Genomic DNA, 54,773 nt, shown 5'->3' on the forward strand with positions numbered 1-54,773 from the left:
CGAAATAGCACGCCATATCAGAGGGTTTTATCGCGGAGAACGGCTTCCCTCCCTCTCCGCCACAACTTTCCTAAGTGATTGTCGTTACTTAACCTTCTGACAGAGCGTCGCTTTCCACCGTCCCGGTGCTACAAAGTGGTGAGCGTTCCCGCGTGCGGGGACGCCCGGTTCACTGATCCACCGACATTGAACCTTGGCAGCAGGTTGACCGCCCGAGCCAAGACATCGATCGGCCACTCACCGTAGGTCTCTCCGATGCTGCGGGGCGCATGGCCTTGGATCGCGTCGCGCACTTCGGGCTCCATCCCCGCTCGGCGTGCGAGGGTCTTGTATAGATGCCGCCACCCGTGGTTGGGCTGGACATGCGGATCATCGACGCCGAGGTCGCGGACCCATGCGGCCAAGCGTTCGCCGACCTTCCGATAATGGGCGTTGCCAGCAGACCCGCCTCGACCACGCGCGGGGTCATAGAAAATCGGCCCGTCGCCAGCCTGTTCCGCTATCCTCAGCAACCCCTGCTCAACCAGATGCGGGTGAAGCGGCACGATCCGCGCTTGCCCGCTCTTGGTCGAACCGGCCTCCGGCGTGATCCGCATCGCCCAGATGCCCTCCGCCTCGATGATGTCTCGGCCTCGCATCTGAGCAATCTCGCCGACGCGCGCGCCGCTGTAGGCGCACATCCACGGTATCCACCGTCGAGCCAGAGCGTGCTCACGGCTGATCTTGCCCTGATCCCTTGAGAGCGATGCCGACAGTATCGTGCGCGCCTCGGCTGAGGTGAAGCTCGGTCCACGCGGGCGGTGCCGCTTCGGCACCCGCACGGAGACGCCAGCGGCGGGGTTGGTGTCCAGCTTCCGATTCTCGACGCCCCATGCGAACACCACCTTGGCGGCAGCGAGATACACTTCGCGGATCGTCCGCCCACTCGCGCCCTGACGGGCCAGCGCTTCTTTCCAGCCAATGATGTCTTCGGCGCTGATGCTGCGCGGGTCGTCATGCCCGAGATAATCGACGAGATGGGTGATCACCGGACGCCACCGCTTGATCGTCGCAGGCGACGGTTGCCGTTCCCGCAGATACCCGTCGAAGATCGCCATCAGCTTCGGTGAGGAAGCCTGCCGAGGAGAAGGCTTCGAAGGCTGGGGCAAGGTGGCGACGGCAACAGGCAAAGGGAATGGATTGTCGAACGGTCCCGCCTTTGCGCGCTCAATGAGATCATGGAACTGCTGGATGACCGGCGCGGCCAAACGATTGGCGTCCGATTTTGAAAGCCGCCCGAGGCGTCGGGTCAGGTTCGTTTTACCGATCGTGGATCGAAGGCCAGCGGGGACCACGATGCGGACTTCGAATCCGCCATCACTCGACCTTCGAACATGCGTCATCAACCGCATTTTGTAGCACCACTTTGTAGCACCGGGACGGTGGAAAGCGACGCTCTGTCAGAAGGTTAAGTAACGACAATCACTTAGGAAAGTTGTGGCGGAGAGGGAGGGATTCGAACCCTCGGTACCCGTAAAGGCACGCCGCATTTCGAGTGCGGTACAATCGACCACTCTGCCACCTCTCCGCAGAGGTTTCTCGCTCCATGCCGCAGGTCAGCGCGGCACGGTGGTCAGCGAGGGGGGCCGGTTAGCCCAAGGTTTCGGGACTTGCAAGCGCCTCCTTGCTGCAATCGCCCCGACACCCTAAATATTTCGCATGAAGGCCATGACCGCCAAGCCCCTCGACCTCGGCACGCCGCTGCCGCCGGTCGCCCACGCCCGTTTCTCGATCGGCGACGTCGTGCGCCATCGGATGTTCGATTTCCGCGGTGTGATCTTCGACATCGATCCGGTCTTTGCGAACAGCGACGAATGGTATGAATCGATCCCGATGGAAGCCCGCCCGCGCAAGGACCAGCCCTTCTATCACCTGCTCGCCGAAAATGCCGAGGCGTCGTACGTCGCCTATGTCAGCCAGCAGAACCTGATCGTCGACGACAGCGAGGAACCGGTCGACCATCCGGCGATCACCGGATTGTTCGACGATTATGCCGGCGGCCGCTATCGCCTGCGCCGCGAACATCGCCATTGAGGCGGGCGGGGTTCTCCCCCGCTCGGCCCGGCATCAGAACTTCACGCCGGCGCGCGCGTAGAGATAGCGCCCGTTGAACCCGAACGGCGAGAAGCTGCTGTACGGGATGAAATAGTTGTTGATCGCCGCCGCGCCGAGGATCGGGTTGCGCGTCGGATACACGTCGAACAGGTTGTTCGCGCCGATCGCCAGCTCGAACTGGCCCGGCGTTGCCCGCAGTTCGAGGTCGGTCAGCCACTTGGGCGTCAGCACGACATCGGTCGCCACCGCCCCGCCTGGCGACAGGGTGTTGCCGTACCGGTTGGTGCGCGCGGTCAGCCCGAAGATGCCCTGCGACCAGTCGGCGCCGAGGTTGATCTTCGAACGCGGCTGGCCCTGCGTCAGCCGCAGCGATTCTTGCCGTCCGAACAGCGTGACGCCGGGGATCGCCGACAGCGTCGAACGATCGGTGATGTCGGTCTGGTTGTAGTTGTAGCCGGCGGTCAGCGTCACGCTACCGATGCCGAGATCGGGCACGCGATAGGTGCCGACCACTTCCACACCCTGCGTCCGGGTATCGATGCCGTTGATGAAGAACCGCGCCGAGGTGATGTCCTGAATCCCCGCGCCGCGCAGCACCGCGACGACCGCCGCGCCCTGAAGATTTTCCGACAGGATGACGCGGTCGTTGATCTTGATGTTGTAATAGTCGGCGGTCAGCGTCAGCCCGCGCAACGGCGTGAGCGTCAGGCCGCCACCGATGTTGAGCGACTTTTCCGCCTCCAACTGCCGCGAACCCAGCGCCCGCGCCACCGGATCGCCGACGCGGAACGTACCGATCTCGACAAGGGTGCCGCCGATGTTCTGCGTCGCGAACGACGAGAAGAACTGCTGCGCGAGGCTCGGCGCGCGGAAGCCGGTGGAGATCGATCCGCGCGCCGCGATCCATGGCGTCGGAGCGAAGCGGGCGGCGACCTTGCCGTTCACCGTGTTGCCGAAATCGCTGAAATGTTCGAACCGGCCGGCGGCGACGACGTTGAACGCATCGCTGAACTTGCCGTCCAGCTCGACATAGCCGGCGATGCTGTCGCGCGACGCATCGACCGCGCTGTTCGGCGAGAAGCCGGGGAAGCCCTGCGATCCGGCGGCCGCGCCGTTGCTGAACGCGAACGGGCCGGCGGCGTAGCTTTGCAGTTCGCCGGCGAGGATCTTGTAGTTCTCGTTGCGATATTCGCCGCCCAGCGCCAGCGACAGGTCGGACAGGAAGCCCACCGACAGATCGCGTTGCAGGTCGAGGTTCACCGTCTGCTGGCCGAAACGCGTGCCGCCCGCCTTGAACGCGCGCTGCGATTGCGGACCATAGGAGGCGTTGAAGCTGTTCTCGATGCGGAAGTCGAAGGCGTTGGTGCCATAGACATAGGACAGGTCATAGGCGAAGCCGCCCAGATCGCCCTTCACGCCGACCGCCGCCGCGAAATCCTCCATCTGGCTGGTGATGAGCGGCAGGAAGCCATCGGCGTAGAACGGCGTGCAGACCGTGCCGGTGAAGGTGCAGTCGCGCAGGTCCTGGATATTGCTGTTGGTATCGCGGCCCGAGGCACGACGATAGAAAGCGGCGCTTTCGCCGTCGCGGATGCCGTAGCTGCCGAAGACGTAGAGTTCGGACGTGCTGCCGAGATCGACGCCACCGTTCAGGAAGAAGTTGAAATCGGTGGTCTTGGCATCGCCATAGCGGTGATTGACCCGATCATAGGTGAATTCGCGCGAATCGACCGCGCCGTTCGCCTGCAGCGGATAGTTGCGGCGCGGGTCGAAACCGGCGCGGTTGGTCGGCTCGCGATCACGATATTCGCCGGTCAGGTTCAGATAACCCGATTCGCCGACCTGCAGACCCATGTTGGCGGCGAAGGTAACGGTGCGGCCGTCGCGCACGTCGCGGTCGTCGCCGGTTTCGTTCAGGACATAGGTGCCATCGGCGCGCACCTGCGGCTGACCGTTCGCCTGGGTGGCGATGCCCGATACCTGACCGACGCCGTCCATCGTCGTGACGTATTTGCCATAGGTCATCGTCGCCCGGCCGCCCTCGCGGCGCTTGAGCTGCACGTTGATGACGCCGGCGATCGCGTCCGAGCCATATTGCGACGAGGCACCATCGCGCAGCACGTCGATCCGTTCGATCGCAAGGCTGGGGATGGTGTTGAGATCGACCGCCGACGAGCCGCGCCCGACCGATCCGTTGGCGTTGAGCAGCGAAGTCGAATGGCGTCGCTTGCCGTTGACCAGCACCAGCGTCTGATCGGGCGACAAGCCGCGCAGCGTCGCGGGACGGACCACGTCGGTGCCGTCGGTGATCGACGGCTGCGGGAAGTTGAACGAGGGGACGAGCTGGTTCAGCAGCTTGTTCGTCTCGGTATAGCCGGCGTTGACCAGGGCATCGCCGGTGATGACGTCGACCGGGACCGGGCTTTCGGCGACGGTGCGGCCCTGCGCGCGCGTGCCGACGACGACGATCTCCTCGCCGGCCGGTACGTCATCGGCGGGCGGCGGCGTCGCGATCTGCGCATTGGCCGGAATGGCGACGAGTGCGCTCGTCAGCACCAGCGCGTTGAAAAGGGTGTTACGCATCAAAATCTCCCCCGAACGATGTTTCCCGCATCGTCGTTGCGCCCTGAGCGTCCGGCACCCGCTTTTACAATACAAGCCGCTCGATAGAGGCGTCATGCGAATGTCACAGCGCTGTTGCCGCGCTGCAACAACGCTTTCCTACACCCGAATCGGTGTTCGGCATTGACAGCCGGGAACGCTTTACGTAGGTCCAGCGCTACTTGCCGCGTGGGGTATCTCCACGCGGACATATTGCATTTGGGAAAGAAGCAAGGGCCATGTTCGCAATCGTGCGCACGGGCGGCAAGCAGTATCGCGTTGCCGCAGGAGACAAGATCGTCGTCGAAAAGCTCGATGGCGAAGCTGGCAGCAGCGTGACGCTCGGCGACGTGCTTCTTGCCGGTGACGGTGCCGACTTGAAGTCGGTCGACGGACTGACCGTATCGGCCGAAATCGTCGCACAGGCGAAGGGCGAGAAGGTCATCGTCTTCAAGAAGCGCCGCCGTCACAACTACCGTCGCAAGAACGGTCATCGCCAGCAGCACACCATCCTGAAGATCACCGCGATCGGCGATAGCCACGCCGACGAAACCGCCGCCGCCTGAGCGCGTACTGAGGAGTTTGAACCATGGCACATAAAAAAGCAGGCGGTTCGTCGCGCAACGGTCGTGATTCGGCCGGCCGTCGCCTTGGCGTGAAGAAGTTCGGTGGCCAGGAAGTGGTCGCGGGCAACATCATCGTGCGCCAGCGTGGCACGAAGTTCTATCCGGGCGTGAACGTCGGCATGGGCAAGGACCATACGCTGTTCGCGCTGGTCGATGGCCGCGTGGCGTTCAAGGAAGGCAAGCTCGGCCGCAAGTTTGCGTATGTCGAGATGCAGGCGCAGGCCGCAGAATAACGGGCTACTATCCGGGTAGCCCACCAGGGTGACCCGGGTTCCGGCAACGGAACCAGCCAACAAGAGGGAGGCGGGTCATCCCGGCTCCCTTTTTCTTTGCTCTCTCCGGTCCCACCGCGCCGCACAATCCGTGCCGCGTTTCAGGAGAGAGCCCGTGTTCGCCCGTACCGAACGGTTGACCCTGCGCCCCGGCTGGCCCGAGGACGCCCCTGCCCTGGCCAGCGCGATCGGCCATGAAGCGGTCGTGCGCAATCTGTCGCGCGCGCCATGGCCCTATACGCTGGCCGATGCGCAGGCCGCGATCGCCAACGGCTATGCCACGTCCGGTCCGCATTTCCTGATCTTCGCGCACGACGGGGGCGAATGCGCGCTGATCGGATCGATCGGGATCGGCCCGTTCGGGGATATATCGCACAATCTCGGCTACTGGATCACGCCCAGCGCCTGGCGGCGGGGCTATGCGACCGAAGCGGCCCGCGCGGTGCTGCGACTGGCGGCGGCGCTTGGCGTGGAGCGGGTCGCGGCGGGACATTATGTCGACAATCCGGGGTCGGGCGCGGTGCTGCGGCGGTTGGGATTTGCCGCCACCGGCGAAACGCTGTCGACCTATAGCGCCGGGCGCGGCTGCCATGTCGAATCGATCGAATATGCGATCGATCCCCGGCTGGTCGCCTGACCGGCGGCGGGAACGGGCGACGGGTACAGGCGGTTGATACCGCACGGCACCCCCGCCGTCCCGCGAAAGGCAACCGGCCGATGATCGATCCCGAAACCCCGAACGAACCCAAGGACATGGAAGAGGCGCAGGAAGAAGCCGCCGAGGAACGCGAGGAAGAGGGCGGCTATCAGTAAGCCACCATCGGGGCGGCCATGACCGCCGCCCCCTACCCTTCGATCAGATCGAGATAGGCGACGACGTCGCTGCTGGTTTGAAGATACAGCCCGCCCTGAACCGCCTCCGGCTCATTGGCCGCCGCTGCCAGCGCCTCCGACAATGTCCCGTACAGGATGGTCGTCGCCACCCCGCCCTCGTCGTCGAGATGATAGAGCCGGACCGCCGCGTCTTCCGATACCGTTCGCATCGCTTCTCCCTGCGCCGATGCCGCCGACAGGGCAAGCGTCAGGCAGGCGCCAGCCGTGCCGCCGCGAACTCGCTGTCGACCAGTCCGATCAGCGCGCGATCGTCGAGGTTCCATGGGTGGAAGCCCGGCAGGAAGAATGCCGCCCATGCGCCCAGCACCCGCCGCGCCATGCCCGGCCGGCCGAACGCATAGCCGAACAGCCGCCACTTTACCCCGGCACCGGTCAATCCATCCTGCGCCAGCAGGTCGAGCATGCCGGCGGTGCGGCCACGAAAGAATTTGAAGGTGACGATCAGCATCACCAGCGCCTTGATCCGCCAGCGCCGGAACCGGCTCCAGTCACGGGTGGCATGGACCCAGGTGTCATAGGCGACGCCCTTGTGCTCGATCTCCTCGATCGCGTGCCAGCGCCAGAGGTCGGCCACCTGCTGCTCGCCGCCCGCCAGATGGCGGGGATCGGCGACCAGTTCGTGCGCGAGGATCGCGGTGAAATGTTCGAGCGCCATCGTCGCCGCCAGATTGGCGATCGGCGGCTTTCCTCGAGTGATCGACAGTTCATGGTCGACCCGCGCGTCCAGCCGCGACGTGTCATAGCCATGATCCGTGACCTGCCGGTTGAACGCCATATGCTCGCGCGTATGGATCGCCTCCTGTCGGACAAACGCGCGGATTTCCTGCGCCAGCCGCGGGGGCACCTGATCCTGATACGCCCGCACGCTGTCGATGAAATAGCCCTCGCCCTTGGGAAACGTGACCGACAGCGCGTTGTAGAAGGCGGTGGCGTACGCGTCGCCGTTCAGCCACCAGCGCTTCGGCGCACGGTCCCGGCCAAAGCGGACGTCGCGCGGGGTGATGGTCAGATCGTCAGGAGTCTTTGCTTTCGACACGGTTCTGCTCCAACTAACCGATGCGAAATGTGATCTACTTACAGTGATGTCAATAGCTCGCCGTCGCCTGTCCCCCGAAGCGTCGCGCGATGCCGCGCTCGATGCAGCGCGCGATCTGCTGATCGAAGCCGGGCCGCAGGCGGTGACGCTGAAGGCGGTCGGACTGCGGATCGGGCGGACGCATGCCAATCTGCTCCACCATTTCGGGTCGGCATCGGGACTGCAAAAGGCGCTGGCCGAGCGGATGGCGACGACGATCACCGCATCGATCGGCGCGGCGGTGCTGCGCGCGCACGAAGGCGATCACGATCCGCGCGAGGTCGTCGACCTGACGTTCGATGCGTTCGACCGCGAGGGCGCCGGCGCACTGGCGAGCTGGATGATCCTGTCGGGCAACGACGATGCGCTCGACCCGATCCTCGATGCGATTCACGCGCTGGTCGACCGGCTGGGCAGCGAACAGGCGCTTAGCGAACTGCCGCTGGCGGAGGAGACGCTGCAACTGGTGCTGATGGCGCTGGGCGACGCGCTGCTCGGCGGGGCGATGGCGAAGGCGCTCCGCCTGCCGCGCGAAAAGGCGCGCGATCTGGCGACCCGCGCATTGCTGCGCACGCGCGGCGACCTGCCGTGCTGATCCGGCCGGCGACAATCGATGACGCATCGGCCATCGCCGCTATCTTGATGCCGATCGTCCGCGCCGGGGAAAGCTATGCGCTCGACCGCGACCTGCCGGTCGATGCGGCGCTCGCCTTCTGGCACGCGCCCGGCAACGCGGTGTTCGTCGCCGAGATGGATGGCCGGGTCCTCGGCAGCTATTTCTGCCGGGCGAACAAGGACGGCGGCGGACGGCATGTCGCCAACTGCGGCTATGCGACGCATGGCGCGGCGACCGGACGCGGCATCGCCCGCGCGATGGCGCTGCATTCGTTCGATCACGCCCGCGCCGCCGGCTTCCGCACGATGCAGTATAATTTCGTGATCGCTACTAACGTCCGCGCGATCGGGCTGTGGTTGTCGCTCGGGTTCGAACAGGTCGGGCGGCTGCCCGGCGCGTTCGACCACCCGACGCTGGGCGAGGTCGACGCGCTGGTGCTGCACCGGCGGCTCTGACGCCAAAGGAACACCCTTCCCCCATCGCGCGACTCCGACTAAGCGGATGCCATGCATTTTCTCGACCAAGCCAAGATCTTCGTCCGTTCGGGCGTGGGTGGCCCCGGCGCCGTCAGTTTCCGGCGCGAAAAGTTCATGGAATATGGCGGCCCCGACGGCGGTAACGGCGGCAAGGGCGGCGACGTCATTTTCGAAGCGGTCGCCGGCCTCAACACGCTGATCGATTTTCGCTACACCCAGCATTTCCGCGCGCCGCGTGGTTCGGGCGGTTCGGGATCGAACCGCACCGGAGGAGGCGGTCGCGATCTCGTCATCCGCGTGCCGGTGGGCACGCAGATATTGTCGGAGGACAAGGAAACCGTTCTCGCCGATTTCACCCATACCGGCCAGCGCGAGATATTCCTGCGCGGCGGGGACGGCGGACGCGGCAATGCCAGTTACAAGACGTCGACCAATCGCGCCCCGCGCCAGCACGGCACCGGCTGGCCGGGCGACGAGGCATGGGTCTGGCTGCGGCTCAAGCTGCTTGCCGACGCCGGGCTGGTCGGATTGCCCAATGCCGGCAAGTCGACCTTCATCAATGCCGTGACCAACGCGAATGCCAAGGTCGGGGCCTATGCCTTCACCACCACCCGCCCCCAGTTGGGCGTGGTCAGCCACCGCGATCGCGAATTCGTGGTCGCCGACATTCCGGGATTGATCGAGGGCGCAGCGGAAGGCGCCGGGATCGGCGACCGATTCCTTGGTCATATCGAACGGTGCCGGGTGCTGCTCCACCTGATCGACAGCCATGTCGACGATCCGGTCGCCGCCTATCGCATCGTCCGGCAGGAACTGGAGAATTACGGCGCCGATCTCGCCGAGAAGCCCGAGGTGATCGCGCTCAACAAGGCCGATCTGCTCGACGAGGAACTGACTGCCGCATTGATCGCCGAGCTGGAAGCGGAGAGCGGCGCGACGGTACTCCCGCTGTCGGGCGCGACCGGACAGGGGCTGGAGGCGGTGCTCGACCGGCTGCTCGCCGCGATCGGCCCGTCCGAGATGCACGCCGGGGAAGCCGACGGGGAGCCGGGCGAATGGTCGCCGGTCTAGCCGACGCCCCCCGCCCCGACGCCGACCTGTTCGGCCCGCGCCTGGTCGTCAAGGTCGGATCGTCGTTGCTCGTCACGGCCGACGGCACGGTCCGGCGCGACTGGCTCGCCGGACTGGTCGCCGACATCGCCGCACGGGTGAAGGCGGGGCAGCAGGTCGTCGTCGTCTCGTCGGGGGCGATCGCGCTTGGTGCGCGGCGGCTCGGGCTGCCCAGGGGCGGCCGGGCGAGCCTAGAGGATGCGCAGGCCGCCGCCGCGACCGGACAGATCGCGCTGTCGAGCGTCTGGGCCGAATTGCTCGGCAATCATGGCCTCACCGCCGCGCAACTGCTCGTCACGCTCGACGATCTGGAGGACCGCCGCCGCTATCTGAACGTCGCCGCGACGCTCGGCCGGCTGCTCAAGCTGGGCGTCGTGCCGGTGGTGAACGAGAACGACAGCGTCGCCACCGAAGAAATCCGCTTCGGCGACAATGACCGGCTGGCCGCGCGGGTCGGCGCGGCGGCGCGCGCCAACGGCGTCATCCTGCTGTCGGACATCGACGGGCTGTACGACAGCAATCCGCACGCCAACCCCGATGCGCGCCTCATTCCCCATGTCGAGACGATCGACGCGACGATCCTCGGCATGGCGGACAGCCGCTCGTCGTCGGGCATGGGATCAGGTGGCATGGTGTCGAAGGTAGAGGCGGCGCGCATCGCCACCGCCGCCGGCGCGACGCTTGCCATCGCCAGCGGGCGGATCGACCATCCGCTCGCTCGCTTCGCCGCGACCGGCCATGGCACGGTGTTCGCGGCACCACGTCACGCCCCGGCGCGCAAGGCATGGCTGTCGGGCGGGCTGACCGATCGCGGGGCGATCCGCGTCGATGCCGGCGCGGTCGCCGCGCTTGCCTCGGGACGCAGCCTGCTTCCCGCCGGCGCGGTATCGGTCGAGGGCGATTTCGCGCGCGGCGATCTGATCCGCATCGTCGCCACCGATGGTCGCACCGTGGCGCGCGGCCTCGCCGAATATGACGCGGTCGACGCCGCGCGGATCGTCGGACGGCGCAGCGACGAGCTGGGCGACCTGCTGGGCTATGCGCCGCGTTCGGCACTGGTACACCGCAATCATATGGCGTTGCTGTGAAGACGATGGCGCTGACCGGCGGCACCGGTTTCGTCGGCCGCCGCGTGATCGCGCTGGGTGCCAGTGCCGGCTGGCACATCCGCGCGCTTACCCGTCGGGCGCAACCGGCCGAGCCGAACGTAAGCTGGGTACGCGGCGCGCTCGACCGGCCGGAGAGCCTGAACGAACTGGTCGGCGGGGCCGATGTCGTCCTGCACCTCGCCGGCGTGGTGAGTGCGCCGGACGCGGCGGGATTCACCGCCGGCAACGTGACCGGCACGCAGGCGATGGTCGATGCCGCGCTTGCCGCCGGTTCCCGCCGCTTCGTCCATGTCTCCTCGCTCTCCGCCCGCGAGCCGCAGCTATCGGCCTATGGCGCTTCCAAACGCGCCGGTGAATCGGTGGTCGAGGCGAGCGATCTCGACTGGACGATCGTCCGCCCGAGCGGGGTGTATGGTCCGGGCGATACCGAATTGCGCGACATGTTCCGCATGGCGAAGATCGGGCTCGCGCTTCTGCCGCCGCCCGGCCGGCTCGCGCTGGTCGCGGTCGATGATCTGGCGCGGTTGCTGCTCGCCCTCGCCCACCGGCCGGGTGCGCACGATCTGTACGAGGTCGACGATGGCAACCCGCTGACCCATGCCGAACTGGCGCGGCTGATCGGGCGGGCGGTCGGGCAGCGCGTGCTGCCGTTGCACCTGCCCGAACGGCTGTTGCGGCTGGGCGCGCGCATCGACCGCAGGTTTCGGGGCAGCGGGGCCAAGCTGACCCCCGACCGCGCCCGCTATCTCGCCCATCCCGACTGGACCGCCGACCCGGCACGCCGTCCGCCCGCCGAGCTGTGGGAACCGCGCATCGCCACGCCACGCGGCCTTAGCGATACGGCGGCATGGTATCGTGCGCATGGTCTGCTATAGGCCCGCGCAACCACGCATATTGGAAAGACCCGCATGAGCGACCGTGCCGCCACCCTCGCCACCATCACCGGCCTGATCGACCCCTTCAACAAGAAGGGTGTGGCGCTCACCGATGCGACGACCTTTGCCGGCGATCTCGAATGGGACAGCCTGACCGTCATGGATTTCGTGGCGGCGGTCGAGGATGAATTCGACATCGTCATCACCATGAACATGCAGGCCGAGATCGAGACGGTCGGCCAGTTGGCCGATGCCGTCGAGAAGCTGAAGACCGCCTGAGACATAAGGCCCCGAACATGACCGAAGCCGCCGCCACGCCGCACGCCCTGCCCGCCGACCCGACGCCGGTCGCATCCGAACGTGATCTGCTCAGCAAGTTCGACGCGCTGATCGCCGAACGCGAGGCGCTGCTGGCGACCGGCGTGCGCGATCCCTTCGCGATCGTGATGGACGAGGTGAAGTCACCGACCCAAGCGGTGATCCGCGGCAAGGACACGATCCTGCTCGGCACCTACAACTATATGGGCATGACCTTCGACCCGGACGTGATCGCGGCGGGCAAGAAGGCGCTCGACGAGTTCGGATCGGGCACCACCGGCAGCCGGGTGCTGAACGGCACCTATGATCCGCACAAGGATTGCGAAGCGGCGCTGCGCGAATTCTACGGCACGACCCACGCCATGGTGTTCTCGACCGGCTATCAGGCGAACCTCGGCATTATTTCGACGTTGGTCGGCAAGGGCGAATATATCATCCTCGACGCCGACAGCCATGCGTCGATCTACGACGGCTGCGCACTCGGCAATGCCGAGGTCGTGCGCTTCCGTCACAATTCGGTCGAGGATCTCGACAAGCGGCTCGGGCGCCTGCCGAAAGAGCCGGGCAAGCTGGTGGTGCTCGAAGGCGTCTATTCGATGCTCGGCGACATCGCACCGCTGCCCGAAATGGTCGCGGTGGCGAAGAAACACGGCTGCATGGTGCTGGTCGACGAGGCGCACGGCATGGGCTTCTTCGGTCCCAACGGGCGCGGCGTGTATGAGGAACAGGGCGTCGAGGCCGACGTCGATTTCGTCGTCGGCACCTTCTCCAAATCGGTCGGGACGGTCGGCGGCTTCTGCGTCTCCAACCATCCGAAGTTCGACGTGATGCGGCTGGTGTGCCGGCCCTATGTCTTCACCGCGTCGCTGCCGCCGTCGGTAGTCGCTACCGCCGCGACCTCGATCCGCAAGCTCCGCCATGCCGGCGACAAGCGCGCGCATCTGTGGCGCAATTCGAAGCGGCTGCACGGCGGGCTGAAGGATCTGGGGCTGAAGCTCGGCACCGATACGCCGCAATCGGCGATCATCGCCGTGATCCTCGAGGATCAGGCCCAGGCGGTGGCGATGTGGCAGGCGCTGCTCGACGGCGGCCTGTACGTCAACATGGCGCGTCCGCCCGCGACCCCGGCCGGCACCTTCCTGCTGCGCTGCTCGCTATGTGCCGAGCATAGCGCCGAACAGGTCGAGACGATCATCGGCATGTTCGAGGCCGCCGGCAAGGCGGTTGGCGCGATCTGATCCGACCTACTCCCCTCCCTTGTCGGGGAGGGGAGCAGTAGCACCCTCGCAACGGGACTAGCTTCGCCCGCAACCTCCGCTATAGCCGTGCCCATGCCATCGATCGATCGCTACATGGCCCGGCTGATCGCGGTGCCGCTGTTCTCGACCCTGCTGATTTCGGCGATGCTGCTCGTGCTCGACCGGATGCTGCGGTTGTTCGACTTCGTCGCGGCCGAAGGCGGACCGGTCAGCGTCGTGTGGCGCATGCTGGCCAATCTGCTGCCCGAGTATCTGGGGCTGGGCATCCCGATCGGGCTGATGCTCGGCATCCTGCTCGCCTTTCGCAAGCTCGCAACCTCGTCCGAGCTCGACGTAATGCTCGGCGTCGGTATGAGCTATTGGCGGCTGCTGCGCGTGCCTTTCTACTATGCAACGGTGCTGGCGGCAGCGAACCTCGCCATCGTCGGCTTCGTCCAGCCGCTCGCGCGCTATAATTACGAGGCGCTGCGCTTCGAACTGCGCTCGGGCGCGCTCGGCGCGTCGATCAAGGTCGGCGAATTCACCAAGCTGGGCGACCGGATGACGCTGCGCATCGAGGAAAGCCGTGGGTCGGGTGCCGACCTGCGCGGCATCTTCGTACAGGCCAGCCAGCGCGACGGCCAGTGGCTGGGCGTGACCGCCGAGCGCGGCCAGTTCCTGCGCACCGACGATCCCAACACGATCATCTTCCGCCTGACCAATGGCACGCTGATCCACAACGCGCCCGATTTCCGCGTGCCGCGCACGCTGACCTTCACCGCGCACGACCTGCCGATCGATCTGCCCAAGTTCGGCAACTTCCGCCCGCGCGGCGGCCGCGACCTCGAACAGACGCTGCCGCAGCTCGCCGTGGCCGGCCATGATCCCAAGGTCAGCGAGGAGGATCGCGACGCGGCGCGCGCCAATTTCCACTTCCGGCTGGCGGAGGTGGCGACGATGTTCCTGTTGCCGCTGCTGGCGCTGGCGCTTGGCGTGCCGGCCAAGCGATCATCCTCGGCGCTCGGCGTGTTCCTGTCGATCGTGCTGCTCGTGACCTATCACAAGGTCAATGAATATGGCGAAGCGGTCGGCGGCCTCGGCCGGATCGATCCGATCATCGCGCTGTGGGGGCCGTTCCTGCTGTTCGCCGCGCTGGTGTTCCGGCTCTATTATGTCGTCGCCTATGTCCCCGGCGGCCAGCCGATCGGCGGGCTGGAACGCGGTGCCGCCAAGCTTGGCAAACTGATCGGCCGGTATCTGCCGGGCAAGCGCAAGGCGGCGGCGTGATGCGTGCGCTGTTCCCCTCGACCACGATCGCCGTCTATATGGCGCGGCTGTTCCTTGTGCGGACCTTCGCGATCCTGTTCGCGCTGGTGCTGGTGTTGCAGGCGCTCGACCTGCTCAGCGAAAGCGGCAAGATCCTTGCCCAGCCGGGCAATGGACAGGCGGAAATCCTGCGCTACGTGTCGCTGCGCACGCCGCAGATCGTTGCCCGCTTCCTGCCCTTTTCGGTGCTGCTCGGCACGATCCTGACGCTGACGCAGCTCAACCAGAACAGTGAGATCATCAGCCTGAAAGCCGCCGGCCTGTCGGCGCATCAGGTACTCGCCCCGCTGATCCTCGCCAGCTTCGGCGTCGCCGCGCTGTCGTTCGGCTTCAACGAGCGGGTCGTGGCGCGCGCCACCGCGACGCTCACCGCATGGGACAATGTCGACTATGGACCGATGCCAGTCGACCGTGGCGATCGCACCAACGTGTGGGTGCGCGACGGCGACAATCTGATCCAGGTCCGGCAGGTGTCGGGTCGGGGCGAGGCCACCCGGCTGCGCGGAATCACCGTCTACACCCGCGAAGGCTCCTCGCTCCGCGCGCTCGTCACGGCCAGCGCGGGGCGGCGCGAAGATGGTGCATGGCGGATCGAAGGGGCGGAGCGTTTCACCGTCGCAAGCGGATTGCGCGAACGGTTGGGCACGCTGCGCATCGCCGGCGGCGTGCGGCCCGACCAGTTCACGCTCCAGAACGTCGATCCCGATGGCCTGTCGTTCACCCAGCTATCGGTGGCGATCGACGATCTGACCGAAGCCGGCCGGCCGACCAAGGCGCTGGAAGGCGCGTTGTGGCACAAGCTGTCGGGGCCGTTGTCGGCGGTGCTGATGCCGCTGCTGGCGGCGGTCGCGGCATTCGGCGTGGCACGATCGGGCAAATTGTTCGTCCGTGCGGTCATTGGCATGGCGCTTGGCTTTACCTATTTCGTGGCGGACAATTTCGCGCTGGCGATGGGGAACCTGGGTGCCTATCCGCCGTTTCTGGCGGCTTGGGCGCCGTTCCTGTTGTTCTTCCTGATCGGTGAGGCCGTGCTGATCCGTACCGAGGAATAGACGCGATACCGTCCCACTTTGGCCGCAAAGCGTCGCCAAAGCATCACGATGGGCGTTACATGCCCGGTCAAGGAATCGTTTGAGGAAGTTGTGCCGATGACCGCGATCACCGAGAAGCAGGGCTTCTGGAAGAAGTCGCACCATCTCGACAAGATGACCTTCAAGGAGTTGGTCGTCGCGTTTTTCCAGTATCCGGCGATCATCGCCTATCTGGCGCTGTCGGTCGTCGCGGTCGGCCTGTTCATCTGGTCGCCCGCGCCGCTGGTGCCGACGCTGGCGTCGATCGGCATCGCGATCGTCGCCTATCCGCTGGTATGGTATGTGCTGCACCGCTGGGTGCTGCATTCCAACTGGATGTTCAAGTTCGCGCCGCTCGCCGCAACGTGGAAACGCATCCATTACGACCATCATCAGGACCCCAACCATCTGGAGGTCCTGTTCGGTGCGCTCCACACCACGCTGCCGGCGATCGCGATCGCGACCGCGCCGATCGGCTATGCCATCGGCGGGTTCGGCGGGGCGATGGCGGCGCTGGCGACCGGCCTGCTGACGACCTGCTTCTACGAATTCTGCCACTGCATCCAGCATCTGGCCTACAAGCCAAAGAACAAGCTGCTGGTCGCATGGAAGCGCAAGCACATGGCGCATCACTTCCACGACGAACATGGCAATTTCGGCATCACCAACTTCTTCTGGGACAAGATTTTCGGGACCCATTACGAGCGTTCGGAACGGCCGGAGAAGAGCCCGACCGTCTTCAACCTCGGCTATACCGAGGATGTCGCGAAGAAATATCCGAAGGTCGCCGAACTGTCTGGCGGCGTTGCCAAGGGGCACCCGCGCTACCGCGGATGACCGATTTGTCATTTGATGTTTGATACGGGGCGGCGCATTGCCGCCCCGTTGTCGTTTGGGGGGAAGCCATGTCGATCACCGTCCGTCCGGTCCTGTCCGCCGCCGATCGCAAGGCGTTCATCGCCCTGCCCTATCGCCTGTATGCCAATGATCCGCACTGGGTGCCGCCGCTGAAATCGGAAGTTGCCGCGACGATCGACCCCAAAAAGAACGGCTGGTTCAGCCATGCCGAAGGGCAGCTTCATATCGCCGAGCGCGACGGCCGGGTAGTCGGGCGGATTTCGGCGCATCTCGACACGCTGGCGCTGACGATGCCCGCCGACAAGGGCTTCGGCCCCGGCGTCGGCTTTTGGGGCATGTTCGAGGCGGAGGATGGCGAGACCGCAGCGGCGCTGATCGCAACGGCCGAGGAATGGCTGCGCGGCAAAGGCATGACCAAGGCGATCGGGCCGTGCAGCCTGTCGATCTGGGAAGAACCCGGACTGCTCATCAAGGGACACGACCACAGCCCGACCGTGCTGATGGGGCATCATCTGCCGCAATATCAGGGGTGGATCGAGGCGGCGGGCTATCAGGGCGTCAAGCAGCTCGTCACCTATGAGCTGGACATCACCAAGGACTTCCCGCCGATCGTCCAGCGCATCGTCGCGGCGGGCGAGAAGAACCCGCGTATCCATATCCGCCGGGTCGACAAGTCGAAGTTCGCCGACGAGGCGGCGATCATCCTGCGGATTTTGAACGATGCGTGGTCGGACAACTGGGGCTTCGTGCCGCTGACTCAGCCCGAGGTCGACGACGTCGGCAAGAAGCTCAAGCCGCTGGTGTTCGGCGACCTGATCCGTATCGCCGAGCTGGACGGCGAACCCGTCGCCTTCATGATTACCCTGCCCGACATGAACGAGCCGCTCAAACCGATGAAGGGCAATCTGTTGCCGTTCAACTGGGCCAAGCTGCTGCTGTGGCTGCGCGCGCCCAAGGCGCGGACGATGCGCGTGCCGTTGATGGGCGTGGTCAAGAAATTGCAGGCGTCGCGCATGGCGAGCCAGCTTGCCTTCATGATGATCGAATATATCCGCCGCGACGCGGTGGCGAAGTTCGGCGCGTCGCGCGGCGAGATCGGCTGGGTGCTCGACGACAATCAGGGCATGAACGCGATCGCGACGACGATCGACAGCCGCATCAACCGCATTTACCAGATGTACGAACGCCAGCTTTGACGGCGCTTAGCGGATGCGCTGCGCCAGTGCGGGATCGATGCCGTCGCGCAGCCAGCGGGCGTAGCTGCGGCACAGCTTGGTCGGGGTGATCGACCCCGTCCGCGCGTTCTTGAAACAGACGCGGGTCGTCGGGCGGATCGGCGTGCCGTCGGCAAGCTGGATCGTCGTGGTGGCAAGCGTGGCGGCGGCAGGGGTTGCCACCTGTGGCGCAGCAAGGAGCAGCGCCGCGAACAGGGTCGCGATCGGCATGGGAGGGTTCCGTCGATAAAGGGGTTGGTTGGTGCCGGGCTTTGCTCCCGTGCCGGCGGGCGGGGTTCAGCGGATGCGGCGCAGCTTCGTGGGGTTGACGCCTTCGGCCAGCCAGTCGGCATAGCGCCGGCATTCGACGAGCGGGAGGTGCGATGCCGGACGGGGGCTGCGGATACAGATCTTCGTCCCGGCGGACAGCGGCGTGCCGTCGCGCATCGCGCCGGTGAGCGGGGCGGTTACCGTCACCGTCGCGGCGGTGGACGGGGCGGCGGTGAGGAACAGCGCCGCGATCAGGGTCGAGAAGGCCATCGGATCGGTCCTTTTTCGGGATCAGCGGCGGCTGGTCTTGAGCATCGCGTCAATATCGACGCCCATCGCCTGCCAGTTGCGGCGGGTTTCACAGCGGACACGGTTGATCCGGGTGCCGGTCAGGTCGAGCTGGACGCAATAGCGGGTCTTCGATGCGGGCAGGATCGACGCGGCGGTCGTGGTGGTGCCGGCAGCGGTGGCGGCGGTCGTCGTGGTCGCGACGGTATCGGGTTCGGCGGCGATCGCGGGGGTCGCGATGGCGAAACCGAGGGCGAGCGAAGCGACGAGGCGGATGGTGGTCATGATGCTGTCTCCCTGTGCAGTCCGGTGTTTCACCGGGCTTGCTCATAGCATTGCACCCGCCGTGCCAGTTTTACGATCCATTATAAATCAATGACTTACGCAATGACTACAATTGTAGCTGTGGGAAATGCAACCAATTCGCGGCGAATTACGCCATTGGTTGGGATAGCCATACGGCCGCCAAAGTTTACAAAGTTTACACTTGCCCGCGTTTTGTTGCGTAGCGTTCGCAATAGTGCCCCGCCCCGTCAACCATGACGATATGGCGCGGCGCGCGAGTGTAGGACAGTGCCGCCGAGATCAGAATCGGCGCGAGATACCGCTGTAGCAGCGCAGCGACGGCGCGGCGGCATTGAGGCCGACCACGCCGCCGGCATCGAGGAACAGGTCGTCGGACAATTGCCATGCCACCGACAGCGCGGCACTCGCCTGCCCGCTACGGTCGGCGCGCTGCCATTGCAGTTCCGCCGTCGTCGTCAGCTTCTTGGCCAGCGCGATGTCGAGGCCGAGCACCGCCCCCGGATCGACCTCACCGTTGGTCACGGCGACCTGTGGCGAGAATTGCACGTTGAACGTCTTGCCCAGATCATAGGTGATCGGGGCGATGAGCGCCGCGCTCCATTGGCCATCGCCGATCGGCGCGCGACCGATCGGTATCGTCAGCGAGGGTTGCAGGCCATAGGACAGGCCGCTGCCGTCGGGATGGTGGAGATTGATCCGGCCCCCGAGCGTCACGTCGCCGCTGCGCGCCGTGCGACGGCCATCATCACGGTCGCGCGCGATGCCCAGCGGGGTCCAGCCGATCTGCGCCTCGACCCGGTCGGTCAGGCCGATCCGCAACAGGCTGTCGCCGAACAACACGGTGTCGCTGTCGTCGTCGCGCTCCCAGTCCGACAGCGCGGTTTCGATCGCGACCCGGCCGGGATCGAGCACGCACGCCGACTGGCCGAGGCTCGGCCGGGTCGAGCAATAGTCGCGCGCCTGCGCCACGCCGGGCAGCAGCAGCGCGGCCAGCGCCACCGCGGGCAAGCGGATCACCGCAGGCGGACCCACGTCGGCGCGTGGTCGCTGGCGCGTTCCCGGCCGCGATGCGCCTTGTCGACGCCAGCATCGACCAGCCGGTCGGCAGCGGTCGGGCTGAGCAGCAGATGATCGATGCGGAAGCCGGCGTCGCGTTGCCACGATCCCGCCTGATAGTCCCAGAAGGTCCACACCCCGCCCTTGGGAAAGCGGGTACGCAGCGCATCGGTCCAGCCCTGCGCCAACAAGGCGCGGTAGCCGGCACGCGATTCGGGCTGCATCAGCGCGTCGCTCGCCATCGCCCGGACCGAGAACACGTCGTCGTCGTTGGGGATGACGTTATAGTCGCCCGCCAGCACGACCGGATGCTCCTGCGCCAACAGATCGGCGGCGCGGGCGCGCAGGCGATCGATCCAGCGGAGTTTGTAGTCGAACTTGGGGCTAGGCTGCGGATTGCCGTTGGGCAGGTAGATCGAGGCGACGACCAGACCGTTCATCTCCGCTTCGAGATAGCGGCTGTGCGCGTCGTCATCCTCACCGGCGAGGCCGCGCTGGCGCTCGACCGGATCGACACCCTTCGCCAGCACCGCGACGCCGTTGAAGCCCTTTTGCCCATGCCACAGCGCGCCATAGCCGGCGTCGCGGATTTCGGCTTGCGGGAAGGTTTCGTCGCTCGACTTCAGTTCCTGAAGACACACAATATCGGGCGCCTCCTCGGTCAGATATTCGATCAGCCGGGGCAGTCGCGCCTTGATGCCATTGACGTTGTAGGTGACGATCTTCACGTCAGACGGCGAAGCTGGTGCCGCAGCCGCAGCCCGAGGCCGCTTGCGGATTGGTGACGCGGAACGCCGCGCCGCCGAGCGATTCGACGAAATCGACCTCGGCACCGCGCACCAGATCGATGCTGACCGGATCGACCACCAGCCGCACGCCATCGGTTTCGGCGATCAGGTCATCGCCATCGGGGGCGTCGGCGAGGCCGAAACGGTACTGGAATCCCGAACAGCCGCCCCCCTCGACCGAGAGGCGCAGGATCGCGGGCTTCGCCTGCTTGGCGGCGATCGCCGCCACGCGCGCGGCGGCGGCGGGCGACAGGGTGACTTCGGGGATGGCGTCCATGGGAGGGAGATAAGCGCCGGGACGGCTGGGGGCAACTATAGGTTGCGACAGGTGGCGAGCTTGGCCCGTTCGAAAGTCCGCCACATCGACAGCGTCATTCCCGCGAAGGCGGGAATCCATAGACGCCATGTTTCGTAATGGAGCCGAACCGTCGGCGTATATGGATCCCCGCCTGCGCGGGGATGACGGCTTATCGGACAGCAGGGAGCGACGCGGGCAGGCTGTAATCCCGCCTTGGCGGGAAGAACGACATCGGCCGGTATCAGTTCGCCGGGCCGCCCATCCCCAGCCGTTGACGCTGGGCGCGGTCGGCGGCCATCGCCAGTTCGCCGGCCTGCAGATAGGGGGCGGGGTTCACCGCCGAGCCGTCAATGCGGACTTCGTAATGGAGGTGGCTGCCGGTCGAGCGGCCGGTCGAACCCATCAGGCCAATCAACTGGCCGCGCTTCACCCGGACATGGTCGGACACGAGAATCTTCGAGAGATGGCCGTAGCGGGTGGCAATGCCCTTGCCGTGGTTCACTTCGATGAGGTTGCCATAGCCGCCGGCGCGTTCGGCGCGGGCGACGATGCCGTCGGCGGTGGCATAGACCGGGGTGCCGATCGGGCCGGGGATGTCGACCCCGGCGTGCATCGCGGCGGTGCCACGGAACGGGTCGGAGCGGACGCCGAAGTTGCTGGTGAACGCCATATGCGCCACCGGCTGGAACGAGGGGATCGAGATCGCCGCCTGTTCGATGCCGTCGAGCTTCTTCCAGCTCAGGAACAGCGCGCGGAACTGGGCGTCGGCGGCGGCATCGGCGGTCGGCGCATTGGCGGTGGCCGCAGCGGCCGTCGCGGCATCGACGGGTTCATAGGGGCCGCCCATCGCCGGGGCGACGCGACGCGGATTGAGGCCGAGGCGCTTCATCGAGCGCGCGGTGTCGGCATAGCGGGCGTCGGCCATCGCCTTCGCCTGTGCCGCCATCGTCGCCTGCCGGCGGGCGACGCGATCGAACGGGCGGGTGACGATCGGCGCGGCATCGACCGACGGCTGGGCAAGCGCGGCGAGGACGAGCTGGTCGGCGTTGTCCGATCCGGTCAGCACGGCAGCGAGCGCCTGCTGGCGGCGATCGATCCGGGCGGCGTGTGCGCGGGCATCGGCGCGCAGGCGGACGACGTCGGCGCGCATGGCCTTCACCTGCTGCTGCATTGCGGCGACGCGGGTTTCGGCGCTGGGGCCATCGACCAGCCCGGCGGCGGCGGCGGTACCGAGCGCGGCATGGCCCATGCCATAGCCCGAGAAGGCGACGGTGATGGCGGCGAAACCGGCGGCGAGTGCCTGTGCCCGGCCGGGGATCGACAGGCGGCGCAGGCGGCGACCGTCGTGCAACAGAAAGTCGCGGGTACGGAAGAAATCACGGAACCGGCTGACGATCGCGGTGTTCGTGTTCGATACAGACGTATTCGGCATTATGGTTTCGCGACCCAGCGTTGCGATCGTGCCGGTAGCCCGACACGTTCGGTGAACCCTTGTCTCGACAGCAGCCCCTCCGCGCCTCGACGGAACGAGGGAATGACCGACTCTGTGCCCTTTATGCAACGGGGCAAGGGGTTCGCGCGCGGCCAACCGCCGCCATCGCGCGGCGAAGCGTTAACGATGCGATGCGTGGGTGGGTCATCCGCAGCACCGCGCGGTTGGTAGCGGTATCGCAATCGATTCGGATCAACCCGCGTGGCGCACCGCAGCTAGCACGGCGGCGGCGTGACCGGGGACCTTTACCTTGCGCCAGACATGGGTGAGGCGACCATCGGCGGCGACCGCGAAGGTCGCGCGTTCGATACCCATATAGGTGCGACCGTACATCTGCTTTTCGCCCCATGTGCCAAAGGCTTCGCAAACCGATCCGTCCTCGTCCGACGCCAGCGGGACGGTGAGATCATGTTTGGCGGCGAAGCGCGCAAGCTTGGCCGGGGTATCGCGCGAGACGCCGAGGATCGTGAAACCGGCGGCGGCGAACTCGCCCTCAGCCACGGAAAAATCCTGTGCTTCGCGGGTGCAACCGGTCGTGTCCGCCTTGGGATAGAAATAGACGATGAGACCGCTACCGATCCGGTCGTGGAGGGCAAAGGGCGTGCCGTCGCTGCCGGTCAGGCGGACCGAAGGTGCCATGTCACCGATGTTCATTGTCCGTCGCTCCCCTGTCGTACCGCGGCCCATGCGACGGACACCGCCTGCCGTGTGGCGTCGAGCGTGGCAAGGCTTGCCGCCCAGTCGGGTTCGCCCAGCGCCGCCGCGAGGATCGGGCGGGTGGCGGGTGCGGGCGGCTGCGCGTCGGGCGCGACGAGGCGCATCGCGACGATCAGCCGGGTGAGGAAATCATGCGCCTGCCGCATCGTGCGCGGTAGCAGCCCGGCGGCGACCAGCGCGTCGATCGCCGCGCCCAGATCGGGGGTGAGGCCGATGTGGTGGCGCAGTTGCAGGACGTGGACTGTGAATTCGAGGTCGACGAGCCCCCCCTCCCCCAGCTTCGCATCGAGCGGGCCGGCGGGCGGCTTGTGGCGGGCCATCTCCTCGCGCATCGCCGCCGCTTCGGCGGTCACGTCGCGAAGCGGACGGTCGCCGCGCAGCACCCGGTCGATGATCGCCGCCGCCTGCCCCCGCGCCGCCGCCGATCCGGCGATCGGCCGGGCGCGGGCGAGCGCCATATGCTCCCATGTCCACGCATCCTCGCGCTGATAGCGTTCGAAGCCGGCGAGCGAGACGACCAGCGGCCCCTGCGCGCCCGAGGGACGCAGGCGGGTGTCGACCTCATACAGCGGACCGGCGGCGGTCTGGACCGACAGCGCGGCGGTCAGCCGCTGGGCGAGGCGGTTGTAATAGAGGACCGCGCCGAGCGGCTTGGCTCCATCCGATTCGGCGGAGAAATCGCCGGTGAAGCAATAGACGAGGTCGAGGTCGGAGGCATGGGTCAGCGCGCCGCCGCCCAGCCGGCCGAGCGCCAGCACCACCAGTTCGCTGTCGGGAACGCGCCCGTGGCGGCGGGTGAAGTCGGCCACGGTCGCCTGCGTCAGCACCTCCACCGCCGCCTGCGCGACGCGGGCATAGCCGCCCGCCACCGCCAGCGGATCGCCGGTGCCCGCCACCACCTGCACGCCCAGCATGAAGCGCTGTTCGTTCACCACGTCACGGACATGGTCGAGCAGGCGTTCATAGCCCTCGCCCGCGCGGGCCTGCATCATCGCCACCAGTTCGGCGACGCTGCCGACGGGGTCGAGCGCGCGGGCGTCGATCAGCGCATCGAGCAAGGTTGCCCGCCTGGCCAGCGCATCGGCCAGCGTCGGGGCGTGGCACAGGATGGTGCTGAGCAGCCGCGCGAGCGCCGGTTGCGCTTCGAGCAGGCGGAACAGGTTGATGGCGCTGGGCAACCGCGCCAGCATCGCGTCGAGCCGGAGCAGCGCGGCATGCGGATCGGCGGCGGTGGCGAGGCCATCGACCAGTTGCGGCAGGCTGTCCTCCAGCGCGGCGCGCGCGGCGGGGCTGCGCAGTGCGGGATAGGCCCCGCCGCGCCAGTCGCCAATCCGCCGCGCCGCCGCCTCGCCATCGGCGAACCCCGCCGCCGCCAGCCGCCGGGCGAGCGAGGCAGGCTCGGCCGGAAGAGTCGTGCCGCCCGCCCCGTCGAGCCGGTCATAGACCGACGCGACCGCTGTGACGTGCGGCCGCAGCAGGTCGAGCAGCGCCGCGCCATCCGCCAGACCGTGGAGCCGGGCGACATTGTCGAGTGCCGGGCCTTGCGCGGGCAGGCTGTGCGTCTGGCGATCGTCGACCATTTGCAGGCGGTGTTCGATCGTGCGGAACAGCGTGTAGCCCTGCGCCATCGTCACCGCCTCGTCGGGTGCGATCCGGCCCGCCTGCGCCAGCGCCGCCAGCGCGTCGAGCGTCGCAGGCGCGCGCAGCGCCGGGTCGCGCCCGCCGTGGACCAGTTGGTGGACCTGCGCGAAGAACTCCGTCTCGCGGATGCCGCCGCGGCCGCGCTTCAGGTCATAGCCGGGGCCGAACGCCTGCCCCTGCGCATAATGGTCGCGGATGCGGCGGGTGATGTCGCGAATCTCGCCGATCGCGCCGTAATCGAGCGCGCGCCGCCATACGAACGGACGGATCGCCTCCAGAAAGCGACGGCCAAGGGCGATGTCGCCTGCCGCCGCCCGCGCGCGGATGAACGCGGCGCGCTCCCATGGCAGCGCGGCGGATTCATAATAGGAGACGGCGGCATCGACCGGCAGCGCGATCGGCGTCGCTTCGGGCGAGGGTCGCAGGCGCAGGTCGACGCGCAGGACATAGCCATCGCCATCGCGCGTCTGGAGCAGTTCGGTCGCGCGCCTGGCGATGCGCACCGCCGCCTCGGCCGGGTCGTCGCGCTCGCGCCGGGGCAACGTCGCCGGATCGTAGAGCAGGATCGGATCGATGTCGGAGGAATAGTTGAGTTCGCGGCTGCCCTGCTTGCCAAGCGCGATCGCGGCAAAGCCGGTCGGCGCGGCGCCCGGCGTGCGCTCCTCGATCGCGGCATGGATCGCGCGGGTCAGCGCATGGTCGGCGAAATCGCTCAGCGCATGGGTGACGGCGGCAAGATCATAGACCCCGGCAAGATCGCCCAGCGCGACCAGCAACGCCAGCCGCCGCCGCTCGATCCGCAGCCGCTGGCCGATCGCCATCGCGGGGTCGTCGACCGCGACCGCCGCCAGCGGATCGACATCGAATCCGGCAAGCCCGTCGAGAAAGGCGGCCTCGCGGTCGAGCAGCGTTGAAAGGAACGACGATCCGGCCCGGACCCGGTCAATCAGTTCAGCGGGGAAGTGCATCGTCGCCGTCTCCTGCGCCACCGGGACCCGCTATGGCACGGCACCATGATTTCGTCTTGCGATCCGGCAAGCAACGATTCGCAACAGCGGACGTTGAAACCGTTATGGCACCGAACGATCCATCCCTGCACAAATCCGCGATTGCGGACCAGATCGTCCGTGGGCCGACACGCGCCGACGGGATCGGCCATGCGCTGCGGCGCAGTTTCGATCCGGTAGGGGATTTGCCCGAGGAATGGCAGGAATGTCTGCGGCGGCTGGGTCGCACCGCGCACCACTGAACATCATGGCGTCGGTTTTGCCCTACGGCCTGACACGATCGCTCGCCAGGATCAGCGATCCCTGCTCAGATCGTCGACCTCGCCCATGATCGTGTCGAGCACGGTCTGTCCGCCATTGTCCGGCTGCGATGCGCGCGACGGCAACTGACCCTCGGTCATCAACGCTTCCAGCGCGACGCGGCCACGGGCCACGCGGCTCTTGATCGTGCCGACCGCCACGTTGCAGATTTCCGCTGCCTCTTCATAGGCGAAGCCGCCTGCGCCGACGAGGATCAGCGCTTCGCGCTGCGGTTGCGGCAGGTGGAGCAGGGCGCGCTGCATGTCGGCCAGTTCGACATGGCGATCCTGGCTGGCGGGCGCGGCGAGAATCCGGTCGGCGACCAGATCGTCCCACTCGCCCTTGAAGCGGGCGCGGCGCATCTGCGACAGATACAGGTTGCGCAGGATGATGAAGGTCCACGCACGCATGTTGGTGCCGGCCTGAAACCGCTGGCGCGCGGCCCATGCCTTCAGCAACGTTTCCTGCACCAGATCGTCGGCCAGATCGCGGCTGCCCGACAGCGACCGGCCAAAGGCGCGCAGATGCGGGATCACCTGTGCCAGTTGTTTCTTGAATTCCGGGTCGGAGAGGGCGACGTGCTCATGCACCTCGACATCCGCGTTCTCGGCACTATCGGGTTCGGTCATTCTTATCCGTTCGATACGCGGTCGGCCAACGGCCCGACCCGAACATAGGGTCGGCCGCCGCCGATTGAAAGCGGCGGCCGGGACATCGGTCCGGTCAGGACAGCAGGATATAGGCCATGACGATAATCACCGCGGTCAGCGATACCGCCAGCACATAGCGCGTGACGCCGGGGGTCGACCCGGCGCGGGCGTCGGTCTTGCTGACATGGATGCGTTCATTGTCGTTTGCCATGCCTGCTCCAACCCCCGAGTTTCGTTTTGGGTCCGTAATCGTTATGCCTGACCGGGCACCGTCGCTTCGTCGAAGAACAGCGCCTGGCTGATCGCCGCCTTAACGGTCGAACGCTGGAACGGCTTGGTGATGAGGAACGTCGGCTCGGGACGCTCGCCGGTCAACAGCCGTTCCGGGAAGGCGGTGATGAAGATCACCGGCACATTGAATTCGGACAGGATGTCCTTCACCGCGTCGATACCCGAGCTGTCGTCGGCGAGCTGGATGTCGGCGAGGACGAGGCCGGGCCGGTCCTGCATCGCCAGTGCGACCGCCTCGTCGCGCGTCACGGCGACGCCGGTGACTTCATGGCCGAGATCACGGACGATCTGTTCGAGGTCCATCGCGATCAGCGGCTCGTCCTCGATAATCATCACCCGCGAGCGGGTCTGCTGCTCGATCTCGCGCAGCGCCTCGGCGACCAGTTCCTCGACCTCGTCATGGGTCGAATCGATCAGATAGGCGGTATCTTCGTTGGTGAAGCCTTCCATCGCGGTCAGCAACAGCGCCTGGCGCGACAGCGGCGCGATGCGCGACAGGCGCGCCTGCGCGATCACTTCATTGTCCGATCCGCCAAGGCTGCCGTCGCCGAACGCCTCGGGCTGCGACGAGCCCCAGATCGCCTGGAAGGTGCGATACAGGCCCAGCCGGGGATCGACGTCGCGCGGGAACTCTTCCGGTGCGGCGACGATCGCCTCCAGCGTCGCGCGGACATATTGATCGCCCTCGCTCTGGCTACCGGTGAGCGCACGGCCGTAGCGCCGCAGGAAAGGGAGGTGCGGCGCAAGCTGCTGTCCGAGCGACATGGTCAGTCAATTCTCCTTCGTCCCACCACCGGTCCGACGTATCGGGCAAATGGCGAGCGTGCAAAAACAGATCGATACGGGACCGGGAAGGACGCCTCCCCCGAAACGCATCGACCCATGGAACCATCGAGCACGTCTTTTGTTTCCATGGGCGCCCGACCAGCTTGTCCAAGCCTGTCTTGACCTCTGCGGGGAGCGGGTTTGGTTTTAGCCGGCATCGGGCCGGGCACCGGGGGAAGGCTTACATTCGTGCAGGATGGTGAAAAGGCGGCGAAGCAGCCCAGCGCGACATCGACGGTCGCGTCGCAGGCCGACAAGACCGACCGGAAAGACTCTTCCGTTTTGGGGAATGCGTTGCGTGCGGTCTATCAGGACGCGATCGGGGAATCTGTACCCGATGAGATGCTGGACCTGCTCAGCAAGCTGAAATAGCCGTCGTCCGCGTGACGACCTCCCCCTCCGTTCGCCGACATCGCGCCAGCCCGGCCGTCGCCCTTCGCCGCATGGCGACGGGCGCGAAGCTGGTGCTGATCCTCAGTGGTGCGTTGCTGCCGCTGGCACTGATCGCGCTATATGCCACGTTCCAGACCGCGCGGACCGCCGATCTCGACACGCGCGCGCGCCTGCGCGTCGCCGCGACCGAGGCGTCGCGGGCGATCGCGATCGAACTGGTCGGCGACATGACCGCGCTGCGCGTCGCGACCAATGCGCTGGCGCTCGATCCGGCCAACACGCCGGGCTGCGCGCGCGTCGAAGGGGTGTTCGCCCAGCAATCGACCAGCGGCGCGCGGTTCGCGATCCGGGGCCTCGACGGGCGGCTGGTCTGCGGCACCGACATTCCGACACCGCAGCGCGGCAAGCCCGACGCCAACGGGCTGCGCGCCCAGTTGGGCGACAAGGGGTTGCTGGTCGATATTGCGGGACCGGGCGGCCGGTCGCGTGCCGTCGCCTTCTTCCCGGCCGCGATGCTGCGCGATCTGGCGCAGCCCAGCGGCTATGCCGCGCCCTTCTCGGCGCTGCTCCGGCAGGACGGCGATGGCGATGGCGCGCTGCCGCTGGAGACGATGCCGGTCGAATCCGGGTTCCAGCGGCTCGAACGGATCGATATTCCGCTGGGGCTCGACGATCTCGAACTGGCAATGGTGGTGCGCAAGGCACCGATCACCTCCTCGGCGATCGTCGCGATGCTGCTGCCGCTGGTGATGTGGATTGCCGCCACCGGCATCGGCTGGCTGGTCGTCGACCGGATGCTGATCCGGCCGTTGCGCCGGTTCCGCGACGACGTCGGCCGCTATCGCCCCGGCGAGCCGCTCGCCCCGGTCGATCTGGGCAGCATTCCCGCGCAGGAAATCGCCGATCTGGGCGAGACGTTTCTCGAACTCACCCGCACGGTCGAACGGCACGAACAATCGATGGCCGACGGGCTGGTGCGCCAGACCAAGCTGACGCGCGAGGTGCATCACCGCGTCAAGAACAACCTGCAGGTCATCGCCAGCCTCATCAACTTCCATGCCCGCAGCGCGCATGGCGAAGCGGCGTCGGACGCCTATGCGACGATCCAGCGCCGGGTCGACGCGCTGGCGGCGGTGCATCGCCATCATTATGCCGAGATGGAGGAAAATCGCGGGCTGGAACTGAAAGCAGTGGTCGGCGAACTGGCGTCGAACATCCGCGCCACCGCGCCCGACGGATCACGGAGCATCGGCATCACCCTCAACGTCGAACCGGTGCTGGTGACGCAGGACGTAGCGGTCGCCGTCTCGTTCCTGCTGACCGAATTGATCGAGCTTGCCGGATCGGTCAATCCGCAGGCGCCGATCGGCGTGTCGGTGCGGCAGGTGGCGGACAGCGACACCGCGCTGCTGCGCGCGGTATCCCCCGCGCTGGTCGAGAGCGATGCGCTCGAAACGCTGGTCAAGCAGCGCTACGGGCGGATCATCCTCGGCCTGTCACGGCAGTTGCGCGCGCCGCTGCACCATGATCCGCTGACCGGTGCCTATGAGATCACGATTGCGGCCAAGCCGGGCTGACGTTTACCGCAGGCCGAGCAGCTTGTGCGTCTGAAGCGATAGCCGCCAGCGCGGGCGCGCCATCGCCAGCGCTACTGCCGCCTTGCGGTTGGCGGCTTCCTGCCCCGCCGCGTCCATCGGCTGGATCAGATGGTTGGCGAAGTCCCAGTCTTCCAGCGCGACCGGATCGATCCCCGCCTGCGGCCAGACCAGTTTCAGTTCGTCGCCGTGCCGCTGGACGACGTCGCTGCCGGCCTTGGGGCTGATGCAGACCCAGTCGATGCCGGGATGCACCGCGATCGTGCCGTTGCTTTCGATCGCGATGGTGAAGCCGGCGGCGTGCAGCGCGTCGACCAGCGCATCGTCGACCTGCAACATCGGCTCGCCACCGGTCAGCACGACGAAGCGGCGCGCGGCATCGCCGTCCCAATGACCGATCACCGCCTGCGCCAGTGCATTGGCGTCGACGAACTTGCCGCCGCCCACGCCATCGGTCCCGACGAAATCGGTGTCGCAGAAGCGGCAGATCGCCCGTGCCCGATCGACCTCGCGCCCGGTCCACAGGTTGCACCCGGCGAAACGGACGAACACCGCGCGTCGGCCGGCGTGGACCCCCTCCCCCTGCAGGGTGAGGAACATTTCCTTCACCGAATAGGTCATGCCGCCTCGAGCGGCGTCTGCGCATAGTCGGTCGGATCGGGCAGGCCGGCCTCGGCGAAGCCCTTCGCGCGCAGGCGGCAACTGTCGCAGCGACCGCAATGGCGCGCGCCGACCGGATCATAGCACGACCAGCTCAGCCCCGCGTCGATCCCCAGCCGCGCGGCTTCGGCGGCGATCTGCGCCTTGGTCATGTGCTGGAGCGGGGCGTGGATGCGGAAGCGATCGCCCTCGGTCCCCGCGCGGGTGGCGAGTTCGGCCAGCGTCTCGAACCCGGCGATGAATTCGGGGCGGCAGTCGGGATAGCCCGAATAATCGAGTGCGTTGACCCCGATCCACAGGTCGCGCGCGCCCGCCGCCTCGGCCCAGCCGAGCGCGAGGCTGAGGAAGATCGTGTTGCGCGCGGGGACATAAGTGATCGGAATATTAGCGCCGATACCCTCCTTGGGCACCGCCAGCGCATCGTCGGTCAGCGCCGATCCGCCGAATGCCCGCAGGTCGAGCGGCAGGACGATATGCCGCTCCGCCCCCAGCATGTGCGAAATCCGCCGCGCGGCGGCCAGTTCGATATGGTGGCGCTGGTTATAGTCGATCGACAGCGCGAGCAGGCGATGCCCCGCCTCGCGCGCGAGTGCCGCCGAAACCATCGAGTCGAGGCCGCCCGAGACGAGGACGACGCTTAGGGGTGCTTCAGTCATGACGGGCCAGCTAGGCCGGGCGGGGCAAAGGCGCAACCGCTCCCAAAGAACGGGCCGCTGCAAAGCGGCCCGGATGAGGTTTCATGTCTTAGGGAAACATGCGCATCCATGGGGATACCGGACGGATATGGCAATAATTAAGCTAAACCACCGCTTAACGGGCGATTTGCGAAAAACCGCCGGCGTCGCGCTCAGCACGTGCCCAGCCGCCGCGCCTCGATCGCGTCGGAAAAGGGCATGCCGTCGGCGATCCCCTCGCTTTCGATGAACAGGACGCGCGGCGTGTCGATCCGCAGGCGGCTGCGGACGTGGCCGGCACCGGGGCAGGTGTAATGCACCGTCGCGCCCTTCGCCGAGTCGTCGATCACGAAGCGGCTGCACGTCGCGGCGCGGTGATGGAGGCGCAGCAGGATTGCCGGGTCGGCGACGCAACTCACGCGCGGCGGTACGGTGGAGCCGGGCATGCGCAATTCCCAGCGGCCGGGCGTCACCCCGTGCATCGCCTGCAACGTCGGCGCGCGCGTGCCCTGCGCGGTCGCGACACCCGTCACCGCCAGCGACACGGTGACGATCCAGCGCCGCCAACCCCAACGACCCCCCATGGCCTTCCCCCTTCGACCCGGATCAGGCCGTTACATCGGCCAGCGCCAACGGAAATTTGGTCGCGCAGAACGCGCAGTCGACGGTGATGATGCCGTTCTCGTCGGCCATGTCCGCACGTTCCTCGACCGGGAATTTTGCAATGACGCCGGCGATATAGTCGCGGTCGCAGCGGCAGCCGCGCACCAGCGGCGTGCTGGCGAGGACGCGCACCTCGCGTTCCTCGTTGAACAGCCGCCAGACGATGGTTTCGAGCGGCACCATCGGGTCAGCCAGCTCGTCGGCGCCCATGGTCGCGCCCAATGCCTCGACATGATGCCATTCGGGATGGTCGAGCCGGGTGTGCAGCCGTTCGCGTCCCTCCTCCCCTTCGGGCAGATGCTGGAGAAAGATGCCGCCGGCGATCCGCGCGCCATTATCGTCGAAGCCGAGGCCGAGCCGGACGAGCGACGGGATCTGCTCCGACTGGAGGAAATAGCTTTCTGCCGCCGCCGCGATCGAATCGCCGTCCAGCGGTACGATGCCCTGATAGCGCTCGCCCGACGTCACCTGATCGAAGGTGATCGCCAGATACCCTTTGCCGAACAGCGCGAACAGCGACGGCTTCTTTCCCAGTTGGGCCAGCCGTTCGCGATCGAAATCGACATAGCCGCGCAGCTCGCCGTTCTTGTAGTCGCACACCATCAGCCGGACGATCCCGCCCTGCGTCTGCGCCTGGAACGTCAACTGCCCTTCGGCATCCTTGAGCGTCGAGCCGAGCAGCGCGGTCAGCGCGAGCGATTCCGCCAGCAACCGCTCGATCGGCGCGGGATAGGCATGGGCGTCGAGGATCGACTGCGCCGCCGGCCCCAGCCGGACGACTCGTCCGCGCGCATGATGGTCGGGCAGGGTGAAACCGATCGCACGATCGAGATCGGGCAGGCGGACGGTATCGGTCAAAACGAGAAGCTCCCCTTGCCCGCTGACCGGGCAAACTGTGATCGATCGCTCACATGGGAAGCTGCAAGTGGTTTCGCAAGCGTTTTGCGATGGGGAAAGAGGATTACTCCCCTCCCTGACAAGGGAGGGGAGCAACGTGTGTCAGCCGATCTGGCCGAAGCACCAGCGCAGAATCGCCTTTTGCGCGTGGAGGCGGTTCTCCGCCTCGGCCCAGATCAGCGATTGCGGGCCGTCGATCACGTCCGCCGTCACTTCCTCGCCGCGATGCGCGGGCAGGCAGTGGAGGAATACCGCATCGGGCTTGGCATGCGCCATCAGCGCCGGGCTGACCTGATAGGGGGTCATCGCCGCCAGCTTCGCCTCGGCATGCGCCTGCCCCATCGACACCCAGGTGTCGGTGACGACGACATCGGCGTCCTGGACCGCCTCGATCGGATCGCGGGTGATCGTGGCGCGGCCGCCCGCCGCCTCGATCACCGCCGGTGCCGGATCATAGCCTTCGGGACAGGCGGCGACGACGTCGAAGTGCAGCAGCGCGCCGGCCTCGACGATCGAATGCAGCACGTTGTTGCCGTCGCCCAGCCATGCCCATTTCAGCCCCGGCAGCGACTTGCCCGCTTCGATCACGGTCAGCAGGTCGGCGACGATCTGGCACGGATGCGAATGATCGGTGAGGCCATTGATGACCGGCACCGAGGCATAGCGCGCCATTTCGTCGAGCTTGGCCGGATCGTCGGTGCGCACCATGATCGCGTCGCAATAGCCCGACAGGACGCGCGCGGTATCGGCGACCGTCTCGCCGCGTCCGAGCTGCGTCGTGCCGGCATCGAGCACCAGCGCGCTGCCGCCCAACTGGCGCATCGCCATGTCGAACGACACGCGAGTACGGGTCGAGGATTTTTCGAACACGCAGGCCAGCGTATGGCCGGCGAGCGGCGCAGCGGCATCAGCACGGCCCTTGGGCCAGCCCTTGCGCGCCGCCTTGGCGTCGAGCGCGTCGTTCAGAATGGCGGCGATGCCATCGGCACCGGCCGAGGCGAGGTCGAGGAAATGGCGCATGGGAATAGGTCCTCTCCCTCCCCGCATACGCAGGGAGGGTCATTCAGATCAATCGTCGGCGACGGGCACATAGACCCGGGCGGCGGCCGACAGCTTTTCGATCGCCTGCGTGATGTGACTCTCGTCGATCACCAGCGGCGGCAGGATGCGCACGACATTGTCGCCCGCCGCCACCGTCAGCAACTGATGCTGATCGCGCAGGTGCGCCACGAACCGGCGGCTGTCGGACTTGAGCTTGACGCCGAGCATCAGCCCCATGCCGCGCACCTCCTGAAACAGATGGTCGTGGTTCGGGATCATCTGTTCGAGGGCGCCACGCAGCCGGTCGCCCATCGCCTTCACATGGGGGAAGAAATCGGGTTCGAGCATCACGTCGAGCACCGCCTGCCCCGCCGCCATCGCCAGCGGGTTGCCGCCATAGGTCGAGCCGTGGGTGCCGAACACCATGCCCTTGGCCGCTTCCTCGGTCGCGAGGCAGGCGCCGAACGGAAAGCCGCCGCCGATGCCCTTGGCCGCCGAGACGATGTCGGGCTTCACGCCATAGTGTTCGTGCGCGAAGAACGTGCCGGTGCGGCCATAGCCACACTGCACTTCGTCGAGCACCAGCATCAGGCCATGCTCGTCGCATGCCTTGCGCAATCCGATCAGGAATTCCGGCGTGGCGGTGCGCAAGCCCCCCTCGCCCTGAATCGGCTCGACCAGAAAGCCCGCCGTGCTGTCGTCGATCAGCGCCAGCGCGCCGTCGAGATCGTTGAACTCGGCATATTTGAAGCCGGGCAAGAGCGGCTCGAACCCGTCGCGCATCTTCGACTGGTTGGTGGCCGAGATGGTGCCGAGCGTACGGCCATGGAACGCCTGGTTGAAGCAGATCAGCGTGTGGCGCTGCGGATTGCCATTGGCGAAATGGAACCGGCGCGCGGTCTTGATCGCGCATTCGACCGCCTCGGCACCCGAATTGGTGAAGAACACCGTATCGGCGAAGCTGTGGTCGACGATCCGCTGCGCCAGTGCCTCACCCTGCGGCGAACCGTAGAGGTTGCTGACGTGCATCAGCGTCGCGGCCTGTTCCTGAATCGCCTTCGTCAGATGCGGATGGCCGTGGCCCAGCGCATTGACGGCGATGCCGGCGGCGAAATCGAGATATTGCGTGCCGTCCTCGCCGTACAGGTAGCAGCCCTCGCCTCGGACCGGACGCACGCCGCACCGTGGATAGACGGGCATCAGTGCGGGGGTCGTCATCGAACTGCTCCTTTGAGAAATATCGGCGTTGTAAACGCAAAAGGGCGGCCAACCGGGCCGCCCGGAGGCGCGCTGTACCGCCCCCTGCCCTGCTACGTCAATTCTTGAGCTTCCACCCCGAGCGCAGCAGGGCGTACGCACCGACCGCCATCGCGATGTCGACGGCAAGGATCACCGCCCCGCCGATCAGCACCGGCGAATCGGCGCGTTCGAGGAAGCCGTAGCGAAACCCTGAGATGATGTAGAAGAACGGGTTGAGATGGCTGATCTGCCGGAACAGCGGGGTCAGCGCCTCGACCGAATAGAAGGTGCCCGACAGCAGCGTCAGCGGCCCGATCACGAAATTGGTGATCGCGGCGGCATGATCGAACTTTTCCGCCCATATCGAGGTCAGCACCCCGGCGAGCGCGAGGAACACCGACCCGAACAGCCCGAACCACAGCACGGCGCCGGGATGGCGCGGCATCACATGGACGCCGGGATACAGCAGCATCGCCCCCCACAGCACGATGCCGACGAGGAACGCGCGCGTCACCGCACCGCCGACCAGTGCGGCCAGCAATTCGCCGGTCGAGAGCGGCGGCATCAGATAATCGACGACCGTCCCCTGGATCTTGCCGACCAGCAGCGCGAAGCTGGAATTGGCAAACGCGTTGTTCAGCATCGCCATGGCGATTAGCCCCGGCGCGACGAAATCAGGGAACGGCACGCCCAGCACGGTGCGCCCCGCCCCGCCCATCGCGACCGAAAAGATCACGAGGAACAGCAGCGTCGTGACCGCCGGTGCCCAGATCGTCTGCAACTGCACCTTGAAGAAGCGGCGCACCTCCTTGATATAGAGCGTGCGCAAGCCCCCCCAGTTGACGTTCCGTATGACGGGCACGCCGGGTTCGGGCAGAGTGATTTTTGCGCGCAACGGGGATTGTTCCTGCATGGCTGCGTCGCCTAATCGCTGGCAGGCGCGGCGGCAAGGATCATGGTCGCCCGAGCGCATCGAACGAAGGACGAGTACGGGCATGAGCTGGACCGAAGAGCGCATCGCGACGCTGGCCAAGATGTGGGAATCGGGCATGACCGCCAGCCAGATCGCCGAGGAACTGGGCGGGATCAGCCGCAACGCGGTGATCGGCAAGGCGCATCGCCTGGGACTCCAGTCGCGCCCCTCGCCGGTGCGGTCGGCCGAATCGAAGGCGGCGGCAGCATCCGCAGCTGCGGCGGCCGCCGTTCCCGCGCCGGCACCCGTCGCGCCCGAGCCTGCCCCTGCGCCGGTCGCGGAAACCCCGCCTGCGCCGCCGCCGGCGCCTGAACCGGTCGTCGCCGCTCCCGCGCCGATTCCGGTCGAACCCGCACCGGTCGACGACGATCCCTTCACCCCGCTCGCCGATGCGATCGAGGATGAAGAAGAGGAAGACGAGGAGGAGGACGATGCCCCCGCCGCGCCGAAGCCGCGCAGCGATGCGCCAGTGCTGCGCTCGGTCGGCCCCGGCGGCTTCCTGCGCCAGAACCCCGGCGAGCAATCGGCGCCGCTGACCCCGGCCCCGCCGCGCCGGCTCGTCCCCGCACGGCCGAGCGATGCAATCTCGGGCAAGACGACGCTGCTCGACCTGAACGACCGCATCTGCAAATGGCCGATCGGCCATCCGGGCGAACCGGACTTCCACTTCTGCGGCGACAAGGTGAATCCGGGCTTCCCGTACTGCGTCAATCATTGCGGCCATGCGTATCAGGCGCAGCTCCCCCGCCGCGACCGTCGCCCCCCGCCGCCGCTGCCTTATGGTGGGCCACGGGTGCGCTGAAGCCGAGCGCGCAAGTCCGGGCATAGCCCGGACGCGCATCCGGCGCTCGGCCGGCCGGCGCGGCCCAAAGCCGCGACCGACGTCATGGACTTTGCCCATGACGCGACCATAGCCGGCCTTCGCCGCCTTTGCGGATGGCCCCGTTTCGTTCTATACCATCGCCATGGCCGACAATCTGTTCGACGCGAACGCTCCCACCCCGCCCGCCTATGACGCTTCGTCGATCGAGGTGCTCGAAGGGCTGGAGCCGGTTCGCCGCCGCCCGGGCATGTATATCGGCGGCACCGACGAGCGCGCGTTGCACCATCTCGCCGCCGAGGTGCTCGACAATGCGATGGACGAGGCGGTCGCCGGCCATGCCACCCGGATCGAGGTGCAACTGGACGTCGGCAACCGGCTGACGGTCATCGACAACGGGCGCGGCATCCCGGTCGATCCGCACCCCAAGTTTCCCGACAAATCGGCGCTGGAGGTGATCCTCTCGACGCTGCATTCGGGCGGCAAGTTCGCGGGCAAGGCCTATGCGACCTCGGGCGGGTTGCATGGTGTGGGCATCTCGGTCGTCAATGCGCTGTCGGTCGATACCGTGGTCGAGGTGGCGCGCGACCGGCAACTCTACCGCCAGCGTTTCTCGCGCGGGCAGACGATCGGGCCGCTCGACCATGTCGGCGCGGCGCCCAACCGGCGCGGCACGCTGGTGGCCTTCACCCCCGACGTGGAAATCTTCGCCGACCTGCAATTCAAGCCGGCGCGGCTGCACAAGCTGGTCCGGTCGAAAGCGTATCTGTTCGCCGGCGTCGAAATCCGCTGGAAATGCGCGCCCGAGCTGGTCGCGGGCACCGATGTGCCGGCCGAGGCGGTGTTCCAGTTTCCCGGCGGGCTGGCCGATCACCTGCGCGAACAGGTCGGCGGGCGCGAATGCGCCACCGCCGATTTCTTCACCGGGCGGCAGGATTTCGCGGGCGAGGCGGGGCGCGTCGAATGGGCGGTGGCGTGGCCGCTGTGGAGCGACGGCAGCTACAGCTATTATTGCAACACCATCCCGACGCCCGACGGCGGCACGCATGAACAGGGGCTGCGGCAGGCGCTGGTCCGGGGCCTGCGCACTTTCGCCGACCTGATCGGCAACAAACGCGCCAAGGACATGACCGCCGACGACGTGACGGTCGGGTGCGAGCTGATGCTGTCGGTATTCATCCGCGAACCGCAGTTCCAGAGCCAGACCAAGGACCGGCTGACCAGCGTCGAGGCCGCGAACCTTGTCGAGAAGGCGGTCCGCGACCATTTCGACCATTTCCTCAGCCACAATATGGAGCGTGGGCGTGCGCTGCTGGGGCTGGTGCTCGACCGGATGGACGAACGCCTGCGCCGCAAGGCCGAGCGCGAGGTCAAACGCAAGACCGCGACCTCGTCGCGCAAGCTGCGTTTGCCGGGCAAGCTGACCGATTGCGCCTCGGACGATCCCAAGGGCACCGAATTGTTCATCGTCGAGGGCGATTCGGCCGGCGGATCGGCCAAGCAGGCGCGCGATCGCAAGAACCAGGCGATCCTGCCGATCCGTGGCAAGATCCTGAACGTCGCCTCGGCGACCAGCGCGAAGATCGTCGCCAATCAAGAGATTGCCGACCTGATCCTCGCGATGGGGTGCGGCACGCGCAAGGATTGTCAGCCCGATGCGCTGCGCTACGAACGGATCGTCATCATGACCGACGCCGATGTCGACGGTGCGCATATCGCGACGCTGTTGATGACGTTCTTCTTTCAGGAGATGCCCGACATCGTCCGGCGCGGGCACCTGTATCTGGCGCAGCCGCCGCTCTACCGGCTGACCGTGGGAGCGAAGTCGCTCTACGCCCGCGACGACGCGCATCGCGCCGAGCTGGAACGCACCGCCTTCAAGGGCAAGAAGGTGGAGGTTTCGCGCTTCAAGGGACTGGGCGAGATGAACCCGGGGCAGCTTCGCGAAACGACGATGGACCCCAAGAGCCGCAGCATGATCCGCATCACGCTGCCGCAGGAATATGAGGAACGCGCGGCGGTGAAGGACCTCGTCGACCGGCTGATGGGCACCAACCCGGCGCACCGCTTCGCGTTCATCCAGGAAAATGCCGCGCGGCTGGACGATGCGGTGATCGACGCCTGATCGGGCGATTCCGGCATGTGCGGTAAGGGGAAATAATCGGTGTCGAATGTGTTGTTCGCGACTGCGGTCATGATACAGGCTACCATGGTGCAGCCCGACCCCTCGCTCCGGCTGCGCACCGACGAGGTGATGGCGCTGCTGGCGGGCAATGGCAGCTACGACACCACCTTCGCCCCCGCTTTCCGCAACGCCGTGCCCAAGGCGCAGTTCGATGCGATCGCCAGGCAACTCTCCGATGCGCTCGGCAGGCCGACCAGGGTCGAATCGATCACGGCAGTGACGCCATGGTCGGCGCGGGTGCGGATCGGTTATGAACGCGGCGTGCTTAATGCCGACATCGTGGTCGATCCCGTCGCGCCGCATCTCGTTACCGGACTGCTCGCCAAGGGGGCGGAACCGCGTGGGCCGCAAGTGGCATCGGTCGACGAGGTCGTTCGGCAGATCGCGGTACTGCCCGGCCGGACCGGGTTCGCGCTGGCAAGGCTGGGCGATGGCGCGCCCGCGCTGACCGCCGGGCATGAAGCCGGCCGTCCCCTGGCGATCGGGTCGGCGTTCAAGCTGGTGATCCTTGCCGAACTGGCCCGGTCGATCGCGGCAGGCGAGCGTAAGTGGGGCGATGTCGTGACGCTAGACGGCAGCGCGCTGCCCGGCGGCGGTTATGCGCAACAGCCAAAGGGCACCAAGATCCCACTGCGCGAACTGGCCGGGCGGATGATCTCGGTCAGCGACAACAGCGCGACCGACATCCTGCTGTTTCATCTGGGCCGGACGAAGGTGGAGGCGATGCTGCCTGTCGTCGGCATGACCGACGGCGGCCAGCGCAACGTGCCGTTTCTGGGCGCGCTCGAACTCTTCAAGCTGAAGGGGGTGAATGGCGGGGCGCTGGGGGTCGAGTATCTGACGCTCGATGCCGCCGGGCGCAGGCGGATGCTCGACGGCAAGGTCGCGGCAACGCCGATCGCGGCGATCCCGCGCGATCTGTTCCAGGACAAGAAGCCGGTGCGTATCGCCGAACTGGAATGGTTCGCCAGCCCCAACGACCTGATCCGCACGATGGACTGGCTGCGGCGGCACAGCGAGGGACCGGACGGGGCTGAGTTGCGCGCCATCCTCTCGAAGAACCCCGGCCTGCCCTCGGCGACCGAAAGCTGGTCCTATGTCGGGTACAAGGGCGGATCGGAGCCGGGGGTGCTCAACATGACCTTCCTGCTGCGGGGCAAGAATGGCGCATGGGCCGCACTGTCCGCCGGCTGGAACGATTCCGCGAGCGATGTCGATCTGTTGAAGTTCAGTGGCCTGGTCGGCAGCGCACTGAGGCTGGCTGCGCCGAACTGAGGGTGGGAGCCGGACGACCCGCTGCGAAATCGTTGCGGCTGCTTCCTTCCGGACCTGACCGGGTTGGCGACGGCATCGTCCGCCCGACTCCCGTGCGCCCTATGCGCGAAGCCGGACGGCAACGCAAGTCCGTCAGCCGCGCCGCCCCGGCAGGCGCGAATAGGGCACGAACTCGCCGAGCGCGACCGAGCCGCTGAACATCTGCGATCCCCGGTCGACCAGCGTCACGATGTCGATGCTGCACAGCCGGGTGGAGAGCGTCCGGGTGACGAGAATATCGTCGCGGTCGAGCAGCCCGCCGCCTTCGGGACGGTTCACGTAGAGCATGCCGTTGTTCATGCGATAGACGATCGCGGTATCCTCCACGATCTCGCTCGACCGGATGTCGCGCAGGTTGATGCAGGAAACCGGCGCGGTGGCGCTGCGTCCGGCGGTGATCTTCGCCAGTGCCGCCTCGCCATTGGCACCGCGGTCGCGCGCGGCGGCGGGCAGGGTCATGGCGGCCAGCGCGATCGCGCCTGGTAGCAGAATGGACAGACGCATCGGACAGCTCCTCAAGGTCGGCGGATGGCCCCTGGTATCACGGCAGCGCTGAACGGCGGCTGACGGAGGCGCATATTCGCTATCGCCATCAACGCGCGCGCGGTGGGGAGGATGCGTCCCCCTCCCCCGCAACGATTTTTCTAGCGTGCGGCCGCCGCCTCGATGATCGGTACGAACTTGTCGGCGGTGAGGCTCGCGCCGCCGACCAGCGCGCCGTCGACATCGTCGATGGCGAGGATCGCGGCGGCGTTCGCGCCCGTCACCGACCCGCCGTAGAGGATGCGGATCGTGTCAGCCGCATCGCCGACCATCTGGCGCAGCTTGGCGCGGGCGATGGCGTGGACCTGCGCGATCTCCTCGGGCGAGGGTGTGCGGCCGGTGCCGATCGCCCAGCGCGGTTCATAGGCGAGCGTGAACCAGTCGCCGTTCGCGCCTTCGGGCACCGATTTCTCGATCTGCGCCTGCACGACGCGCTCGGCGCGGCCGGCGTCGCGTTCGGCCTCGGTCTCGCCGCAGCACAGGATGACGTCGAGGCCGTGGCGGCGCGCGGCGGCGGCCTTGGCCCAGGCGTCGTGGCTCGTCTCGTTCTGATCGGCGCGGCGTTCGCTGTGGCCGACGATCACCACGCTCGCGCCTGCCTCGTGCAGCATTTCCGCTGACACGCAGCCGGTGTGTGCGCCGCGATCATTGGCGTGGACGTCCTGCCCGCCGATCCGCACCGCGCGGACGATCCCGGCAGCATGATGCACCAGCGTCGCGGGCACGCACAGCGCGACGTCGACCCCCGGCGCGGCTACGGCGGCGGCATCGATCGCCTCGATCTCGGCGAGGCCGGTGCGCAGCCCGTGCATCTTCCAGTTGCCCGCTACCAGCTTGCGACGACTCATGCCCTGCCCTCCAACGCCCGTTTTACATGTTCTACAGCCGATAGCGGCTTGTGCGCGTCGCGCAACCTTGAAGCGCACGGTCCACGCAACCTTGAAGCGTGCGCGCCTGCCTTCTAAAGCACCCCGGTTTCCATTCTTTCGATCGGTTGCACGGATGCTCGGTTTCTTCAGGCGCATGACCAAGTCGAAGGTCGGCATTTTCGTCGGCCTCGCGTTTCTTGCGGTCATCGCGGTCGGTTTCGCCATGGCCGATCTGAACAGCATGCGCCCCGCGTCGCTGGGCGGCGGCGGGTCGGCGGTGGCGACGATCGGCGACCAGCAGATCACCGACCAGCAACTGACCGATCGCGTGCGCAACGACGTGCAGGTGGCAGGCCAGCGCCAGCCGGGCCTCGACGTCGCGCAATATATCGCGGCCGGTGGCTTCGACGGATCGCTCGATCGCGCGATCAGCGATGCCGCGCTGATGCAGTTCGCGCAGGAACACGGGCTGGTCGTGTCTGACCGTTATGTCGACGGGCAGATCGCCAGCATCGCCGCGTTTCAGGGGCTGAACGGCCAGTTCGACCAGCGCACCTTCGAACAGGCGCTGGCGCGCGCGCGGATCACGCCGCAGCAGTTGCGCGACGACATCCGCCGGGCGGCGCTGACCAAGCTGATGCTGGCGCGCACGCTGGAAAGCAAGTTCATGCCGCAGCAGATCGCGCTGACCTATGCGTCGTCGCTCAAGGAAGCGCGCTCGGGCCAGGTCACGATCGTGCCGACCGCCGCGCTGCCCGCGCCGGCCGCGCCGACCGACCAGCAGGTGCAGGCCTATTACGCCGCCAACCGCGCGCGCTACCTGATCCCCGAGCGGCGGGTGATCCGTTATGCGATCGTGACCCCGGCGAGCGTCGCGGCGCAGGCGCAGCCGAGCGATGCCGAGGTGCAGGCCGCGTATCGCGCCAATGCCGCGCGCTTCGCCGCGACGCAGACGCGCAATGTCGCGCAGGTCGTCGTCGCCGATCAGGCGGCGGCGAACCGCATCGCGCAGGCGGTGCGTGGCGGCCAGAGCGTGGCGGCGGCCGCCAGCGCCGCCGGGCTGGAAGCGACGACATTGACCGGCCAGACCAAGGCACAGCTCGCCGGGCGCAGCGCGCCGGCGGTAGCCGATGCCGCCTTCGCCGCACAGCAGGGTGCGGTGGTCGGCCCGATCCGGTCGCCGTTCGGCTTCGTCGTGCTGAAGGTCGATGGCATCACGCAGGTGCCCGGCAAGACGATCGAGCAGGCGCGCCCCGAGCTGGTCGCCGAACTCGCCAAGACCAAGGGCGCGACGGCGCTGGGCGCGGTGCAGGAGAAGATCGACGCGGGGATCACCGACGGCGCGACCTTCGACGAGATCGTCAAGGACGCCGGTCTGACGCCGCAGGCGACCGCGCCGGTGACGGCGCAGGGGGTCGATCCGCTCAAGCCCGCCCAGCCCGATCCGGCGCTTGCCCCGATTTTGCAGGCGGGGTTCGCCGCCGAGGCGGGCGACGCGCCGCAACTGGTGCAGACCGGATCAGACGGCACCTTCGCGCTGGTTGCCACCGGAGACATCACTCGCGCCGCGCCACGTCCGCTGGCCGAGATTCGCGAGCAGGTCGCCGGGCAATATCGGCAGGATCAGGCGATGAAGGCGGCGCGCGCGGTGGCGCAGGCGATCCTGACCAAGGTCAACGGCGGCACCCCGCTGTCGGCGGCGGTGGCACAGGCCGGGGTCCGCCTGCCCGCACCGCGCCCGGTCACGGCGTCGCGCCAGCAACTGGCGCAACTGGGCGGACAGGTGCCGCCCGCGCTGTCGCTGCTGTTCGCGATGGCACCCAAGAAGGCGCGGATCACCGCCGCGCCCGACGGCACGGGCTGGCTGGTCGTGTATCTCGACGGTATCCAGCGCGGCGATGCTTCCGCCGACAAGGCGGCGATCGCCGGAGTCGGGCGCGAGCTGGGCCAGATCGGCGGCAATGAATATGCCGAGCAGTTCGTCGAGGCGGTGAAGCGCGAAGTCGGCGTGAAGCGCAACGATGCGGCCATCGCCCGCGTGCGCGGCGAGCTGGCGGGCGGCGCGGCCGCAGCGCCCGCGCAGTGAGCGGCGTCGAAGGCGTCGAGGCCGCACGCACCGCGCTGGGCGACGGCAAGGGCGCGCTCGTCTGGACCAGCCGGGTCGCCGATACAGAGACGCCGGTCGCCGCCGCGCTCAAGCTGATCGAGCCGGGGCGTGGCGACTTTCTGCTCGAATCGGTCGAGGGCGGGTCGGTGCGCGGGCGCTACAGCCTGATGGGCCTCGCCCCCGATCTGGTGTTTCGCGCCGAAGGGCAAGCGGCGGCGATCAACGATCGCTGGCTGACCGATCGCGACGCCTTCGTCCCCTGTGCCGAGCCGACGCTGGCGGCGCTGCGCACGCTGGTCGGACAGTGCCGGACCGACGTGCCCCCGGCGCTGCCACGCGCGCTCGCCTGTCTGGTCGGCTATTTCGGCTATGAGACGGTCGGGCTGGTCGAGAGCTTGCCCAAGGCGGCGAACGATCCGCTGGGGCTGCCCGACATGATGTTCGTGCGGCCGACGGTGCTGCTGGTGTTCGACCGGCTGTCCGACACGCTGTTCGTCGTGGCGCCGGCGTGGCCGGGCGGGTCGGTCGACGCGGCGGTCGAGCGGATCGAGGCGACCTGCGCTGCGCTGGATGCCGCCGCGTTGCCCGCGCCGGCACGGCTGGCGGAGGTGCCCGAGGTGGCGCTGACCCCGGTGCTGCCGGAAGGGCGCTATGGCGCAATGGTCGCGGCGGCCAAGGAGTATATCGCGGCGGGCGACATTTTTCAGGTGGTGCTGGCGCAGCGCTTCACTGCGCCGTTTCCGCTCGCACCGTTCGAGCTGTACCGGGCGCTGCGGCGGATTAATCCGTCGCCGTTCCTCTATCACCTCGACCTGCCGGGCTTCGCGCTGACCGGTTCCAGTCCCGAAATCCTCGTGCGGTTGCGCGATGGCGAGGTGACGATCCGGCCGATCGCCGGCACCCGGCCACGCGGCGCCACGGCGGCGGAGGACGAGGCGAACCGGACGAGCCTGCTCGCCGACCCCAAGGAGCGTGCCGAGCATCTGATGCTGCTCGACCTCGGGCGCAACGACGTCGGCCGGGTGGCGGCGGCGGGCAGCGTACGCGTGACCGACAGCTATGCGGTCGAACTCTACAGCCATGTGATGCACATCGTCTCCAACGTGGTCGGCACGCTGGATGCAAAGGCCGATGCGCTCGATGCGCTGTTCGCCGGGTTTCCGGCGGGGACGGTGTCGGGCGCGCCCAAGGTGCGGGCGTGCCAGATCATCGCCGAACTGGAGGCCGACAAGCGCGGGGCTTACGCGGGCGGGGTCGGCTATTTCAGCCCCGACGGGTCAATGGATTCGTGCATCGTGCTGCGCACCGCGATCGTGAAGGACGGGGTGATGCACGTCCAGTCGGGCGCGGGGATCGTCGCCGACAGCGACCCGGCGTACGAACAGCGCGAGTGCGAGGCGAAGGCCGGCGCGCTGCTGGCGGCGGCGCGCGAGGCGGTGGCCCAGGCGGGGGCGGCGCGCTTCGGGCAATAGGCAAAGTTTACAAAGTTTACACTTGCGGGCCGTTCGCGGCCGGGTGGGGGCGCTTGCGGACCGGTGTCGGCTTCGGGGCGGGTTCACGGAATCAAAAGAGCGGCCCCACCCTACCCCGGCGGCCATATTGTAGGACAGCGGTTCAGCGGCGGACCGCGTGGGCCGCCAGCCAGAGCCAGCCGCCGATCAGCAACAGCCCGCCGAGCGGCGTGACCGGCCCCAGCACCCCGCGCGGCCCGCCCAGCGCCATCGCATAGAGCGACCCGCCGAAGAACAGCCCGCCCACGACGAACAGCCAGCCCGGCCCGCGCGCGCCCATCTGCAGCGCGACCAGCGCGGCGACGGCATGGACCAGTTGATATTGGCCGCCGGTGCGCAGCCAGTCGGCCGCCGCGCCCGAGGCACCATGCGCGCCGAACGCCCCGGCGGCGACGGCCATCGCCCCCGACAGCGCGGCGGCGAGAAGCAGGACGTTCATCGAAAAATCTCCAGCGTGTCCACCACCATTGCCCCGGCGACCCCCAGCGCGGCAAGCGCCGCGACAAGGACCGCGCCGGCCAGCATGTCCTTAGCGATACCGATCTCGCGGTGATGATCGGGGTGGAGCCGGTCGATCACCCCCTCGATCGCGCCGTTGAGCAGTTCGAGCGCCAGCACCAGCGCGACGGTGATCGCGACCAGCGCCCACCAGACGGGGGCGGGGCGCAAGGCGAGGAGCGCGATCAGCACGGCGGCAGCGAAGCCGAGATGGGTGCGAAAGCTCGCCTCGCGCGCCCATGCGGCGCGCAGGCCGCTCAGCGCGAAGCCAAGGCGTTCGCGGAACGGGCGGCCTTTCATGAAATGCGGTCGGGCGGCAGGAGGATGGGCATGGACGGTGTTCCGATGGCGGGGGAATCAATCCGATGGTGATCCTGCCACCGGCCGGCGATCGGCGATACCGGCTTTGGCCGGCTGTCGTTCAGCGAACGGCTGGAAATGATGGCAGGCGGTGTTCTGCAAGGATAGTGTCGCGCCATGCGCTACGCCTTGCCCGCTTTCCTCGCCCTCATGGCCGCTCCGCCTGTTCAGGCCGAGCCAAAGCTTGAACGCGGTTTCGACGGGGCGCTGCGAGGGTGTGAGGAATGGTTGCTGAATCCGGCGAGCTGGGTGGATGGCACGGACGCCTTCATCAAGGCCGTCGGTCTTGGCGAACAGATGCGTTCGGTCGACAAGGTCGACGAGGTCAACCTGCCGCCGGAGCGAATGCGCAAGGCGAACCACTATTGGCGGATCGATTCAAGTCCGACGTCCGGCTATGTTCTCGTGGTTTCGGACCAACTCCCGATCTGCCACATTACCGGTGGCGGCGGCACCGATCTTCAACCCAGCGTTCAGAGCGTTCTCGCGTCGCCCGGGTTCGACACCCGCTGGGAGCCAATAAACAACAGTTCGCGGGACGGCATGGCGACAACGACGTTCCGCAACCGGCAGGACCCGGATTTGTCGATCACCATCAGTCGCGCGGCGCAAGCGCAGCAGCGACTGGACAAGGTTCAGGTGCTGGCTACCGCCATCTTCCAACCCGCCAGATGATCGCACGACACCATGAGGTGACGGTCGCAACCGGGCAAACGGACGGTGCGGGGATCGAGGCTCCCGTGATCCGCGGACGGTGACGGCGGCCCGGCCGTTCTGACCAGCGCGGCAAGAATTCCGATCTGGAAATCACATCGATTGCGCAGCCATTTTTTCACCTTTGCCACCTACGTGCCAGACCCTTGTTGACCGCACGGGGCATGGGAATGAGACAGGCCGGAAACGAGACACCCGTCCTGCGGGACCTGCCGGTCGATGTCGCGGCGCTGCTCGACCAGTCGATCGCGTTGATCGGCGTCTACGACCAGCACGAGGTATTGCGCTACAGCAACGCGGCCTTTCGCGCGGCGTATTTCGTGGAGGCGGGAGAAGACGTCGACTGGCAAGCCCTGATGCGCCGCAATCACGCGGCCGGTCGCGGCACCATCATCGAAACCGCCAATATCGAAAACTGGATTTCGTCGGTGCGGTCGCGCCGGGGCAAATCCCGGCAGCGCACCTATGAAAGCGACCTCCAGGACGGTCGGTTCATCTGGGTGACCGAAACCAGACGGGACGACGGCTGGATCGTCTATGTCGGTACGGACATCACGTCGCTCAACGTGTCCGAGCGGAAGCTGCGGCTGGCAAACGAGCAACTGTTCCGTCAGTCCTTTACCGACGAACTGAGCGGCGTTTCCAACCGTCGCCATATCTTCGGCAAGCTGAAGGAGCTGCTTGCCGAGGGGGGCGATGGCTGGGCCTGTCTGGTGGACATCGATCATTTCAAGAAGATCAACGACACCTATGGCCATCACGGTGGCGACGAGGTGCTGACCGGCATCGCGCAAACGGCGCGCAGGACCGTCCATCTGAAGGAATCATTCGGGCGCGTCGGCGGGGAGGAATTCCTGATCCTGTTCGCCAGCCAGCCGTTCGATGAGGTCAGATCAACGCTGGCGCGGCTGCGCGTGGCCATCGGCGGCATGGACGCCGCTGCCCGATACCCCGGCCTCACGGTGACGATCTCGGGCGGGCTTACCCATATCTCGCCGGGGGATACCGAAGAGGCGGTCTTCATCCGCGCCGACGCCAGCCTCTACCTTGCCAAGACGAGCGGCCGTGACAGGATCTATTTCGGGACGGCGGACATACGGTCCGACGAGGCGAGACGGATCGTCGGTTCGGGACACCGCGACACCGGGTAGCGCGGTTTCGGGCCGGACCACGGCACTGTCGTGCCGTTCCTGCCCCCTCACCCCGTCCCGGCGTCGTCCGGCACCGTGCCCGCCGCCGCGGTGACGCGGGCGTTGGTGAAGATCATCTCGCGGCCGGTGCGCAGGTCGCCGGTTTCGCTCTGCTGGAACAGGCGTTTGGCGTCGGTCTTGCGATACAGGTCCTCGGTGCGGTCGATCTCGCCATCGTCGACGCCGACGCAGACCATCGCGGCGCGGGCCATCGACACCGCCGAATCGAGCACCTCGCGGAACACCCCTTCGATCGGCGCGCCCGCCAGCTTCACCACCGCGCGGCGATCGAACGCACGCACGAAGATGCCGGGGTTGGGGAACGCCTGATGGATCGCCTCGATCGCTTCTGTCTCCAGCGGATCGCCGTCGGTGCAGAACAGCAGCAGTTCGGCATCCTGCGCACCCGCCAGCCGCAGCAGATCGATACGGGTGCCGTCGCCATAATAGACCTTCATGCCGAAGCTGCCGGCGATCTCGATCATCTCGACGTCGCGGTCGATCACGGTGACGCTGATCCCCTGCGCCAGCAGCATCTGCGCCACGGTCTGGCCGAAGCGGCCATAGCCGACAACGACCGCGCTGGCGCCGTCGTGGCGCGGGCCTTCGGGGGTGCCGCCCTCGCGCTTTTCGGGTTCGGCGCGGAAGCGGCGGGTGGCCATCATCAGGAACGGGGTGGTCGCCATCGACAGGGTGACGATCGCGCCGAACACGCTCGCCGCCTCGGGCGCAATCAGCAGCGCGTTCTGCGCCTGCGCGAACAGGACGAAGCCGAATTCGCCGCCCTGGCTGAGCAGCAGGCCCAGCGCCAGCGCGCCGCGCCACGGCATGCCGAACAGGCGGCCGATGCCGAAGATCACCAGCCCCTTGGTCGCGATCAGCGCCAGCGCCATGCCGACGACCAGCACCGGATGCTCGGCGATCGCGCCCAGATCGAGCATCATGCCCACCGCGAGGAAGAAGAGCCCGAGCAGGATCGAGCGGAACGGCTCGACATCGGCCTCCAGTTCGTGGCGATACGGGCTGTCGGCGAGCATCACGCCGGCGATGAACGCACCCAGGGCGGTCGACAGGCCCAGCGCCTGCATCAGCGCGGCGCTGGCGATGACGGTGAACAGGCCGGCGAAGACGAACATCTCGCGTTCGCCCATGTTGCCGATCAGGCGGAACATCGGCCGCAGCAGGAAGCGCCCGGCGAGGATGAGGCCGGCGACCGCGCCCAGCGTCCACAGCCCCAGTTGCCAGCCCGGCGGGCCGCCGGCATCGGCCGGATTGCGCGACAGCGCGGCGGTGATGGTGATGAGCGGCACGATCGACAGATCCTGAAACAACAGGATCGCGAAGGCGCGCTCGCCGAACGGGGTCTTCATGCGGCCGGCGGATTGTAGCATCGGCAGCACCTGCGCGGTCGACGACAGCGCCAGCGGCAGCGCGAGCGCGATCACCGCGCCCCAGGTAAAGCGCGTGCCGAACCACACGACCCCGATCAGCGCGACCCCGCACAGCGCGACCTGCATCAGCCCGAGGCCGAAGATGTCCTGCTTCATCCGCCACAGGCGAGAGGGCGAGAGTTCGAGGCCGACTAGGAACAGCAGTAGGGTGATGCCGAGTTCGGCGATGCCGAGCTTGGCCTCCGCATCGCCGACGATGCCCAGCACCTGCGGCCCCACCACCGATCCGGCGACGAGATAGCCGAGCGTGGCGCCCAGCCCCAGCTTGCGGAAGATCAGCACGAACACCAGCGCCGCGCCGAGCAGCGGGGCGAAATCATGGAGCAGCGAGGCGGTGCCGTGCTCCTCCATTATGCCGCCGCCCGGTGGCTGGCGGCTTGCTCTGCGGCCTGCGCGGCGGCTTCGAAGGCGAGGCGGATCGAGGCGTGGCGCGCGCTGTGCGGGCGGGCGGGTTCGAACAGGGTCAGCCCGGGCCAGTCGGGCGCGGCGCCCTCCCCGGCCAGCCATGCGGTGAGCGCGTCGCGGGCGTCCGCCAGCTCCCGTGGGCTGCGGCCGACGATGTGCTGCGCGAGGAGGGCCGAGGAGGCCTGCCCCAGCGCGCAGGCACGCACCAGCATGCCGACCTCAGCCACGCGATCGTCGGGGCCGAGCGCGATGTCGACGGTCACGCGGCTGCCGCAGACGGGCGAGCGTTTCTCGACCGAGGCATGCGGTTCGGCCAGACGGACGCTACGCGCCGTATCGGCGGCGAGGCGGAGGATTTCGGTGTTGTAGAGTGCGGTCACGCACAGGGATGTAGGGGAGGCAAGGGACGGTGGCGAGTCGTTAAAGTCCAGTCGGAAGCCCGCGACGGGTCCGGTCCCGCTCCGCCGAGACGGACGTCATTCCAGCGAAGGCTGGAATCTCCCGGTTGTAGCGCGCAGCAGGAGCCGAGGGAGACTCCAGCCTTCGCTGGAGCGACGGTTTAGGGCGGTGGCTACTCGCCGAACACCGGTTCGCCCTTACGCCGCCGGTCGACGAAATCGGCGACACTGGCGCTGGTGGCGTTGAGCAGCGGATAGGTCCGCGCCTGTTTGATCCATGCCGGGCGGCCGGTCGGGCCGCCACCGACGAAATCGGCGGCGAGGAGCAGCAGCAGGAAGGCGAGGCTGGCGAGGATCAGCCCTTTCAGCGCGCCGAAGCCGAAGCCCAGCGCCCGGTCGAGCGGCCCCAAGACCGAGGCGCGGGTACGGCTGCCGACCGCATTGGCGACGAGGCGACCGCCGAAATAGCCGACCCCGCTGATGAGCGCGAAGGCCAGCGTCGCCGCGCCCCCGGCGGTGCCGGTGGGTCCGGCCAGCGCTGCGGCGACGGGGGTGTGGAACAGCTTGAGCGCGATCACCACCAGCACCCATGCGGCGAGCGAGAGGACTTCGGTGACGAAGCCGCGCAGGAACCCGAGGACCGCCGCCCCGCCGACCGTGAGGATGACCGCGATGTCGAGCGAGGTGAGCGCCATGCGTGGGGGTATGGCGCGGGCGGCGGGGAATGTCGAGGTTGGCGGGGTCGGGCGATGCCGGAGACTTCGTCATTCCCGCGCAGGCGGGAATCCATAGACGCTGACGTCCGGGCAATAGTCGCGAACATTGCGTATATGGACCCCCGCCTTCGCGGGGGTGACGAACGGCTCAGCGCCCCAGCATATGATCGACGAACCTCGGCAGGTCCTTGAAGCTCGACAGCTTGAGCGCGCCGCCCTCCGCCGTCTGCGCGGCGGGGACGAGGGCGCGGCCGAAGCCCAGTTTGCCGGCTTCCTTCAACCGCAGCGCGCCGTGGGCGACCGGGCGGACCTCGCCCGACAGCGCGATCTCGCCGAACACGATCGCGTCGGCGGGCAGCGGCCGTTCGGACAGCGCCGAGACGAGCGCCGCCGCCACCGCCAGATCGGCGGCGGGATCGGTCACGCGGTAGCCGCCGGCGATGTTGAGATAGACTTCGGCCGTGGCGAAGGCGAGGCCGCAGCGCGCCTCCAGCACCGCGAGGATCATCGCGAGCCGCCCCGAATCCCAGCCGACGACCGCGCGACGCGGCGTCGCGCCCGACGCCAGCCGGACGGTCAGCGCCTGCACCTCGACCAGCACCGGGCGGGTGCCCTCCAGCGCGGGGAACACGACGGTGCCCGTCACATTCTCGTCGCGCGAGGTGAGGAACAGCGAGGACGGGTTGGGGATTTCCGACAGGCCCTCGCTCTCCATCGCGAACACGCCGATCTCGTCGGTGCCGCCGAAGCGGTTCTTGACCGCGCGCAGGATGCGATACTGATGGCTGCGCTCGCCCTCGAACGCCAGCACGGTATCGACCATGTGTTCGAGGACACGCGGGCCTGCGATCGATCCGTCCTTGGTGACATGGCCGACCAGCACGACGGCGGTGCCGCGTTCCTTGGCGAAGCGGATCAGCTCGCCCGACGAGGCGCGGACCTGGCTGACGGTGCCCGGTGCGCCTTCGATCAGGTCGCTGTGCATCGTCTGGATCGAATCGATGATGAGCAGGGCGGGCGCGGCGCCGCCGCCGAACGTCGTCAATATGTCGCGCACCGACGTCGCCGCCGCCAGTTGCACCGGCGCATTGCCGAGGCCCAGGCGACGCGCGCGCAGCCGCACCTGATCGGCCGCCTCCTCGCCCGAGACATAGGCGACGCCCTTGCCCGCCAGCGCGAGCTTCGCGGCGGCCTGCAGCAGCAGCGTCGACTTGCCGATACCGGGATCGCCGCCGATCAGCGTCGCCGATCCCTCGACGAAGCCGCCGCCCAGCGCGCGGTCGAGTTCGGCGATGCCGGTGGTGAGGCGGTCGGGCAGCGCGATGTCGGTGTCGAGGCCGGAGAGCAGGATCGCGCGCCCGCCGCTTTGCAGGTTGTGCCGCGCCGAGAACGGGGTAACGACCGCGCCGGCATCTTCGACCAGCGTGTTCCATTCGCCGCAATCGGCGCATTGCCCCGCCCATTTCGACGTGACCGATCCGCATTGCTGGCAGACGTAGCGCTTCTGGGGTTTTGCCATCGGCCGGGCCTAGCAGATGGGGAACGAAAGGGGAATACGCCACCCCCGCGCGAGCTGCAAGGTTCAGCGGCGCGGTTCGGCGACCGGGCCTTCGGGGTTGCCGGTGGCATGCACCTTGATCGGGCGCGCGCCCAGCCGTGCGGCGACATCGGGCGCGACATAGGACAGGGTGAGGAAGGCAAGGAAGATGCCGACGCCCAGCCCGTAGAACGACGGCACCAGCCGAAGCGCGAGCCGCGAGCTGTCGAGCGGCGGCTTGATCCCCTGACAATATTGCATGGTGTCGGTCTTGCCCTGGAGCGCCAGCATGCCCGAGATCGCGACCGGCAACGCGGCCAGCCCCATTTGCAGCGGCGAGATGCGGGTTCCGAACACCGCCTCGCCCAGCGTCAGGATGCCGCCCAGTGTCGCCACGCTGACCGAGGCCATGCTCTTGAAATAATCATAGGCGAATTTCGGATCGGGCAGCGCCCGGTCCGCCGAAGGTTCGTCGCGCATCACCCTGCCCTGTCCCCGTTGCCGTATCGGCGAGGATAGCGTGCGGTGGGGGTGGTGCAAGGGTGGCTGGCGGGATCGGGGGGCTTGGGTCGACTTCCCCTCCCCCGGCCCCTCCCCTGGAGGAGAGGGGGAGAAGGCGTCAGTTCAGTTCGCTGCCGCGTTTCAGGACCTTGGCGCCATCGTCCTGCTCGATCAGATAGGCGGGGTTGTCCTTGGTGCCGTTCTTGGTGATCTTCGATCCCTTGATCGTGCGCTGGACGCGGCGTTCGAAACGTTCCTCGACCTTGCCGGTCGCGGTGCCGTTGCCCCACGACCATTCGACCGTCGCACCCTTTTTATAGCTGTCGCTCATTGCCCGCTCCTGTTGTCGGCGGGGTCAACCGGCAGCGGCCGCAAGCGTTCCGGTAGCGTGCGCTGCGTTCCGGCGCTATGCGGCGGCGATGAAGCCTTCCCACCTGCGCGTCGCGATGTTCAGCGGAAACTATAATTACGTCCGCGACGGCGCGAACCAGGCGCTGAACCTGCTAGCAGCCCATCTGCTCGATCGCGGCGTCGCGTTGCGCGTCTATTCGCCGACCATCGACAAGCCCGCCTTCCCGCCGACCGGCGATCTGGTGAGCGTGCCCGCGTTCGGCATGCCGGGCGGGCGCGGCGAATACAAGCTGGCGCGCGGGCTGCCGCGCCGGGTCCGCGCCGATCTGGAGGCGTTCGCGCCCAACATCGTCCATGTCGCCGCGCCCGACATCCTCGGCCACCGCGCCTTGAGCTGGGCGCGCGACAAGGGTGTCGCGACCCTCGCCTCGCTCCACACCCGGTTCGAGACGTATCCGCAATATTACAAGATCGGCTTTCTCGAACCGCTGGCGGTGGCGTTGTCGAAGCGGTTTTACAACCGCGCCGATCAGGTGATGGTGCCCGGGCGCGGTATGGCCGAGCTGCTGCGCGACTGGGGAGTCACCTCGCCGATCGGCATCTGGTCGCGCGGGGTGAACCATGCGCGGTTCCACCCGGCGATGCGCGATCTCGACTGGCGGCGGTCGCTGGGGATCGGTGACGACGAGGTCGCGGTCAGCTTCCTCGGGCGGCTGGTGCTGGAGAAGGGTCTCGACATTTTTTCCGAGGTCGCCAAGGAATTGCAGCGGCGCGGGGTCAAGCACCGCATCCTCGTGATCGGCGAAGGCCCGGCGCGCGACTGGTTCGCGCAGGCGGTGCCGCATGCGGTGTTCGCCGGCTTCCGCTCGGGGGACGATCTGGGCCGGGCGGTCGCGTCGATGGATGTGTTCTTCAACCCGTCGATCACTGAGACGTTCGGCAACGTCACGCTCGAGGCGATGGCGGCGGGCGTGCCGGTCGTCGCGGCGCGCGCATCCGGTGCGGTGGGGCTGGTCGACGATCGCCGCACCGGATTTCTGGTGCCGCCGCGCGACGTGCCCGCCTATGCCGACGCGATCGCGCGGTTGTGCGAGGATGCGTCGCTGCGGTGGCAGATGGGGATCGCGGGCCATGAGGATGCCGGGGGCTATCAATGGGACCGCGCCAATCAGGCGGTGCTCGATGCGTATCTGGGGATCGTTCGGGGGTAGTGGCCGGACGGGGTCGACATTCCGTTTCAGCAGGAGGAACTTGCCCTCCCCCCCCCCGCGTCGTTCCCGCGCAGGCGGGAATCCATACACGCCGACGCCGGTGATCGAATCAGGCCCGTTGCATCTATGGGTGCCCGCCTGCGCGGGAACGACGAAAAAGCCTAGCAATCGGCTGAATGTCGATCTGCTCCAAGGTTGCCCGCCTGGTTCGTCATTCCGGCGCAGGCCGGAATCCACGGATACGGGCCTGTGCGAT

The 54,773-nt window shown here is 67.4% G+C and carries 59 protein-coding genes, 1 tRNA gene and 1 other RNA gene; 26 read left to right on the forward strand and 35 right to left on the reverse strand.

Going from position 1 to position 54,773, the window contains the following annotated elements; genetic code table 11:
* Positions 1-128: 128 nt before the first annotated feature.
* Positions 129-1,391, reverse strand: coding sequence for a site-specific integrase (locus tag ASE78_RS02770; protein ID WP_156351258.1), 1,263 nt, complete (start codon positions 1,389-1,391; stop codon positions 129-131).
* Positions 1,392-1,477: 86 nt separating this feature from the next.
* Positions 1,478-1,567, reverse strand: a tRNA-Ser gene (locus ASE78_RS02775).
* Positions 1,568-1,707: 140 nt separating this feature from the next.
* Between ASE78_RS02775 and hspQ the strand changes: the two genes are divergently transcribed.
* The gene (hspQ, locus tag ASE78_RS02780; protein WP_414886715.1) at positions 1,708-2,073 is read left to right on the forward strand and encodes a heat shock protein HspQ; all 366 of its coding nucleotides are present in this window, start codon (positions 1,708-1,710) and stop codon (positions 2,071-2,073) included.
* A gap of 33 nt (positions 2,074-2,106) precedes the next feature.
* On the opposite strand, the gene ASE78_RS02785 is transcribed toward hspQ, so the two are convergent.
* The gene (locus ASE78_RS02785) at positions 2,107-4,677 is read right to left on the reverse strand and encodes a TonB-dependent receptor plug domain-containing protein (RefSeq protein WP_056492970.1); all 2,571 of its coding nucleotides are present in this window, start codon (positions 4,675-4,677) and stop codon (positions 2,107-2,109) included.
* A 257-nt stretch (positions 4,678-4,934) separates the two neighbouring features.
* Between ASE78_RS02785 and rplU the strand changes: the two genes are divergently transcribed.
* From rplU to ASE78_RS02800, 3 genes are all read left to right on the forward strand, one after another.
* Positions 4,935-5,261: a 50S ribosomal protein L21 gene (rplU, locus tag ASE78_RS02790; RefSeq protein WP_056492973.1), complete on the forward strand. Its 327-nt coding sequence runs from the start codon at positions 4,935-4,937 to the stop codon at positions 5,259-5,261.
* Positions 5,262-5,284: 23 nt separating this feature from the next.
* Positions 5,285-5,554: a 50S ribosomal protein L27 gene (gene rpmA / locus ASE78_RS02795; protein ID WP_055755412.1), complete on the forward strand. Its 270-nt coding sequence runs from the start codon at positions 5,285-5,287 to the stop codon at positions 5,552-5,554.
* Positions 5,555-5,708: 154 nt separating this feature from the next.
* Positions 5,709-6,230 carry a GNAT family N-acetyltransferase gene (locus ASE78_RS02800; protein WP_156351260.1) on the forward strand — a complete coding sequence of 174 codons (522 nt, stop codon included), beginning with the start codon at positions 5,709-5,711 and terminating at the stop codon, positions 6,228-6,230.
* 208 nt (positions 6,231-6,438) lie between these two features.
* Here ASE78_RS02800 and ASE78_RS02805 read toward each other — a convergent pair whose 3' ends face one another.
* The gene (locus tag ASE78_RS02805) at positions 6,439-6,636 is read right to left on the reverse strand and encodes a hypothetical protein (protein WP_055755411.1); all 198 of its coding nucleotides are present in this window, start codon (positions 6,634-6,636) and stop codon (positions 6,439-6,441) included.
* Between the two features lie 38 nt (positions 6,637-6,674).
* Positions 6,675-7,523, reverse strand: a complete 849-nt coding sequence (locus ASE78_RS02810; RefSeq protein ID WP_056492976.1) for a metal-dependent hydrolase — start codon at positions 7,521-7,523, stop codon at positions 6,675-6,677.
* 46 nt (positions 7,524-7,569) lie between these two features.
* Here ASE78_RS02810 and ASE78_RS02815 point away from each other — a divergent pair, with 46 nt between their 5' ends.
* From ASE78_RS02815 to ASE78_RS02865, 11 genes are all read left to right on the forward strand, one after another.
* Positions 7,570-8,157: a TetR/AcrR family transcriptional regulator gene (locus tag ASE78_RS02815; RefSeq protein ID WP_055755409.1), complete on the forward strand. Its 588-nt coding sequence runs from the start codon at positions 7,570-7,572 to the stop codon at positions 8,155-8,157.
* A gap of 47 nt (positions 8,158-8,204) precedes the next feature.
* Positions 8,205-8,633, forward strand: coding sequence for a GNAT family N-acetyltransferase (locus ASE78_RS02820; RefSeq protein ID WP_082466986.1), 429 nt, complete (start codon positions 8,205-8,207; stop codon positions 8,631-8,633).
* A 51-nt stretch (positions 8,634-8,684) separates the two neighbouring features.
* Positions 8,685-9,725, forward strand: coding sequence for a GTPase ObgE (obgE, locus tag ASE78_RS02825; protein ID WP_055755407.1), 1,041 nt, complete (start codon positions 8,685-8,687; stop codon positions 9,723-9,725).
* Complete coding sequence (gene proB / locus ASE78_RS02830; protein ID WP_055755406.1) at positions 9,710-10,852, forward strand: glutamate 5-kinase; 1,143 nt, start codon at positions 9,710-9,712, stop codon at positions 10,850-10,852. Before obgE ends, proB begins: the two co-directional genes overlap by 16 nt.
* Before the next feature lie 5 nt (positions 10,853-10,857).
* Positions 10,858-11,748, forward strand: a complete 891-nt coding sequence (locus ASE78_RS02835) for an NAD-dependent epimerase/dehydratase family protein (protein WP_056493383.1) — start codon at positions 10,858-10,860, stop codon at positions 11,746-11,748.
* Between the two features lie 33 nt (positions 11,749-11,781).
* Complete coding sequence (locus tag ASE78_RS02840) at positions 11,782-12,027, forward strand: acyl carrier protein (RefSeq protein WP_055755404.1); 246 nt, start codon at positions 11,782-11,784, stop codon at positions 12,025-12,027.
* 17 nt (positions 12,028-12,044) lie between these two features.
* Positions 12,045-13,304, forward strand: coding sequence for a serine palmitoyltransferase (gene spt, locus ASE78_RS02845; protein WP_082466969.1), 1,260 nt, complete (start codon positions 12,045-12,047; stop codon positions 13,302-13,304).
* A 93-nt stretch (positions 13,305-13,397) separates the two neighbouring features.
* The gene (gene lptF / locus ASE78_RS02850) at positions 13,398-14,591 is read left to right on the forward strand and encodes an LPS export ABC transporter permease LptF (protein ID WP_200909684.1); all 1,194 of its coding nucleotides are present in this window, start codon (positions 13,398-13,400) and stop codon (positions 14,589-14,591) included.
* Positions 14,591-15,682: an LPS export ABC transporter permease LptG gene (gene lptG / locus ASE78_RS02855; protein WP_055755403.1), complete on the forward strand. Its 1,092-nt coding sequence runs from the start codon at positions 14,591-14,593 to the stop codon at positions 15,680-15,682. The genes lptF and lptG overlap by 1 nt, the downstream gene beginning before the upstream one ends.
* A 96-nt stretch (positions 15,683-15,778) precedes the next feature.
* A complete protein-coding gene (locus tag ASE78_RS02860) occupies positions 15,779-16,537 on the forward strand; it encodes a sterol desaturase family protein (protein ID WP_082466970.1) in 759 nt (252 codons plus the stop codon).
* A 68-nt stretch (positions 16,538-16,605) separates the two neighbouring features.
* Positions 16,606-17,754, forward strand: coding sequence for a hypothetical protein (locus tag ASE78_RS02865; protein ID WP_056492985.1), 1,149 nt, complete (start codon positions 16,606-16,608; stop codon positions 17,752-17,754).
* A 6-nt stretch (positions 17,755-17,760) separates the two neighbouring features.
* Here ASE78_RS02865 and ASE78_RS02870 read toward each other — a convergent pair whose 3' ends face one another.
* The 9 genes from ASE78_RS02870 to ASE78_RS02910 all read right to left on the reverse strand — a co-directional run bounded on the left by ASE78_RS02870 (position 17,761) and on the right by ASE78_RS02910 (position 25,596).
* Complete coding sequence (locus ASE78_RS02870) at positions 17,761-18,003, reverse strand: hypothetical protein (protein ID WP_056492988.1); 243 nt, start codon at positions 18,001-18,003, stop codon at positions 17,761-17,763.
* 66 nt (positions 18,004-18,069) lie between these two features.
* Positions 18,070-18,312, reverse strand: a complete 243-nt coding sequence (locus tag ASE78_RS02875; RefSeq protein ID WP_055755399.1) for a hypothetical protein — start codon at positions 18,310-18,312, stop codon at positions 18,070-18,072.
* 21 nt (positions 18,313-18,333) lie between these two features.
* Complete coding sequence (locus tag ASE78_RS02880) at positions 18,334-18,615, reverse strand: hypothetical protein (RefSeq protein ID WP_056492990.1); 282 nt, start codon at positions 18,613-18,615, stop codon at positions 18,334-18,336.
* A gap of 300 nt (positions 18,616-18,915) precedes the next feature.
* Positions 18,916-19,653 (reverse strand): transporter, encoded by a 738-nt coding sequence (locus ASE78_RS02885; protein WP_162236456.1) that lies wholly within the window; start codon positions 19,651-19,653, stop codon positions 18,916-18,918.
* Positions 19,650-20,420, reverse strand: a complete 771-nt coding sequence (gene xth / locus ASE78_RS02890) for an exodeoxyribonuclease III (RefSeq protein WP_056492996.1) — start codon at positions 20,418-20,420, stop codon at positions 19,650-19,652. Before xth ends, ASE78_RS02885 begins: the two co-directional genes overlap by 4 nt.
* 1 nt (position 20,421) lies before the next feature.
* Complete coding sequence (locus ASE78_RS02895; protein WP_055755395.1) at positions 20,422-20,757, reverse strand: HesB/IscA family protein; 336 nt, start codon at positions 20,755-20,757, stop codon at positions 20,422-20,424.
* 262 nt (positions 20,758-21,019) lie between these two features.
* Positions 21,020-22,210 (reverse strand): M23 family metallopeptidase, encoded by a 1,191-nt coding sequence (locus ASE78_RS02900; RefSeq protein ID WP_056492999.1) that lies wholly within the window; start codon positions 22,208-22,210, stop codon positions 21,020-21,022.
* Between the two features lie 252 nt (positions 22,211-22,462).
* A complete protein-coding gene (locus ASE78_RS02905; protein ID WP_056493003.1) occupies positions 22,463-22,924 on the reverse strand; it encodes a peroxiredoxin in 462 nt (153 codons plus the stop codon).
* A complete protein-coding gene (locus tag ASE78_RS02910; protein ID WP_056493389.1) occupies positions 22,921-25,596 on the reverse strand; it encodes a bifunctional [glutamine synthetase] adenylyltransferase/[glutamine synthetase]-adenylyl-L-tyrosine phosphorylase in 2,676 nt (891 codons plus the stop codon). Before ASE78_RS02910 ends, ASE78_RS02905 begins: the two co-directional genes overlap by 4 nt.
* Positions 25,597-25,628: 32 nt before the next feature.
* Here ASE78_RS02910 and ASE78_RS18510 point away from each other — a divergent pair, with 32 nt between their 5' ends.
* A complete protein-coding gene (locus ASE78_RS18510; RefSeq protein ID WP_156351261.1) occupies positions 25,629-25,877 on the forward strand; it encodes a hypothetical protein in 249 nt (82 codons plus the stop codon).
* A 51-nt stretch (positions 25,878-25,928) separates the two neighbouring features.
* Here ASE78_RS18510 and ASE78_RS02915 read toward each other — a convergent pair whose 3' ends face one another.
* The 3 genes from ASE78_RS02915 to ASE78_RS02925 form a co-directional block, all read right to left on the reverse strand.
* Positions 25,929-26,564: a sigma-70 family RNA polymerase sigma factor gene (locus tag ASE78_RS02915; RefSeq protein ID WP_055755392.1), complete on the reverse strand. Its 636-nt coding sequence runs from the start codon at positions 26,562-26,564 to the stop codon at positions 25,929-25,931.
* A gap of 94 nt (positions 26,565-26,658) precedes the next feature.
* The gene (locus ASE78_RS19045; protein ID WP_055755391.1) at positions 26,659-26,796 is read right to left on the reverse strand and encodes a hypothetical protein; all 138 of its coding nucleotides are present in this window, start codon (positions 26,794-26,796) and stop codon (positions 26,659-26,661) included.
* Positions 26,797-26,837: 41 nt separating this feature from the next.
* The gene (locus ASE78_RS02925) at positions 26,838-27,641 is read right to left on the reverse strand and encodes a response regulator (RefSeq protein ID WP_055755390.1); all 804 of its coding nucleotides are present in this window, start codon (positions 27,639-27,641) and stop codon (positions 26,838-26,840) included.
* 249 nt (positions 27,642-27,890) lie between these two features.
* Here ASE78_RS02925 and ASE78_RS19340 point away from each other — a divergent pair, with 249 nt between their 5' ends.
* Both ASE78_RS19340 and ASE78_RS02935 read left to right on the forward strand, forming a co-directional pair.
* Positions 27,891-28,073: a NepR family anti-sigma factor gene (locus ASE78_RS19340; RefSeq protein WP_055755389.1), complete on the forward strand. Its 183-nt coding sequence runs from the start codon at positions 27,891-27,893 to the stop codon at positions 28,071-28,073.
* Between the two features lie 71 nt (positions 28,074-28,144).
* Positions 28,145-29,671 (forward strand): sensor histidine kinase, encoded by a 1,527-nt coding sequence (locus ASE78_RS02935; RefSeq protein WP_056493006.1) that lies wholly within the window; start codon positions 28,145-28,147, stop codon positions 29,669-29,671.
* Positions 29,672-29,674: 3 nt separating this feature from the next.
* Here ASE78_RS02935 and queE read toward each other — a convergent pair whose 3' ends face one another.
* The 7 genes from queE to ASE78_RS02970 all read right to left on the reverse strand — a co-directional run bounded on the left by queE (position 29,675) and on the right by ASE78_RS02970 (position 35,776).
* Positions 29,675-30,310, reverse strand: coding sequence for a 7-carboxy-7-deazaguanine synthase (gene queE, locus ASE78_RS02940; protein WP_056493008.1), 636 nt, complete (start codon positions 30,308-30,310; stop codon positions 29,675-29,677).
* Positions 30,307-31,005, reverse strand: coding sequence for a 7-cyano-7-deazaguanine synthase QueC (queC, locus tag ASE78_RS02945; protein WP_056493012.1), 699 nt, complete (start codon positions 31,003-31,005; stop codon positions 30,307-30,309). Before queC ends, queE begins: the two co-directional genes overlap by 4 nt.
* A 191-nt stretch (positions 31,006-31,196) precedes the next feature.
* On the reverse strand, positions 31,197-31,607 hold the full coding sequence (locus ASE78_RS02950; protein ID WP_056493015.1) for a hypothetical protein: 411 nt from the start codon (positions 31,605-31,607) through the stop codon (positions 31,197-31,199).
* Positions 31,608-31,629: 22 nt separating this feature from the next.
* Positions 31,630-32,544 (reverse strand): Hsp33 family molecular chaperone HslO, encoded by a 915-nt coding sequence (locus ASE78_RS02955; RefSeq protein ID WP_056493018.1) that lies wholly within the window; start codon positions 32,542-32,544, stop codon positions 31,630-31,632.
* Positions 32,545-32,685: 141 nt separating this feature from the next.
* Positions 32,686-33,603, reverse strand: a complete 918-nt coding sequence (gene argF / locus ASE78_RS02960) for an ornithine carbamoyltransferase (protein ID WP_056493021.1) — start codon at positions 33,601-33,603, stop codon at positions 32,686-32,688.
* A 48-nt stretch (positions 33,604-33,651) separates the two neighbouring features.
* Positions 33,652-34,842: an aspartate aminotransferase family protein gene (locus tag ASE78_RS02965; protein ID WP_056493024.1), complete on the reverse strand. Its 1,191-nt coding sequence runs from the start codon at positions 34,840-34,842 to the stop codon at positions 33,652-33,654.
* A gap of 97 nt (positions 34,843-34,939) precedes the next feature.
* Positions 34,940-35,776, reverse strand: coding sequence for an ABC transporter permease (locus tag ASE78_RS02970; protein WP_056493027.1), 837 nt, complete (start codon positions 35,774-35,776; stop codon positions 34,940-34,942).
* An 82-nt stretch (positions 35,777-35,858) separates the two neighbouring features.
* On the opposite strand from ASE78_RS02970, the gene ASE78_RS02975 reads away from it, so the two are divergent.
* From ASE78_RS02975 to ASE78_RS02985, 3 genes are all read left to right on the forward strand, one after another.
* Positions 35,859-36,638 (forward strand): GcrA family cell cycle regulator, encoded by a 780-nt coding sequence (locus ASE78_RS02975; protein WP_056493030.1) that lies wholly within the window; start codon positions 35,859-35,861, stop codon positions 36,636-36,638.
* A 163-nt stretch (positions 36,639-36,801) separates the two neighbouring features.
* Positions 36,802-38,781 carry a DNA topoisomerase IV subunit B gene (gene parE / locus ASE78_RS02980; protein ID WP_056493033.1) on the forward strand — a complete coding sequence of 660 codons (1,980 nt, stop codon included), beginning with the start codon at positions 36,802-36,804 and terminating at the stop codon, positions 38,779-38,781.
* A 69-nt stretch (positions 38,782-38,850) separates the two neighbouring features.
* Positions 38,851-40,116, forward strand: coding sequence for a serine hydrolase (locus ASE78_RS02985; protein WP_156351262.1), 1,266 nt, complete (start codon positions 38,851-38,853; stop codon positions 40,114-40,116).
* On the opposite strand, the gene ffs is transcribed toward ASE78_RS02985, so the two are convergent.
* The 3 genes from ffs to tpiA all read right to left on the reverse strand — a co-directional run bounded on the left by ffs (position 40,116) and on the right by tpiA (position 41,546).
* An RNA gene (gene ffs / locus ASE78_RS18150) (signal recognition particle sRNA small type) lies at positions 40,116-40,210 on the reverse strand. The genes ASE78_RS02985 and ffs overlap by 1 nt on opposite strands.
* A gap of 38 nt (positions 40,211-40,248) precedes the next feature.
* Positions 40,249-40,659 (reverse strand): hypothetical protein, encoded by a 411-nt coding sequence (locus ASE78_RS02990; RefSeq protein WP_056493040.1) that lies wholly within the window; start codon positions 40,657-40,659, stop codon positions 40,249-40,251.
* Between the two features lie 140 nt (positions 40,660-40,799).
* Positions 40,800-41,546, reverse strand: a complete 747-nt coding sequence (gene tpiA, locus ASE78_RS02995) for a triose-phosphate isomerase (RefSeq protein WP_056493043.1) — start codon at positions 41,544-41,546, stop codon at positions 40,800-40,802.
* A gap of 154 nt (positions 41,547-41,700) precedes the next feature.
* Between tpiA and ASE78_RS03000 the strand changes: the two genes are divergently transcribed.
* Both ASE78_RS03000 and ASE78_RS03005 read left to right on the forward strand, forming a co-directional pair.
* The gene (locus ASE78_RS03000; RefSeq protein WP_056493046.1) at positions 41,701-43,653 is read left to right on the forward strand and encodes a peptidylprolyl isomerase; all 1,953 of its coding nucleotides are present in this window, start codon (positions 41,701-41,703) and stop codon (positions 43,651-43,653) included.
* On the forward strand, positions 43,650-45,146 hold the full coding sequence (locus ASE78_RS03005) for an anthranilate synthase component I family protein (RefSeq protein ID WP_056493049.1): 1,497 nt from the start codon (positions 43,650-43,652) through the stop codon (positions 45,144-45,146). Before ASE78_RS03000 ends, ASE78_RS03005 begins: the two co-directional genes overlap by 4 nt.
* 142 nt (positions 45,147-45,288) lie before the next feature.
* On the opposite strand, the gene ASE78_RS03010 is transcribed toward ASE78_RS03005, so the two are convergent.
* Both ASE78_RS03010 and ASE78_RS03015 read right to left on the reverse strand, forming a co-directional pair.
* On the reverse strand, positions 45,289-45,624 hold the full coding sequence (locus ASE78_RS03010; RefSeq protein WP_056493052.1) for a DUF423 domain-containing protein: 336 nt from the start codon (positions 45,622-45,624) through the stop codon (positions 45,289-45,291).
* Positions 45,621-45,983, reverse strand: coding sequence for a diacylglycerol kinase (locus tag ASE78_RS03015; protein ID WP_056493055.1), 363 nt, complete (start codon positions 45,981-45,983; stop codon positions 45,621-45,623). The genes ASE78_RS03010 and ASE78_RS03015 overlap by 4 nt, the downstream gene beginning before the upstream one ends.
* A 177-nt stretch (positions 45,984-46,160) precedes the next feature.
* On the opposite strand from ASE78_RS03015, the gene ASE78_RS03020 reads away from it, so the two are divergent.
* Complete coding sequence (locus tag ASE78_RS03020) at positions 46,161-46,718, forward strand: hypothetical protein (RefSeq protein WP_156351263.1); 558 nt, start codon at positions 46,161-46,163, stop codon at positions 46,716-46,718.
* 209 nt (positions 46,719-46,927) lie between these two features.
* Positions 46,928-47,908: a GGDEF domain-containing protein gene (locus ASE78_RS03025; RefSeq protein ID WP_056493062.1), complete on the forward strand. Its 981-nt coding sequence runs from the start codon at positions 46,928-46,930 to the stop codon at positions 47,906-47,908.
* A gap of 47 nt (positions 47,909-47,955) precedes the next feature.
* On the opposite strand, the gene ASE78_RS03030 is transcribed toward ASE78_RS03025, so the two are convergent.
* From ASE78_RS03030 to ASE78_RS03055, 6 genes are all read right to left on the reverse strand, one after another.
* The gene (locus ASE78_RS03030) at positions 47,956-49,749 is read right to left on the reverse strand and encodes a cation:proton antiporter (protein WP_056493065.1); all 1,794 of its coding nucleotides are present in this window, start codon (positions 49,747-49,749) and stop codon (positions 47,956-47,958) included.
* Complete coding sequence (locus tag ASE78_RS03035) at positions 49,749-50,183, reverse strand: iron-sulfur cluster assembly scaffold protein (RefSeq protein ID WP_056493068.1); 435 nt, start codon at positions 50,181-50,183, stop codon at positions 49,749-49,751. The genes ASE78_RS03030 and ASE78_RS03035 overlap by 1 nt, the downstream gene beginning before the upstream one ends.
* A 191-nt stretch (positions 50,184-50,374) precedes the next feature.
* Positions 50,375-50,896, reverse strand: a complete 522-nt coding sequence (locus ASE78_RS03040; protein ID WP_055755366.1) for a CvpA family protein — start codon at positions 50,894-50,896, stop codon at positions 50,375-50,377.
* Positions 50,897-51,065: 169 nt separating this feature from the next.
* Entirely contained in the window at positions 51,066-52,436 is a 1,371-nt protein-coding gene (gene radA / locus ASE78_RS03045; RefSeq protein ID WP_056493070.1) for a DNA repair protein RadA, read from the reverse strand.
* Positions 52,437-52,499: 63 nt separating this feature from the next.
* Entirely contained in the window at positions 52,500-52,934 is a 435-nt protein-coding gene (locus ASE78_RS03050) for a hypothetical protein (RefSeq protein ID WP_056493073.1), read from the reverse strand.
* Positions 52,935-53,073: 139 nt separating this feature from the next.
* Entirely contained in the window at positions 53,074-53,286 is a 213-nt protein-coding gene (locus tag ASE78_RS03055) for a DUF2945 domain-containing protein (RefSeq protein ID WP_055755363.1), read from the reverse strand.
* 88 nt (positions 53,287-53,374) lie between these two features.
* On the opposite strand from ASE78_RS03055, the gene ASE78_RS03060 reads away from it, so the two are divergent.
* Positions 53,375-54,517, forward strand: coding sequence for a glycosyltransferase family 4 protein (locus ASE78_RS03060; RefSeq protein ID WP_056493075.1), 1,143 nt, complete (start codon positions 53,375-53,377; stop codon positions 54,515-54,517).
* The last annotated feature ends 256 nt before the right edge of the window (positions 54,518-54,773 follow it).

Source organism: Sphingomonas sp. Leaf25 (assembly GCF_001421635.1).
In the GTDB taxonomy this organism is placed as follows: Bacteria; Pseudomonadota; Alphaproteobacteria; order Sphingomonadales; family Sphingomonadaceae; genus Sphingomonas.

Bases quoted from the DNA above. Each gene is read 5' to 3' on its own strand.
- rpmA (WP_055755412.1), top strand. From the start codon at position 5,285: ATGGCACATAAAAAAGCAGGCGGTTCGTCGCGCAACGGTCGTGATTCG.
- ASE78_RS03015 (WP_056493055.1), bottom strand. From the start codon at position 45,983: ATGAAAGGCCGCCCGTTCCGCGAACGCCTTGGCTTCGCGCTGAGCGGC.
- ASE78_RS18510 (WP_156351261.1), top strand. From the start codon at position 25,629: ATGGCACGGCACCATGATTTCGTCTTGCGATCCGGCAAGCAACGATTC.
- ASE78_RS02895 (WP_055755395.1), bottom strand. From the start codon at position 20,757: ATGGACGCCATCCCCGAAGTCACCCTGTCGCCCGCCGCCGCCGCGCGC.
- ASE78_RS02860 (WP_082466970.1), top strand. From the start codon at position 15,779: ATGACCGCGATCACCGAGAAGCAGGGCTTCTGGAAGAAGTCGCACCAT.
- ASE78_RS03025 (WP_056493062.1), top strand. From the start codon at position 46,928: ATGAGACAGGCCGGAAACGAGACACCCGTCCTGCGGGACCTGCCGGTC.
- ASE78_RS02770 (WP_156351258.1), bottom strand. From the start codon at position 1,391: ATGCGGTTGATGACGCATGTTCGAAGGTCGAGTGATGGCGGATTCGAA.
- spt (WP_082466969.1), top strand. From the start codon at position 12,045: ATGACCGAAGCCGCCGCCACGCCGCACGCCCTGCCCGCCGACCCGACG.
- ASE78_RS02840 (WP_055755404.1), top strand. From the start codon at position 11,782: ATGAGCGACCGTGCCGCCACCCTCGCCACCATCACCGGCCTGATCGAC.
- lptF (WP_200909684.1), top strand. From the start codon at position 13,398: ATGCCATCGATCGATCGCTACATGGCCCGGCTGATCGCGGTGCCGCTG.
- ASE78_RS02900 (WP_056492999.1), bottom strand. From the start codon at position 22,210: ATGCCGAATACGTCTGTATCGAACACGAACACCGCGATCGTCAGCCGG.
- ASE78_RS02905 (WP_056493003.1), bottom strand. From the start codon at position 22,924: ATGAACATCGGTGACATGGCACCTTCGGTCCGCCTGACCGGCAGCGAC.
- parE (WP_056493033.1), top strand. From the start codon at position 36,802: ATGGCCGACAATCTGTTCGACGCGAACGCTCCCACCCCGCCCGCCTAT.
- ASE78_RS02970 (WP_056493027.1), bottom strand. From the start codon at position 35,776: ATGCAGGAACAATCCCCGTTGCGCGCAAAAATCACTCTGCCCGAACCC.
- ASE78_RS03010 (WP_056493052.1), bottom strand. From the start codon at position 45,624: ATGAACGTCCTGCTTCTCGCCGCCGCGCTGTCGGGGGCGATGGCCGTC.
- argF (WP_056493021.1), bottom strand. From the start codon at position 33,603: ATGCGCCATTTCCTCGACCTCGCCTCGGCCGGTGCCGATGGCATCGCC.
- ASE78_RS03060 (WP_056493075.1), top strand. From the start codon at position 53,375: ATGAAGCCTTCCCACCTGCGCGTCGCGATGTTCAGCGGAAACTATAAT.
- ASE78_RS02880 (WP_056492990.1), bottom strand. From the start codon at position 18,615: ATGACCACCATCCGCCTCGTCGCTTCGCTCGCCCTCGGTTTCGCCATC.
- queC (WP_056493012.1), bottom strand. From the start codon at position 31,005: ATGACTGAAGCACCCCTAAGCGTCGTCCTCGTCTCGGGCGGCCTCGAC.
- rplU (WP_056492973.1), top strand. From the start codon at position 4,935: ATGTTCGCAATCGTGCGCACGGGCGGCAAGCAGTATCGCGTTGCCGCA.
- ASE78_RS03020 (WP_156351263.1), top strand. From the start codon at position 46,161: ATGCGCTACGCCTTGCCCGCTTTCCTCGCCCTCATGGCCGCTCCGCCT.
- ASE78_RS02820 (WP_082466986.1), top strand. From the start codon at position 8,205: ATGCCGATCGTCCGCGCCGGGGAAAGCTATGCGCTCGACCGCGACCTG.
- lptG (WP_055755403.1), top strand. From the start codon at position 14,591: ATGCGTGCGCTGTTCCCCTCGACCACGATCGCCGTCTATATGGCGCGG.
- ASE78_RS02910 (WP_056493389.1), bottom strand. From the start codon at position 25,596: ATGCACTTCCCCGCTGAACTGATTGACCGGGTCCGGGCCGGATCGTCG.
- tpiA (WP_056493043.1), bottom strand. From the start codon at position 41,546: ATGAGTCGTCGCAAGCTGGTAGCGGGCAACTGGAAGATGCACGGGCTG.
- ASE78_RS02925 (WP_055755390.1), bottom strand. From the start codon at position 27,641: ATGTCGCTCGGACAGCAGCTTGCGCCGCACCTCCCTTTCCTGCGGCGC.
- ASE78_RS02985 (WP_156351262.1), top strand. From the start codon at position 38,851: ATGATACAGGCTACCATGGTGCAGCCCGACCCCTCGCTCCGGCTGCGC.
- ASE78_RS02815 (WP_055755409.1), top strand. From the start codon at position 7,570: ATGTCAATAGCTCGCCGTCGCCTGTCCCCCGAAGCGTCGCGCGATGCC.
- ASE78_RS02965 (WP_056493024.1), bottom strand. From the start codon at position 34,842: ATGACGACCCCCGCACTGATGCCCGTCTATCCACGGTGCGGCGTGCGT.
- proB (WP_055755406.1), top strand. From the start codon at position 9,710: ATGGTCGCCGGTCTAGCCGACGCCCCCCGCCCCGACGCCGACCTGTTC.
- ASE78_RS02875 (WP_055755399.1), bottom strand. From the start codon at position 18,312: ATGGCCTTCTCGACCCTGATCGCGGCGCTGTTCCTCACCGCCGCCCCG.
- ASE78_RS02935 (WP_056493006.1), top strand. From the start codon at position 28,145: ATGGCGACGGGCGCGAAGCTGGTGCTGATCCTCAGTGGTGCGTTGCTG.
- ASE78_RS02865 (WP_056492985.1), top strand. From the start codon at position 16,606: ATGTCGATCACCGTCCGTCCGGTCCTGTCCGCCGCCGATCGCAAGGCG.
- radA (WP_056493070.1), bottom strand. From the start codon at position 52,436: ATGGCAAAACCCCAGAAGCGCTACGTCTGCCAGCAATGCGGATCGGTC.
- obgE (WP_055755407.1), top strand. From the start codon at position 8,685: ATGCATTTTCTCGACCAAGCCAAGATCTTCGTCCGTTCGGGCGTGGGT.
- ASE78_RS02870 (WP_056492988.1), bottom strand. From the start codon at position 18,003: ATGCCGATCGCGACCCTGTTCGCGGCGCTGCTCCTTGCTGCGCCACAG.
- hspQ (WP_414886715.1), top strand. From the start codon at position 1,708: ATGACCGCCAAGCCCCTCGACCTCGGCACGCCGCTGCCGCCGGTCGCC.
- ASE78_RS03050 (WP_056493073.1), bottom strand. From the start codon at position 52,934: ATGCGCGACGAACCTTCGGCGGACCGGGCGCTGCCCGATCCGAAATTC.
- ASE78_RS02785 (WP_056492970.1), bottom strand. From the start codon at position 4,677: ATGCGTAACACCCTTTTCAACGCGCTGGTGCTGACGAGCGCACTCGTC.
- ASE78_RS02835 (WP_056493383.1), top strand. From the start codon at position 10,858: ATGGCGCTGACCGGCGGCACCGGTTTCGTCGGCCGCCGCGTGATCGCG.
- ASE78_RS19045 (WP_055755391.1), bottom strand. From the start codon at position 26,796: ATGGCAAACGACAATGAACGCATCCATGTCAGCAAGACCGACGCCCGC.
- ASE78_RS02975 (WP_056493030.1), top strand. From the start codon at position 35,859: ATGAGCTGGACCGAAGAGCGCATCGCGACGCTGGCCAAGATGTGGGAA.
- ASE78_RS03055 (WP_055755363.1), bottom strand. From the start codon at position 53,286: ATGAGCGACAGCTATAAAAAGGGTGCGACGGTCGAATGGTCGTGGGGC.
- ASE78_RS02950 (WP_056493015.1), bottom strand. From the start codon at position 31,607: ATGGGGGGTCGTTGGGGTTGGCGGCGCTGGATCGTCACCGTGTCGCTG.
- ASE78_RS02805 (WP_055755411.1), bottom strand. From the start codon at position 6,636: ATGCGAACGGTATCGGAAGACGCGGCGGTCCGGCTCTATCATCTCGAC.
- ASE78_RS03040 (WP_055755366.1), bottom strand. From the start codon at position 50,896: ATGGCGCTCACCTCGCTCGACATCGCGGTCATCCTCACGGTCGGCGGG.
- ASE78_RS02915 (WP_055755392.1), bottom strand. From the start codon at position 26,564: ATGACCGAACCCGATAGTGCCGAGAACGCGGATGTCGAGGTGCATGAG.
- queE (WP_056493008.1), bottom strand. From the start codon at position 30,310: ATGACCTATTCGGTGAAGGAAATGTTCCTCACCCTGCAGGGGGAGGGG.
- ASE78_RS03000 (WP_056493046.1), top strand. From the start codon at position 41,701: ATGCTCGGTTTCTTCAGGCGCATGACCAAGTCGAAGGTCGGCATTTTC.
- ASE78_RS03030 (WP_056493065.1), bottom strand. From the start codon at position 49,749: ATGGAGGAGCACGGCACCGCCTCGCTGCTCCATGATTTCGCCCCGCTG.
- ASE78_RS02990 (WP_056493040.1), bottom strand. From the start codon at position 40,659: ATGCGTCTGTCCATTCTGCTACCAGGCGCGATCGCGCTGGCCGCCATG.